The sequence below is a fragment of the Desulforhopalus singaporensis genome, from assembly GCF_900104445.1.
GTDB lineage: Bacteria > Desulfobacterota > Desulfobulbia > Desulfobulbales > Desulfocapsaceae > Desulforhopalus_A > Desulforhopalus_A singaporensis.
Map to the genome: position 1 here is coordinate 169,768 of NZ_FNJI01000004.1, position 53,192 is coordinate 222,959.

Annotated in this window: 42 protein-coding genes and 2 pseudogenes (1 of these 44 running past the window's edge); 26 read left to right on the top strand and 18 right to left on the bottom strand. The window is 50.9% G+C overall.

Translation table 11 applies throughout. The annotated features are described in order from the left end of the window. The 8 genes from BLQ17_RS03915 to BLQ17_RS03950 form a co-directional block, all read left to right on the top strand. Positions 1-154 carry the 3' end of a 4Fe-4S dicluster domain-containing protein gene (locus tag BLQ17_RS03915; RefSeq protein WP_092219994.1) on the top strand. The gene continues 410 nt to the left of window position 1, outside the view, so 154 of the gene's 564 nt are visible here — the last part of the coding sequence; the start codon falls outside the window, past its left edge; its stop codon occupies positions 152-154. Then, positions 151-1,008, top strand: coding sequence for a CoB--CoM heterodisulfide reductase iron-sulfur subunit B family protein (locus tag BLQ17_RS03920; RefSeq protein WP_092219996.1), 858 nt, complete (start codon positions 151-153; stop codon positions 1,006-1,008). The genes BLQ17_RS03915 and BLQ17_RS03920 overlap by 4 nt, the downstream gene beginning before the upstream one ends. 2 nt (positions 1,009-1,010) lie before the next feature. Continuing rightward, a complete protein-coding gene (locus tag BLQ17_RS03925; protein WP_092219998.1) occupies positions 1,011-4,643 on the top strand; it encodes an FAD-dependent oxidoreductase in 3,633 nt (1,210 codons plus the stop codon). 32 nt (positions 4,644-4,675) lie between these two features. Next, complete coding sequence (locus BLQ17_RS03930) at positions 4,676-5,131, top strand: hydrogenase iron-sulfur subunit (protein WP_092220000.1); 456 nt, start codon at positions 4,676-4,678, stop codon at positions 5,129-5,131. After that, positions 5,128-5,793 carry a methylenetetrahydrofolate reductase C-terminal domain-containing protein gene (locus tag BLQ17_RS03935; protein ID WP_092220002.1) on the top strand — a complete coding sequence of 222 codons (666 nt, stop codon included), beginning with the start codon at positions 5,128-5,130 and terminating at the stop codon, positions 5,791-5,793. The genes BLQ17_RS03930 and BLQ17_RS03935 overlap by 4 nt, the downstream gene beginning before the upstream one ends. Beyond that, positions 5,793-6,719: a methylenetetrahydrofolate reductase gene (locus tag BLQ17_RS03940; RefSeq protein ID WP_092220004.1), complete on the top strand. Its 927-nt coding sequence runs from the start codon at positions 5,793-5,795 to the stop codon at positions 6,717-6,719. The genes BLQ17_RS03935 and BLQ17_RS03940 overlap by 1 nt, the downstream gene beginning before the upstream one ends. A 62-nt stretch (positions 6,720-6,781) precedes the next feature. Continuing rightward, the gene (locus BLQ17_RS03945; protein ID WP_092220006.1) at positions 6,782-7,168 is read left to right on the top strand and encodes a response regulator; all 387 of its coding nucleotides are present in this window, start codon (positions 6,782-6,784) and stop codon (positions 7,166-7,168) included. Positions 7,169-7,267: 99 nt separating this feature from the next. Continuing rightward, on the top strand, positions 7,268-8,776 hold the full coding sequence (locus BLQ17_RS03950) for a hybrid sensor histidine kinase/response regulator (protein ID WP_176761073.1): 1,509 nt from the start codon (positions 7,268-7,270) through the stop codon (positions 8,774-8,776). An 80-nt stretch (positions 8,777-8,856) separates the two neighbouring features. Here the strand turns inward: BLQ17_RS03950 and BLQ17_RS03955 are convergent, their stop codons facing one another. The 3 genes from BLQ17_RS03955 to BLQ17_RS22840 form a co-directional block, all read right to left on the bottom strand. Then, a complete protein-coding gene (locus BLQ17_RS03955; RefSeq protein WP_092220009.1) occupies positions 8,857-9,759 on the bottom strand; it encodes a hypothetical protein in 903 nt (300 codons plus the stop codon). 377 nt (positions 9,760-10,136) lie between these two features. Next, complete coding sequence (locus BLQ17_RS22835; RefSeq protein WP_245694982.1) at positions 10,137-10,787, bottom strand: integron integrase; 651 nt, start codon at positions 10,785-10,787, stop codon at positions 10,137-10,139. Then, positions 10,762-11,391: a site-specific integrase gene (locus BLQ17_RS22840; protein ID WP_218121713.1), complete on the bottom strand. Its 630-nt coding sequence runs from the start codon at positions 11,389-11,391 to the stop codon at positions 10,762-10,764. Before BLQ17_RS22840 ends, BLQ17_RS22835 begins: the two co-directional genes overlap by 26 nt. A gap of 744 nt (positions 11,392-12,135) precedes the next feature. Between BLQ17_RS22840 and ltrA the strand changes: the two genes are divergently transcribed. From ltrA to BLQ17_RS03975, 3 genes are all read left to right on the top strand, one after another. Further along, positions 12,136-13,440, top strand: coding sequence for a group II intron reverse transcriptase/maturase (ltrA, locus tag BLQ17_RS03965; protein ID WP_218121714.1), 1,305 nt, complete (start codon positions 12,136-12,138; stop codon positions 13,438-13,440). A gap of 121 nt (positions 13,441-13,561) precedes the next feature. Next, positions 13,562-14,239 (top strand): hypothetical protein, encoded by a 678-nt coding sequence (locus tag BLQ17_RS03970; RefSeq protein WP_092220011.1) that lies wholly within the window; start codon positions 13,562-13,564, stop codon positions 14,237-14,239. Positions 14,240-14,492: 253 nt separating this feature from the next. Continuing rightward, positions 14,493-15,563, top strand: coding sequence for a DUF1254 domain-containing protein (locus BLQ17_RS03975; protein WP_092220013.1), 1,071 nt, complete (start codon positions 14,493-14,495; stop codon positions 15,561-15,563). 678 nt (positions 15,564-16,241) lie between these two features. On the opposite strand, the gene BLQ17_RS23480 is transcribed toward BLQ17_RS03975, so the two are convergent. From BLQ17_RS23480 to BLQ17_RS03995, 3 genes are all read right to left on the bottom strand, one after another. Continuing rightward, entirely contained in the window at positions 16,242-16,544 is a 303-nt protein-coding gene (locus BLQ17_RS23480) for a tyrosine-type recombinase/integrase (RefSeq protein WP_342674178.1), read from the bottom strand. 851 nt (positions 16,545-17,395) lie between these two features. Beyond that, on the bottom strand, positions 17,396-17,746 hold the full coding sequence (locus BLQ17_RS03990; RefSeq protein ID WP_092220016.1) for a zinc ribbon domain-containing protein YjdM: 351 nt from the start codon (positions 17,744-17,746) through the stop codon (positions 17,396-17,398). Between the two features lie 349 nt (positions 17,747-18,095). Next, a complete protein-coding gene (locus BLQ17_RS03995; RefSeq protein ID WP_092220018.1) occupies positions 18,096-18,599 on the bottom strand; it encodes a lactoylglutathione lyase family protein in 504 nt (167 codons plus the stop codon). A 176-nt stretch (positions 18,600-18,775) separates the two neighbouring features. On the opposite strand from BLQ17_RS03995, the gene BLQ17_RS04000 reads away from it, so the two are divergent. Continuing rightward, positions 18,776-19,126, top strand: a complete 351-nt coding sequence (locus BLQ17_RS04000) for a winged helix-turn-helix transcriptional regulator (RefSeq protein ID WP_092220020.1) — start codon at positions 18,776-18,778, stop codon at positions 19,124-19,126. A gap of 373 nt (positions 19,127-19,499) precedes the next feature. Here BLQ17_RS04000 and gabT read toward each other — a convergent pair whose 3' ends face one another. From gabT to BLQ17_RS04040, 6 genes and pseudogenes are all read right to left on the bottom strand, one after another. Next, complete coding sequence (gabT, locus tag BLQ17_RS04005) at positions 19,500-20,735, bottom strand: 4-aminobutyrate--2-oxoglutarate transaminase (RefSeq protein ID WP_092220022.1); 1,236 nt, start codon at positions 20,733-20,735, stop codon at positions 19,500-19,502. An 8-nt stretch (positions 20,736-20,743) separates the two neighbouring features. After that, positions 20,744-22,129 (bottom strand): annotated as a pseudogene (gene mtbB / locus BLQ17_RS04015) ([dimethylamine--corrinoid protein] Co-methyltransferase). Then, a pseudogene (gene mttB, locus BLQ17_RS23100) lies at positions 22,122-23,600 on the bottom strand ([trimethylamine--corrinoid protein] Co-methyltransferase). The pseudogenes mtbB and mttB overlap by 8 nt, the downstream one beginning before the upstream one ends. A gap of 121 nt (positions 23,601-23,721) precedes the next feature. Next, positions 23,722-24,381, bottom strand: a complete 660-nt coding sequence (locus tag BLQ17_RS04030; RefSeq protein WP_092220032.1) for a cobalamin B12-binding domain-containing protein — start codon at positions 24,379-24,381, stop codon at positions 23,722-23,724. Positions 24,382-24,558: 177 nt separating this feature from the next. Next, entirely contained in the window at positions 24,559-26,010 is a 1,452-nt protein-coding gene (locus BLQ17_RS04035; RefSeq protein ID WP_092220034.1) for a trimethylamine methyltransferase family protein, read from the bottom strand. A 1-nt stretch (position 26,011) separates the two neighbouring features. Beyond that, positions 26,012-27,583: a BCCT family transporter gene (locus BLQ17_RS04040; RefSeq protein WP_092220036.1), complete on the bottom strand. Its 1,572-nt coding sequence runs from the start codon at positions 27,581-27,583 to the stop codon at positions 26,012-26,014. Positions 27,584-28,143: 560 nt separating this feature from the next. Here BLQ17_RS04040 and BLQ17_RS04045 point away from each other — a divergent pair. Further along, complete coding sequence (locus tag BLQ17_RS04045) at positions 28,144-30,498, top strand: sigma 54-interacting transcriptional regulator (protein ID WP_092220038.1); 2,355 nt, start codon at positions 28,144-28,146, stop codon at positions 30,496-30,498. A 113-nt stretch (positions 30,499-30,611) separates the two neighbouring features. Here the strand turns inward: BLQ17_RS04045 and BLQ17_RS04050 are convergent, their stop codons facing one another. The 4 genes from BLQ17_RS04050 to BLQ17_RS04065 form a co-directional block, all read right to left on the bottom strand. After that, entirely contained in the window at positions 30,612-31,157 is a 546-nt protein-coding gene (locus tag BLQ17_RS04050) for a 4Fe-4S dicluster domain-containing protein (protein WP_092220039.1), read from the bottom strand. Then, on the bottom strand, positions 31,154-32,935 hold the full coding sequence (locus BLQ17_RS04055) for an aldehyde ferredoxin oxidoreductase family protein (protein ID WP_092220041.1): 1,782 nt from the start codon (positions 32,933-32,935) through the stop codon (positions 31,154-31,156). The genes BLQ17_RS04050 and BLQ17_RS04055 overlap by 4 nt, the downstream gene beginning before the upstream one ends. A 35-nt stretch (positions 32,936-32,970) precedes the next feature. Beyond that, positions 32,971-34,398, bottom strand: coding sequence for an aminotransferase (locus BLQ17_RS04060; RefSeq protein WP_092220043.1), 1,428 nt, complete (start codon positions 34,396-34,398; stop codon positions 32,971-32,973). Positions 34,399-34,834: 436 nt separating this feature from the next. After that, on the bottom strand, positions 34,835-35,581 hold the full coding sequence (locus BLQ17_RS04065; protein WP_092220045.1) for a sulfite exporter TauE/SafE family protein: 747 nt from the start codon (positions 35,579-35,581) through the stop codon (positions 34,835-34,837). Positions 35,582-36,003: 422 nt separating this feature from the next. Between BLQ17_RS04065 and BLQ17_RS04070 the strand changes: the two genes are divergently transcribed. From BLQ17_RS04070 to BLQ17_RS04100, 7 genes are all read left to right on the top strand, one after another. After that, the gene (locus BLQ17_RS04070; protein WP_176761075.1) at positions 36,004-37,206 is read left to right on the top strand and encodes an efflux RND transporter periplasmic adaptor subunit; all 1,203 of its coding nucleotides are present in this window, start codon (positions 36,004-36,006) and stop codon (positions 37,204-37,206) included. Next, positions 37,203-40,283: an efflux RND transporter permease subunit gene (locus BLQ17_RS04075; RefSeq protein ID WP_092220048.1), complete on the top strand. Its 3,081-nt coding sequence runs from the start codon at positions 37,203-37,205 to the stop codon at positions 40,281-40,283. The genes BLQ17_RS04070 and BLQ17_RS04075 overlap by 4 nt, the downstream gene beginning before the upstream one ends. Then, positions 40,280-41,923 (top strand): TolC family protein, encoded by a 1,644-nt coding sequence (locus BLQ17_RS04080; RefSeq protein ID WP_092220050.1) that lies wholly within the window; start codon positions 40,280-40,282, stop codon positions 41,921-41,923. The genes BLQ17_RS04075 and BLQ17_RS04080 overlap by 4 nt, the downstream gene beginning before the upstream one ends. 147 nt (positions 41,924-42,070) lie before the next feature. Next, positions 42,071-42,874, top strand: a complete 804-nt coding sequence (locus tag BLQ17_RS04085) for a carbon-nitrogen hydrolase family protein (RefSeq protein WP_176761076.1) — start codon at positions 42,071-42,073, stop codon at positions 42,872-42,874. 39 nt (positions 42,875-42,913) lie between these two features. Further along, positions 42,914-43,384, top strand: a complete 471-nt coding sequence (locus BLQ17_RS04090) for a pyridoxamine 5'-phosphate oxidase family protein (RefSeq protein WP_092220053.1) — start codon at positions 42,914-42,916, stop codon at positions 43,382-43,384. A gap of 89 nt (positions 43,385-43,473) precedes the next feature. Then, entirely contained in the window at positions 43,474-44,604 is a 1,131-nt protein-coding gene (locus BLQ17_RS04095) for an SPFH domain-containing protein (protein WP_092220054.1), read from the top strand. A gap of 10 nt (positions 44,605-44,614) precedes the next feature. Then, a complete protein-coding gene (locus BLQ17_RS04100) occupies positions 44,615-45,859 on the top strand; it encodes an Rcat domain-containing protein (protein ID WP_092220056.1) in 1,245 nt (414 codons plus the stop codon). A 17-nt stretch (positions 45,860-45,876) separates the two neighbouring features. Here the strand turns inward: BLQ17_RS04100 and BLQ17_RS04105 are convergent, their stop codons facing one another. Both BLQ17_RS04105 and BLQ17_RS04115 read right to left on the bottom strand, forming a co-directional pair. After that, positions 45,877-46,068 (bottom strand): hypothetical protein, encoded by a 192-nt coding sequence (locus tag BLQ17_RS04105; protein WP_092220057.1) that lies wholly within the window; start codon positions 46,066-46,068, stop codon positions 45,877-45,879. 467 nt (positions 46,069-46,535) lie between these two features. Beyond that, the gene (locus BLQ17_RS04115; protein WP_092220060.1) at positions 46,536-46,718 is read right to left on the bottom strand and encodes a hypothetical protein; all 183 of its coding nucleotides are present in this window, start codon (positions 46,716-46,718) and stop codon (positions 46,536-46,538) included. 151 nt (positions 46,719-46,869) lie between these two features. Here BLQ17_RS04115 and BLQ17_RS04120 point away from each other — a divergent pair, with 151 nt between their 5' ends. The 6 genes from BLQ17_RS04120 to BLQ17_RS04145 all read left to right on the top strand — a co-directional run. After that, positions 46,870-47,184 (top strand): hypothetical protein, encoded by a 315-nt coding sequence (locus BLQ17_RS04120; protein ID WP_092220062.1) that lies wholly within the window; start codon positions 46,870-46,872, stop codon positions 47,182-47,184. A 474-nt stretch (positions 47,185-47,658) separates the two neighbouring features. Then, positions 47,659-48,777, top strand: a complete 1,119-nt coding sequence (locus BLQ17_RS04125; protein ID WP_176761077.1) for an ABC transporter substrate-binding protein — start codon at positions 47,659-47,661, stop codon at positions 48,775-48,777. Between the two features lie 279 nt (positions 48,778-49,056). Beyond that, positions 49,057-50,145 carry an ABC transporter ATP-binding protein gene (locus BLQ17_RS04130; RefSeq protein WP_092220066.1) on the top strand — a complete coding sequence of 363 codons (1,089 nt, stop codon included), beginning with the start codon at positions 49,057-49,059 and terminating at the stop codon, positions 50,143-50,145. A 120-nt stretch (positions 50,146-50,265) separates the two neighbouring features. Then, complete coding sequence (locus BLQ17_RS04135) at positions 50,266-51,138, top strand: ABC transporter permease (protein ID WP_176761078.1); 873 nt, start codon at positions 50,266-50,268, stop codon at positions 51,136-51,138. 38 nt (positions 51,139-51,176) lie between these two features. Beyond that, entirely contained in the window at positions 51,177-52,022 is an 846-nt protein-coding gene (locus tag BLQ17_RS04140) for an ABC transporter permease (RefSeq protein ID WP_092220070.1), read from the top strand. 540 nt (positions 52,023-52,562) lie between these two features. After that, a partial coding sequence (locus BLQ17_RS04145) for an IS1595 family transposase (protein ID WP_092220072.1) occupies positions 52,563-53,192 on the top strand: 630 nt, incomplete at its 3' end.

The window sequence follows — 53,192 nt, forward strand, 5'->3', positions numbered from 1 at the left end:
TTACAAGATGAAGTCGGGGGACCTGACGGGTGATATGCGACTGGGGCTGAAAATGTTCATGAAGAAGAAGCTGAAACTCAGACCCCATGCCATTGCCGACAAGACGCAGATCAGGGAAATTTTTTCCGGCAAGGGAAAGGAGTATGACCGATGAAACTTTCTTATTATCCAGGCTGTTCCCTCCATGGCACGGCACTCGATTACGATCAGTCGGTCCAAAGGGTCTGCAGGCAAGTAGGGGTTGAACTGGTTGAAATTCCAGACTGGAACTGTTGCGGTGCATCGTCGGCCCATATGACTGATCATGAGATCGGGATGCGGTTGCCCATGCGTAATCTGGTCATTGCCCAGGAGCTTGGAAACGATATTCTCGTTCCCTGTGCCGCCTGTTTTCAACGGCTGAAAGCCGCCGATATCGAGCTCCGGAGAAGACCCGAGTACTGGGATGTAAAAAGCTATTCTCCGGAAATGAAAATTATCCACATCGCGACTTTTCTGGCGCAAGAACAGATACTGGGTAGGATTGGCGCTTCCACAAAAAGAGCGCTGGGCGGATTGCCGGTGGCTTGCTACTACGGCTGCCTGTCCCTGCGTAACCCGAAAATTACCGGGGCCGAAAAGTGGGAGATGCCGGAAAACCTTGAAAAGGTGAGTGCCGCCCTCGGGGCCCGGCCCGTCAGGTGGTCGCACCGGACGGAGTGCTGTTCGGGAAGTCTCACCATGGCCCGGCCGGACATTGCCGAAAAACTCGTTGGTGATATCGTCGCAGCCGCAAGGCGGGGAGGGGCGTCGGCAATGGTCACCGACTGTCCGATGTGCCAGGCAAACGTCGAGAGCAGGCAGGATCCGGCCGGGGAAGAAGAGGCGATCCCGGTCTTTTATATCACCGAGCTGATCGAGGCTGCGTTCAACGGCGATTATTCCCGCAGGCAGCAGGGGCAGCATCTTGTTACGGCATCGGTTCTTGCGGATCTGTTTGCGGGCGACTCCCTTCACAAGGAGGATTGACCATGAAAGGAGACCGAGAACAATTTTCTGAAAACAGAGTGACTCCCACAGGCGCCGTTCTGGTTATCGGCGGTGGAATCAGCGGGATGCAGTCGTCGCTTGACCTGGCCAACGCCGGGATGAAGGTTTATCTCGTCGAGAGTTCACCGGCGATCGGCGGCAAGATGGCCCAGTTGGACAAGACCTTTCCTACCAACGACTGTTCGATGTGTATTGTCTCTCCAAAGCTCGTCGAAGTCGGACGTCATCGTAATATTGAATTGTTGACCCATAGCGAGGTCGTTGCGCTGACAGGCGACGCCGGTGACTTCAAGGCGACCATCGTTCGTCATGCCCGCTATGTCGACATAGACACCTGCACCGGCTGCGGACTCTGTGAGATGGTTTGTCCGGTTACCCATCTCTCCTATTTCCACCCGCCGGCGGAAGAGGGACAAAAGAAAAAAAAGCTTCGTCCACAGGAAAAAAGGGTAATTGCCGGCCGCTCAGCTCCTCAACCCACCTCGCTTTTCAAGTGGAAGTTCAGCGTTGACGAACAAGCGTGCGGCAAGTGCGGCGGCTGCTACAAAGCCTGTCTGCACGGGGCGGTGTCATGGCAAAAAAAAGAGACAGCGTCCATTGACCAGAACAGATGTACCGGCTGCGGGGCGTGTTACGTCGCGTGTCCGGCGGCCTTTGATGCCGTCAGGGTGGATGAGGCCCCGGGGCTTGACAAAAGCATCGGAGCAGCTGTCGGCGAGCGATCCCGGCTGCTTGCCAAACATTTTGCAGAAGAATCCCGGGGAAGCTGCATCAGGTGCGGGCTCTGCGCCATTGTCTGTGACAAGGTGATGGATATCTCCGCCCTGAAGCTGGTTGAAGAAGGAATCGAGGCCGGGGTCGACATCTGCCAGGTCTGCGGAGCATGCGTGTCGACGTGCCCGGTTGACTACCTGTCGATAGACAAGGTCACCAACAAAGATCCGCGTATTCTGGCAAACAGCTTCAACGAAGGACTCAATGGCAGAAAGCCGGTAAATATTCACTATCCCCAGGCGGTTCCCCGGGTCCCGGTGATAGACAGCCGCAGTTGCGTTTGCCTCAACAGCGGCAGCTGCGGAACCTGTGCCACGGTCTGCGGGGTAGGCGCGATCCACTACGATCACGTCGAGACCAGCAGCGTGGTCGAGGTCGGGTCGGTGATATTTTCTCCGGGAATCGAGGTGTTTGATGCATCGGTCCGCGGTGAATTCGGCTACGGGCTCTACGCCAACGTGGTCACCTCCATAGAGTTCGAGCGGCTACTGTCGGCGTCCGGTCCCACGTCGGGGTGTGTCAAGCGTCCCGGTGACGGCAGCCATCCGAAGAAAATAGCCTGGATTCAGTGTGTTGGTTCCCGCGATCATAGCTGTAACCGGGATTACTGTTCTTCCGTCTGCTGCATGTATGCGACCAAGGAAGCTTTTATCGCCAAGGAGCATGACGGAGCCATAGAGCCCACAATCTTTTATATCGATATGCGCTCGTTCGGTAAAAATTTCGACACCTATGTCGATCGGGCCCGGGAACACGGCATCAGGTTTGTCAGGGCGATGGTGAGCAGGATATTTGAAGACCCGGTGACCGGAGACCTGGAACTGCGTTACGTGGACCAGGGCGGCACAAGGCAGCGTGAAGTCTTCGATATGGTCGTGCTTTCCGTCGGCATCCAGGTGCCTGAAAAGGTAAAAGAGCTGGCGCATACCCTGGCCATCGACCTGGACAGCTATGGCTTCGTCAAAACCGACTGTTATCAGCCCCTGGCAACCAGCAGACCGGGAATATTCGTCAGCGGAGCGGTCAACGGGCCTAAGGATATCCCCGAAACGGTGTGTGAGGCAAGCGGGGCCGCGGAGGCGGCGTCCGCTTCACTGGCAAGGGCGCGCAACACTCTTGTTACCAGGCAGGAGCTGCCGCCGGAACGAGTGGTTGCCGAGGACGAGGAGCTGAGAATCGGGGTTTTTATCTGTCACTGCGGCACCAACATCGCCTCGGTTGTCGATGTGGAGGCGGTGGTTGAATATGCCAGAAGCCTGCCTGGGGTGGTATATGCCGAACATCCGCTCTATACCTGCTCCCAGGATTCCCAGGAGCGGATGAAAGAGATTATCAGAGAACACCGGCTCAACCGGGTGGTGACTTCGGCATGTTCTCCTTCTACCCATGAACCGCTCTTTATGTCGACCCTGCAGCAGGCGGGGCTGAATAAATATTTTTTTGATATGGCCAATATCAGGGATCAGTGCAGCTGGGTGCATCCCGATGATCCGAAAATGGCTACGGAAAAATCAAAACGGCTGACACGGATGGCGGTAGCCAACGCTTCCGCGGCGGAGCCGCTCAAGGAGATGGAGTTCGATGTCGATTCGCGTCTGCTCGTCATCGGCGGCGGTGTCGCCGGAATGACGGCCGCCATTGAGGCCGCCAGGCAGGGGTTCGGCGTCTATCTGGTAGAACGCGAGCCGCATCTGGGCGGGCAGTTGCGCCATCTGAGCAGAAGTGAGAACGGCAGGGAATTTTCCGGGCTGCTGGCCGAGCTTGAACGGCGGATCGGCGAGGAACCCGCGATCAGGTTATTTCTCTCCAGCGAGGTGGTGGAGCAGAGCGGGTTCGTCGGCTCCTTTGAGACCGAGATCGGCTTGCCCACCGGGGCCACGAGAACGCTTAAGCACGGCGCAATTCTCATCGCCACCGGCGCAAGGGAGTATCGGCCGCAAATATACTCACTGGGTGACCACGACTTGGTCATGACCCAGACCGAATTCGGCAGGGCCCTTGAGACCTCCAGAGCAGAAGATTGGCGCAGGCTGCAGGTGGTGATGGTGCAGTGCGCCGGCTCCAGGTGTGAACAACACCTGCCCTACTGTTCGAGGATCTGCTGCAACCAGGCTGTTCGTAACAGTCTGCGTCTTGTGGAGCTCTATCCGGAGGCGCGGGTGGACGTATTGTACCGGGATATGCGCTGTTACGGGCTTGGCGAGATTGACTACCGCAGGGCGCGGCTGGCCGGGGTGAACTTTATCCGGTTCGATCCTGAAAACGACAGTCCGGAGATAGAGGTGACGGAGAGCGGGATAGAGGTGCGGGTAACCGATCCCTCGATCAGGCTTCCGGTGAAGATCTGGCCCGACCTGCTGGTGCTGTCCACCGGCATGGTGCCCAGGGATACCGAGGAGCTCGCCTCGATGCTGCGGGTTCCCCGCAACGAAGCCGGGTTTTTCATCGAGGCCCACGCCAAGCTCAGGCCGGTGGATCTTTCAAGCGAGGGGCTGTTCATGGCCGGTACCGCCCACGGTCCCAAAAGCAGCAGCGAAACCATCGTCCAGGCCCAGGCGGCGGTAGCCCGGGCGGCAACGCTTCTTTCCCGCAGGAGCCTGAAGATGTCGGGGGTGGTGTCGGTCGTCGACCCGGCCAACTGCGCGGTCTGTCTCACCTGTGTGAGGGCTTGTCCCTACGGGGTGCCGTTCATTAACGAGGACCACGCCGCCGAGATCAATCCGGCCCTGTGCCAGGGGTGCGGTATCTGCGTCGCTGAGTGTCCGGCAAAGACCATCCACCTGGGGCGTTATGACGACAGAAACCTTGAGGCCAAGATTGCAGCCTACAATAACGGCTGAACCGGAAGAAGAGGCAAACAATAGGAGGAAAAATGACCGATTTCTCACCAAATGTGATGGTCTTTGCCTGTCGCCACTGAGCGTATTCCGCCGCGGACCTGGCAGGTTCGGAAAGAAGAGCATATCCGCCGGCGATATCGATCGTCATGTTGCCATGTACCGGCCGGATAGATGAGTCTCTGCTGTTGAAGGCTTTTGAAAACGGCGCCGACGGAGTGATGGTCATAGGATGCCTGGAAGGGGATTGTCACTATGTTTCGGGTAATATCCGGGCGCGTGCCCGGGTCAAGAGGGTTTACGGGATTCTTGACACCATCAGGATAGGGCCGGACCGGATCCGCATGTTTAACCTCAGTGCCGGGGAAGGATCCAAATTCGCGGAATACACCAATGAGTTTGTGGAACAGATCCGAAAACTTGGGCCCAGCCCTATCAATGTGGTTCGAGCGAAACAGGGTTCAGCTGTAACCAGGGAGGAAGCGACATGATTACCGGTACACCAAAACCGATTGATGAAATTCTGGAGATGATCGAGCCGTATGACAACATCATCGTCGCCGGCTGCCATGGGTGTGTCACCGTGTGCCGGGTGGGAGGGGAAAAGGAGGTTCAGGTGCTCTCGTCTACGCTGCGGCTTGCCAGGGAGGCCGCTGGCCGTCCCCTGACCATCAAGGAGGTGAGTCTTGAGAGACAGTGCGACCCTGAATATGTGGAGCAGATGCGACCCTATGTGGGAGATTTTGACGCGGTGGTGTCCATAGCCTGTGGCGCCGGAATCCAGTTTCTGGCTGAAAAGTTCAGTGCAACTCCTCTGTTGCCAGGGATCAATACCGGATTTCTCGGGGTCACCGAGCGCCAGGGAGAGTGGAGTGAGAGGTGCCAGGGGTGCGGCGACTGCGTGCTGCACCTGACCGGAGGAATCTGCCCGGTCACCCGCTGCGCCAAGTCTCTTTTTCACGGTCCCTGCGGAGGGTCTGTCAACGGTATCTGTGAAGTGGGTAAGGACACCGCGTGCGGATGGCAGCTCATCATCGACCGTCTGAAAAAACTGGGCCAGATGGAGAACTATACCAAGCTCAAACCCTATAAGGGATGGGATTCATCAAGGGATGGCGGCCCTCGCCGAATTATTAGGGAGGACATGATCTGATGAAATCGGGAAGCAATCTTGAAAAGGTACTGGCGGCGGGGCACTTTTCGGTAACCGCGGAATGCGGTCCTCCCCGGGGTGCCGACCCGGATATCGTCCGGAAAAAGGCCGCGCTGGTCAAGGGTAACGTGGACGCCTGCAACGTGACCGACAATCAGACTTCCGTTGTCAGGATGAGTTCGCTGGCCGGCTGCATGCTGATCAAAGAGCAGGGGATCGAGCCCCTGATACAGATGGTGGTCCGCGACCGGAACAGGATTGCGCTGCAGTCGGACCTGCTGGGCGCATCGGCGCTGGGGGTAAGGAACCTTCTCTGCCTGTCGGGCGACCATCAGAAGTTCGGTGATGATCCCCAGGCGAAAAATGTTTTCGATATCGATTCGATGCAGCTTATACATCTGGCAAAGACGATGCGGGACGAAGGGATATTCCCGTCGGGAGACAAGCTGGAGGGTGCACCGAAATTCTTCATAGGGTGTGCGGTCAATCCGTTCGCCGACCCTTTTGAAATAAGGGTTCCCCGGTTTAAGATGAAGGCTGATGCGGGCGCCGATTTTGTCCAGACCCAGTGCATTTACAACATGGAGAAATTTAAAAAGTACCTGGAGCTGGCCAAGAGGGAGAACCTGCACGAAAGGGTGAAGATTCTCGCCGGGGTTACGCCGCTTAAATCCGCAGGGATGGCGAAGTTCATGCGCAGGATGGTGGCGGGCATCGATATTCCTGATGAAGTGGTCGACCGGATCGCTGCGGAGCCCAAAGAAAAACAGGCGGCCAAGGGGATCGAAATGTGTATCGAGCAAATCCAGGAACTCAAAGAGATGGAAGGTATTGCCGGAGTGCACGTGATGGCCATAGAATGGGAGGAGAAACTCGAGGAGATCATCGGCGGGGCAGGACTGTTGCCGCGGCCGCTGGTCCAGTGAAGAGTCGGTAATGATCCGGAACAAAGAGAGAACTCAAATCAAGCAATGAAACGGAGGCAAATATGGCTGAGAGAAAAAAGGTACTGCTGGTAGACGATGACCCCGATTTTGTAGAAGCCGTACGGGTAATCGTTGAGGTCGGCGGCTACGATGTCCGGGTCGCCTATGACGGGAAAGAGGGACTGGAGGCTGTAGCCGAAGAAAAGCCCGACCTGATCGTGCTTGATGTGATGATGCCGGTCATGAATGGCCATGAGGCTTGCGCCGAACTGAAAAAGAACCCGGAAACCGCCAATATCCCGATAATCCTGCTCACCGCCGTAGCAGAGAGGGTGACGACCAGCCAGTACACCCACAGGGATATGCTTGAAAGCGAGGCGGAGGACTATATGCCCAAACCCGTGGAGCCGAAAGAGCTGCTTGACCTGATCAAGAGCTGGTTGAAGTAGCAGCGGAAAACATATAGGGGGCGGCATCCGCTGACGGTTGTTTGAGATACCGGGGCGGATGCCAGGGGGGAGTTGCACCTTTCTGGCAGGAAGATGATTATGGATACCGTACGGGTACTGGTGGTGGATGATGAAAAGGTAATCCGTGAAGGGGTCGAGCGGGCTCTGGGCAAGAAAGGCTACGAAGTCGTCAAGGCCGAAGACGGCAAGCGAGGGCTTGAACTGCTCGGCGAACACGATTTCGATATCGTTCTCACGGATCTGATGATGCCGGGGCTTGACGGGTTTGCGGTGCTTGAATGGATCCGGGAAAATCAACCGCATATCCAGGTTATTGTCATAACCGGGTTTGCCACTGTTACCAAGGCGGTTACGGCAATGAAACAGGGCGCGTTCGACTTCGTCGGCAAACCCTTTACCCCGGATTATATCAGGATCGTCGTCGACAAGGCCGTGGAAAAAATCCGCATGCGCGAGGAGACCGAGCGGCTCCGGGAAGAAAGAGAGAAGGGGCTGATCGCCATAGATAAATCCAGGAGTCGTCTGAAAACGATATTCAGGAGTATGTCCGAAGCTGTCCTTATCACCGATGCACACGGTGTCGTAGTGCTGCACAACCCGGCGGCAATACGGCTGCTGGAAATCCAGACCGATCCGGTAATCGGCAAGCATCTCGCAGACTCCATCCATGATGCGGCGGCGGTTTCAATGGTAACCGAGGCGATCAGCTACTGCAAGGAGGTGAGCCGGGAGTTTACCCCCGGGGCGATATCGAGAAAGCACCTGCGCGCCTACTGCTCCCCGGTGGTGACGGAGCAGAGCAAGGTTATCGGTTCGGTTACCACCTTTCTCGACATCAGCGCCCATAAAGAGATTGACCGGATGAAGTCCGATTTCGTAGCGATGGTCGCCCACGAGTTGAAATCGCCGCTGGCATCGGTTGAACAGATGATCTACGCCCTGCAGGTGGGATGCGAATATGAGGCGCAGAGTTCCTGCCATGCCCTCCATTGCCGGATGACCACCCGGACAAGGGATCTGTTGCGGCTTATTGATAATCTTCTCAACCTGTCCAAGCTGGAAAGCGGGACCGTGGTTTTTAATCTCGAGCCTGTGCGCGGACAGGATATTATCCGCGACGTCCTTGAAATTGCCGCCCCCCAGGCGGAGGGCAAGGAAATCTCCATACATTATGAGCCGTCCGCCGAGCCGTGGTGGTTCAACGTCGATTATGACCACATGCGTACGGCGATCATGAACATTGTCTCCAACAGCATCAAATACACTCCGGAAAAAGGGAATATAGATGTTTCCACCTCGTTTAACGGCGGATTTGTCAACCTCATGGTGAAGGACACCGGGATCGGGATAAGCAAGGATGATCTGCCCCATATATTTGACCGGTTTTACCGGGTAAAGGGGAAGGCGACCCGTCACATTACCGGTTCGGGGCTCGGCCTGGCCCTCGTTAAGGAGGTTGTCGAGGCGCATAAGGGGTATATCGAGGTGAGCTCGGAACAGGAGCGGGGAACGACATTCACCCTCTGCTTCCCCCTTGCCGGGGAGAACGGTACTCCGGTGGCCGATCTGCCGAAAATGAAACCCTGACCCCGGCTGCAGCCCCAAGGGGAATCGAGTGATACTGGCCGGCTTGCGGCTTGACAGCCGGCGGTGGGATCGATCGCCGGTTATGCCGGAGATTGCCAGGAACCGGGATCCCTGAATTTTTGATGAAACTGCTCGGCCACTCTGTTTACCTTGTCGACTCTTTCCGGTGCGAGAAAGTGTTGGTAGAGACCGTCAGGCAGAAACTTCGTGCTGCCGACTATTTTCCGTTCGAAAAGCGACAGCGCCTCGATGGCTTTATCGCAAGCCGGATAGCCCCTGTCATCAAGGAATATCGACTCATCAAACCGGACCGGGACCACGTTGTTTATATCGACGATCTTGATTTTACCCGACGGGGTCACGATAAGATTACCGTTGCCGGCTATGTCCGGAATGTAGCCGACTTCAGCGATCATCCGGCGTATCCTGTTGATGAAAATGGCTACCGATCCGGTTGCTCTGGCGACTCTGTCCGCAAGTTCGCCCCTGGTGCGGCAGGTGGTCTCAAAACATGTTGCCAGAGGGTGTCTGCCTGTCAAGTTCCAGGGGCTGATCTTGACCCCTGAAACGTATTCCTGAACGCCGCACAACATGATTTTGGCTTTCTCCTCCCCCTGGCACTCGACTATGCATTCGGTGGAAAGGGCGATGAAATCCGGTCCCAGATAGTGCAGGATGAGCTTGTATAGCCGCACTTCCTCCAGGACGTCATCAAGGGCTGTAAAACGTTTTCGCAATATACGCAGCATATATCTGGGTCTGGCCCTGGGGTACAGCCGTATGCCAAGATCCGGATCCATCTGCCCAACAGATTCTGTATCCACGTCTTTTGCCGACAATATCTCGAAGATATGTGAGCGCAGTCCCTGATGCGGATGTCTCCTGTAGAAAAACGAAGACGAATCAAGGAGAAAGCCGAGCTTGCCGAGGTCATCTCCTGCAAGATACTCCCTGTCTGCAATGGTGCTGTCTGGTTTTTCCATGTTGTCCCGTTATGACCGATGTCGCGGCTGTCTGTCTATCTTTTTTGCGGACGGTAACCGGCGCAGTGAGGTCCTTTCTGTCGGTATACCCGTTTTTCACCCTGAATTCCAGGCGGGATCTGTTTTGGACGGCCACAAATCATGGGGGAGACTGCTCTGCCATCACATCCTTGCGGCAGTGACAATTGGAATTTATGAAACTAGCTCGACCCTTTATCCTCTTGTATAAGATATAGAAATCCGGACTCGATCTGACACACAGGATTGATGAGACTTAAACTGACCTGACAACCACCATTAACCGGTTGCTCCAAGATTTTCAGGAAACATCTTTTCAACAAACAACCATATCTACGGTATTACTGCCGGTGGAAATATTAAAAATCCAGTGGACTTTTTGCCTCTTTCTTTGTCGTACTTTTCACGGTGTGAGTGTAGATCATGGTTGTCCTCACATCAGAGTGTCCCATCAGTTCCTGAATGGTACGGATATCATAATTAGCCTGGAGAAGGTGACTGGCAAATGAATGCCTAAATGTGTGCGAGGTGACTCTTTTGGGAATATGTGACTTATTTACAGCTGTTCTGAGTGATTTTTGCAAAAGCGACTCATGCACGTGATAACGTCTCAGTTCACCGCTTTTTTCAACGGTAGTCAGCTGTTTTGCAGGAAAGAACCACTGCCAGACAAGTTCACGTGCTGCATTTTTATACTTTGTTTCAAGTTGGTTTGGCAAAAAGACACCGGAATATCCCAACCGACAATCTTCCTCATGTAGGGCGATGACCCTTTGCAGTTGAGTTGAAAGCTGGTTGAACAGAGAATCCGGAATAGGTACCGTTCTATCCTTCTTACCTTTGCCGTCATGTATGGTGAGGATCTTCATGTCAAAGTTAAAATTATTGACGCGAAGTGAAATGCATTCAGAGACGCGGAGTCCACATCCGTACATAAGACTGATGATCAGGCGATAAGGCATCTTGAGATTATCTACAATGCGGTCAATTTCCTCTCGGCTGAGAGCCACAGGTATATATGGTTTGCGCTTTACCAAGGACGTGACGGTAAAAGAACAATAATGCGTTAAAGGCTTGATTTTGTGTTGAGACGGCGACTTGCTTTTGTACAGCAAGCGATGTGAGAAATTGCTTTACATCCTTAGTACCCAGTAAAGATGGATCTTTACTCTCTGTAAATGCCTGGAATTTTCTCACCCAATTAGTATATGTTTTCAAAGTTGCACGAGAATAATGGCGAACACGAATGGTATTGTTTAAGTCCGCAAATACTCCGGTCCAGTCTGCTCCTTTTTGCAGGCTAGGTTTCTTCTTAGTTGTGAAGCCTTCTGGTTGGCGAGGTGTAATCTCTAACGATTTGTATTCTTGACGATTATCACTGTATGTGTTAGGTGAAATAGAAGTAGGTCGCGGGGGCTTGTCTTTACCCTTGAAATCCTGTTGTTTTTGCGTGGACTGAACCCACGCAAAATATAATCGAACAGCCTGTTCTGCCTGTTTTTTGAACTGCACTGATTGTTTCTTCTCATCGAGCTTTTTCAGAAAGGCAGACAAGCTTTTGCCTGTTCCTTGTTCGAAGTGATACTTATGGCAAAAATCAAGGTAGTAGCGCATCCACTTCAAGTAATACCTAGATGACCGGTAGGAATCCCTTGTTGACAGATATAGGTCCCGAATTGCTTGGTAATTTGAGCAGGGATTTGCAACATGAATGTTATCCTGTTAAGCTGATATCCAGTGAATCTTTCATGATATACAGCAAAAAAAGAGGATAACTTGTTGATTTCACGTTGTCAATAATTTCTGTTTTCTGGAGCTATAGGGAAACCAGAGAATAACTTGTTAGTGCGCCAAGCGCAGCTTGGTGCTTCTTATAGGGTGCCCTGCCTCCGTTCCTGTGGCAGGAAGTCCCAATCGGGTAAAGGTTAACCACCAGCCCGTACCGAGTGTTGCGCGACTCGCGGAGCCTTGTTGGCGAACAACAGTCGTGAAGCGTACACAGGGAACATTGCAGGCCGCAAGGGAGACGTACCTCCTTTAAGTGATTCAGCCTCGTTAGTTATATAAAAGCAGTTGGCGACGATCTTAACAATTCGGAAGCCAGTACAAAGGAATCGCCATGGTGAGATTTCCGAGGGACTGCCGGGGTCCAAGAGCGTGGCATGCAATGAGAGAAGCATCAGGAACTTGGGAGCCCCTTCCACCTCCTTGCAATGAAGTAAAGGTAGGACGTGTCAACCGCAAGAAGAGCGTCCAACGGGTTGAAGGGAGTCAGATCATTCCATACTACTCTGAGACGGTAGGGCCGTTCACATGGGGAAGGAAATGACGGTATTGTGTAGTCCGCCAAGGAAACATATGCAGATAAGACAGGCTGATAAACATATGCAAACCTCACTGCGGGGAATAGCAAAGAGAGGAAAGGAAGATCCAAAACACCAATTCGGTAACCTTTACAGTTTATTAAACAGTAAGAACCTGACATGGTGCTTTCCACAGATGAACCGAAAGGCCGCACCTGGTGTTGATGCGGTCGATTGGACAGCCTTTACAGCTGATCTATCAGGAAATGTAAGCAATCTGGCGACATCCCTGAAAGGGAAGCGTTACAAGGCGAAGCTGGTACGACGCCGGAATATTCCGAAACCTGGCGGGAAACAACGTCCGCTAGGTATACCGGTAATTGGCGACAAGCTGGTACAGACTGCGGCAGCTCTGATTCTGTCAGCTATATACGAGCAGGATTTTCTTTCCTGCAGCCACGGATATCGACGTGGTAAAGGTCCACAGCGAGCCGCCCTTGAACTGAGCCAAAGGCTGCATAGGGGACGGTTTGGCTGGGTAGTTGATGCTGATATCAAAGGGTTCTTTGACCACATAGACCATGATTGGCTATTGAAGATGCTGGAACAACGAATCAATGATCAAGCTTTTCTTGGTCTGATTCGGAAATGGTTGAAGGCTGGCATCCTAGAGGAAGACGGGCAGGTGATCTACCCGACGACCGGTACTCCTCAAGGCGGTGTCATTTCTGCTGTACTCGCCAACATCTATCTCCATTACGCGCTTGATCTGTGGTTTGAGAAGATCGTCAAACCGCGCTGCAAAGGGGATGTCATGCCGATGAGGTTCGCAGATGATTTTGTCTGCTGCTTTCAGTATAGGGAAGATGAACGGCGATTCTCCAAAGTCCTGGGAAAACGCTTGGGTAAGTTCAAGCTGGAGTTGTCCTTAGAAAAGACGCAGGTGATCAAGCTCACCCGTTTTGAGACGAAGGACAACAGGAGCTTTACTTTCCTCGGTTTCGAATTTCGCTGGGGCTTGAGCAGGACAGGCAAACCGCTCGTGATGATGCGTACATCGAAGAAAAAATTCCGGTTAGCCTTGGCGGCAATCCTTAGTTGGATCAAGAAAGACCGCAGCAAGGTCGGAACAGCCGCATTGTTCACGAAACTGTGTCAAAAGCTGCAAGGACACTTCAACTATTATGGAGTCAGGGGAAACTATGACTTGCTGTACAAGTTCTATCGTCTGGCATGCCTGACAGTGTTTAAGTGGTTGAATAGGCGTACACAAAAGAAAAGCTGTAACTGGACGGGTTTTAAGGAAATGCTATCATATTTCAAGGTGCCGCGTCCTCGAATTATAGGATATTGGAAATAACTTTGCGCTTGTACGAAGCGAACTATACTGAGGAGCCCTGTGCGAGAAAACCGCACGCAGGGATCTGTGAGAGGGCGGTCGGGTAACTGGCTGGTCTATCTTAATTGTAAAGGAAAACAAAATGGACAACCCTGAATTGTTACTTGGTGAATACAACAACCTTTGGAGTGAAAAAAATACTCACAAAATCCAGCTAAGAAAATTTAAAGGCTATCTGTCATATTTTACATCAATTATGACAGGATCTTTGTCAATATTTGGATTATCCACTACAGAATTATTTCAGACAATATCAAACTCAAAAGATCCAGCAATTTTAACCCAAAATATTACCAATGTTCTTAATATTATATCAGTTCCTGCAGTACCAATAATACTTCTAATTAGTTCATTTGCTATCAACGAATTATTTCAAATTTATGTGATAGGCAACACAATAGGAAATATAGAAAAGAAACTAAATAAATTAACAGGAGAAAATATTTACTCTTGGGAACATAAAATATGCCCTGTTGTCTATGGTGGTAAAGATAATCATAATGGAAAAAAATTAACAAATATTATTCTATTAAATGACGTTCTAATATTTTTCCCTTTAATGTTAATTCTTACCACTATTCTAGTGGTATTTGCCCTGAATTTCTTGTATAATTACAATTTAATACTTTTATATTCCTATGCAGCAATTTTATTTTTAATGCTTTTAGGAATTATTTATGTAGCTACTAAACTAGCTAATTATACAAAGGCAAGCAGCCAGCTTTCTTCTTTTATATCCGAAGCAATTAACAGCTATTAATACGGTCATTGATCAGAAGACATTTGGCAGCATGATAATGTTGTAATTACAGGAATATGTCAGCGTCGATATGTTTGAAAAACAGCCTTCTGATTAATATCAATCAATTCATTGATTAGTAGACATATGTTGTACTCCGATGCGTTATCTCAAATTTTGAAATTCTGGGGTGCTGGAAAATTTCGGACTACAAAAACGGCTTATTCTACAGACTCGTTAGCTTTGCGTTCCACATAAATAAAAGGAGAAAAATATGAGAAAACTAATTGTTCATTTAGTATCAATATTAATAGCCACAGGGATAGCTAGCTGTGCAAACACCGAACACAAACCTTCATATGCTTACGAGTACAATTCAAAAGGCGAAATCATCGTAGATGAAAGAAACTTCACCATCGCCGAAACTGATTTATACATGGCCAATCATTCGAAAGAGCATGCCGTAAATACCTTTAGGCACTCTCGGGAAATGTCGAGCATCAACAATCAGTTTGTGGTGCGTGAAAACCGTGATGTCATGTACAGTCATGCCGTGGTCGATATTTCACAAGGAGTAACCTTGATTAATCCTGAATGGGATGTTTTCTCAGTGATTCAGGTTATCGATGAAAACCAGTACACCATTGCTTCAATATACCCAGGAGAACAAAAAACATTTACCCCTAAAGATGTAGCGCTTGGCAATCATTTGTTTTTAAACATGCGAACTGGAGTACGCTCACTCGACGAGGAAGGCTATAAAGAAGCACACCATCATCAAGATAGTGTGATCATCAACAGCAATTCTTCAAATGCCTATCAAGCGAAAGGCTTTGAAACAGAAAGCCTTGATAAAAAACGAGCCGCTCTTAAGGCTCGTATGGCTGAAGCCGACAAGCCAGAGTTTTATTTCGGCACTAAAGATGAAGTTGACGAAACTCAATTCTTGATTGCTTCTGCCGTGGGCATTTTTGGCCTACCCATCAAGGATGCAGCGTATCTGAATACAATACAGCCCACAGGAAAAGTAAAAGGTGGCGCGCCAAGTAAAATTACGCTGCCAGCACCGCCGCTAAACTATGATAAAGGCGGCTTCTTTTCGGTAACCACATATGATGAAAAAGGCTGGATAGTGAAAGAAAATTTTGCTTTGAACAACACTACTGCGACACCCAATAAAGATGGAAGCTATACTTTCCACTTTAATGCTCCCGGCAAAATTAATAACATTGGTGTCGTTGAGAACTGGGCAATTTTAATTCGCTTGTATGCTCCAACAAGTGTAAGTGAAATTATGAATTACATGAAGGAAGCGGAGAAAAACATCAAAATTGAGCCACTATAAAAAGCTAACAAGGCAAGGTTGCGGACAAGCAAAGCTTGCCGCAACTTGCGGCGTTATGTGACTGATGAAGCCCACTAAGAGAAAAATGGCTCCGAATGAAGCTGGGAAATTTATTAGCCTGCTTGCGTTTGTATTAGGAGTTTTGGCGTGGGGTTTGTTGGCATCCATCGGTTACAGATATTTGACTGGTGAAGTACCGGCGGTAATTGACTGGGCATTTGTAGTTGGGCTGTCAATATTTGGCTGACGTATTTTATTCCATACTTCCGGGCATCAACTCATAATGATGAAATGAGAAGAAAATGATGGGTTGGACGTCACATAACAAATCGCCACAGCGGACGTCCGGCTCGCGCACGCTTTTTGTTTGCGCAAAAAGTCGCGCCCTTCGCACGGTCGCCGCTGGCCTCAGACGTTCACGGCGTCTGGGTCGCCGTGAATCGCGGTGCTGACTTCGTCAAGCCCCTGGCCCCGTTGCTTCACGCCAGAACCAGGAGCTTGACCAGACACCGTGGCCACCACAACCAAGCGAAGCTTGCTCGCGCTGCCCATGGCGCTGGTCAACACCGCGATTAATATTGCCACATTGAAGTTCTGAATATCCTATCAGTACACCTGTTTACCTTCTTCCTGTTGCTCTCAAGGATGAGGGGTACTCCCCGCCCTTATAGAGTAAACCTACCCGTATAGTGTTTCTATCCACCTGATAGCCTCAGCATCGTTCACCTTTCCGTGATACCTCTGAGTTGTGGAAAGGTCAGCATGCCTCAGAATGACCTTGCTGACGATCTCTATTGGTGTTCCTGACTGTGATGCATACGTTGCTGCATGACGCTTGAGGTCATGGCGCTTCAATTCGATACCGACAAGCTGTCCAGCCTTTTTTACCATTGACCAGGCGGCGACATAAGAGATAAGAAAGATCCGGCTGTTCTGGTTGACTCCGTTGGCCTGGATATACTGATTTAACCTTCCCAGGATTTTTCGTGGAACATAAACCGTCTCTGTTTTTTTCCACTTTTAGGGTTCTGAATGGCCAGTGAGCACTCCAGGACATCGTTTGGTGTGAGATTCAAGACCTCCCCGCCCCCCCTCATACCTCCCCGAGCCATAAGTTCCAGCATAAGCCGGTTACGCTTGTCTGTGGTCCGGAAGATAATTTCATCAATGGTGTCCTTATCGACGATCTGCCATTGAATGGGTGGTGGGCGTTTGAAAATTTTCTTAATGACTGTGGTATTGCAGGGATTAGAGAGAGACGGCAGGCCCGTGTTGATACTGAAATTGTAAAAAGATGAGAGGACTGAATAGCGATTTCTTTTCGTCGCCTGCTTGTTGTCTTTGGTCAAGTTTAAGAGAAAATCCAGTACTTCCTCCTGAGAGATTCTGGCGAGTTCTCGATCACGGAACCGAGTCGCAAACTTGGAGAGGACAAACTCACTTGTCTTGACCGTATTTTTTTTTCGAGTTGGCGCGGTAGTACTGCAGATTAAAATCGACAGCCTGTGAGACTTTCGTGATAAACCTCCTGTGGTTGAGATTCTCGGCATAAGTGCCTTAATCAATTATACCTCAGGAGGTGATTCGAATGGATGGGGTCGGGATCGACCTGGACAGGAACAACTTCAAACTGAGGTCAGTCTGCTCATCCTTGAGGGTTCAGGAAACATTTTCAATCTCAACAAAACAGTCTAAGATTAGTGTTCCTACCAAGTCATGGTTGAAACCCGGCGCTCTCTTGCAGGTAGCGATATAACCAATATGGCTAAAATCCTGTAACCTGATCAAAACAGATAGTATCACTATTCAAGTGAAGGGGATCAACGAGGAGTCTATGCCTTCTTAACAACAGAGCATTTCAGATACATCGAACCTATACCTGGAACTTTGCAAGAAATATCATGGCCATTGACCGGCTCATCCAATAGACGAATCCCTTTCACTTTAGTTCCTGATTTAATTGTGTCTTTACCAGCTTTAAGATCTTTAACAACAGTCACAGTATCACCATTTTCCAACACGGTGCCATGAGCATCAACAAACTGCGCCGAATCACAAGAAGATTCAGAGGAAACCGCTTCCGGACTCCATTCATGACCGCATTCTGGGCAAATCAAAAGATGTCCATCTGAGTAAGCATAAGGGGAACTGCATTGAGGGCATATATTTTCTTCTGTCGACATAGCTGGTTACATATCCTATCTTTCAAGTATCGATTTAATTGCAACATCTTCTACAGAAACAAAGCTTCCTACCTATACCAGCTTTGATTCCTATTACAATAGTTGTTTGATTTTTTTTGACCAGTTAGAACCTCAACCTGCCACGACACGATACTGTTGTGATATTATACAGATTGCCTAACAACGTTCATGAACTCCGGTCAGTCTCATTCCATGTTCTTGGCACCCTTATAAATACAGGAAATCTCCTTCAATTAACCATTGGCAGATAGGCTTATTGTTATAACAAATAATATTAAGTTTAAGAAGAAACGAACCCTGCATTCTTACAGGGTTCGTTTTAGGTTATTTACAGCTTATCCTGATAAGCACCGGCAGAGTAGGTTAATTCGTAACTGTGTGAGTAGAGTTCGAAGATGTTGCCGAAAGGATCTTCGCAATAAACCATCCTGTATGGCTTATCTCCCGGGTAGTATTCATGTATCGGCATCCTCTGCTTACCACCATGTTCTACAATTTTAGCTACCAAGCCTTCGATATCCGGGTCCTGAACGGCGAAGTGGAATACTCCATTCTTCCAAAATTCAAAGTTGTCTTCTCTTAATTCAGCGTTTTTGAACTCAAAGATTTCCACGCCGATCTTATCACCGGTTGAAAGGTGGGCAATCTTAAAACGATCCCAGCCTTTACCGAAAACATCATCGCACATTATGCCAATTGCCGAATCGTCTGATACAACCTCAGTGGGAGGCATAATTACGTACCAGCCAAGCACTTTGGTGTAAAATTCTACAGCTTTTTCTAAGTCAGTTACAGATAACCCGATGTGGGAAAATGTTCTTGGGTATGTCATTGTTATCTCCTCTTGTTGTGGTTAGTTTATGACTGTTTCGAACATGGTAAAAGATAACCAACTGAATTGACGGAACAAGAAGGCACTATTTTGTTCGACACGAACCTTTTGGTTCGAAATGACTGGTTTCGGAGCTTTCTGAAGGAAATTTTTTTTGAAAAAAAGGATTGGAGAACATGATCCAGTGGAAAAAGAAGGATTACCATTGCCCGGTGGAAGTATCCATGGATATGCTTAGCGGAAAATGGAAATGCTTGATGTTGTGGCATCTAAATGAAGGAACCAAGCGGTATAAGGAACTGGAGAGAATAGTACCCGGGGTGAGTCAGAAGATGTTGACGCAGCAGCTGAAAGAGCTGGAACGGGACGGTCTGGTGGTGAGGACCGTTTACCCGGAGGTCCCGCCCCGTGTTGAATATGATCTTACAGAGCTTGGGAAAACTGCTTTTCCGATTCTTGAAATGATGCACTCCTGGGCAGTGAATCAATTAGGTGTTGAGGAGGAAAAGGGTTTAGATGCTCCCTGATAAGGTTAACCAGTGATGAGAAAAGGATGGTTCATCTTGTTCTTCCTGTAAATCTTGGAAACTGTTTTTCAGGAAATGTCAGATCAAGTTGAGCCGCAATATCAGAAAGTGTCAGATCTGATCACGATTTTTACATAAGATGAATGTATCTATCTTGTGGGACAGGGGGTGAAATACCGCGGGGGGACACTTTTCCGGCAGAAACGACGGTTGTGGCGGCGTGGCGGAACTGCCGATGGCAGGGCTGGATTGGAGGGGCGCCGGCGGATTGCAGGCGATGGTGAGAAAGCGGCCGTCCCGAAACCTGATATATCTACGTGGGGGAGAAATATTTCGGAATCGGGACGGCTCGTAAGAGAGTTCTGGCGATTGTTTACAAGGTCTTCAACCCCTCTTCCATTATCGAGAAACCTTTTTCAAGCGTATCGTCGGAAATGACGAACGGGGTCAGGACCCGAATCACATTTCCGTAAATACCGCAAGCAAGAATCACTAGGTTATTTTTAAAACAGTGGTCGACCAGAGCCTTGGCTTTTTCAGGCGCAGGAGTTCCGTCTTCATTGGTCAGGGCAATGCCGAGCATGGCCCCCAGTCCGCGAACCTCGCCGACGCAGTCAAACTTCTGCTGCCAGCTTGAGAACCTCTCAAGCAGTTTGTCGCCGAGTATTTTTGCTTTTGCGACCATCTCTTCTTCCTCGAAGATCTCCATGACTGCAAGTCCTGCAGCGCATGCCAGCGGGTTGCCGCTGTATGTGCCTCCAAGGCCCGCTCCGTGAACCGCGTCCATGATCTCCGCCTTCCCGACCACCGCGCTAAGAGGCATTCCCGCCGCCAGGCTTTTGGCAACTGTCATGAGGTCCGGCTCCACGTCCCAATGTTCTATGGCAAACATTTTCCCAGTCCGGCCCATACCGCTCTGGATTTCGTCGGCTACAAAGAGGATGCCGTGTTCCTTGCAGATGGCAGCAAGTTCCTGGAAATACCCTTCAGGGGCGGCGATGAAGCCGCCTTCGCCCTGAACGGGTTCAGCGATGACGGCGGCGACATCTTCCGGCGCTACTCCGGTTACCAGGAGCTTTTTAAAGGCGTCGATGTCACCAAAAGGCGCACGGTAGATTTCCGGGGCAAAAGGACCGAAACCGTACTTGTACGGCTTGACCTTGGCGGTCATGCTCATGGTCAGAAGTGTTCTGCCGTGATAGGCGTTGTCAAAGACGATGATGCCGGTGCGCTTGGTGTGATAGCGCGCAATTTTAACCGCGTTTTCGACGGCTTCAGCGCCGGTGCTCAAAAAAATCGCCTTCTTGTCTGAGGTCCCGGGAACCGCCTTGCACAGTTTCTCAGCGAGAAGCACCGCCGAACTGTAGGGATGGACCATGAAACAGGTATGAAAAAATTTTCCGGCCTGCTCCTGGACCGCCTTGACTACCTTCGGGTGGCAGTGTCCGATGTTCATCACCCCGATACCGCCGGCGAAGTCAATGTATTCGTTTCCTTCCACGTCCCTGACTATCGCTCCCGAGGCCGATTCCACATATGCGGAGGTGGAACTGGTGTGGGCATTGGAAACATAAGAGGAGCGCAGTTCTTGTAATTCCTTGTTATTCATGTGCTCGATTACCTTGTTGTGTTGCTCTTGAAATTTCTCACGCAGTTGATGTCGAGATCAAGAAGTTCGGCAATGTTATGTTTTGCCTCGATACCCTTGGCGCTCCTTGCGCCGGCATGAAGCGTTCCAAGTTTGAGGTCATTGCGAACTTCGGTCATGATGATCGGATCGGTGAGATCGGCTATGGAGACTCCGAGCCTTTCCGCGACATATTTCTTGGCATCACCAATTTTCATAGCTTTGGCCATTTGCATTCGGGCAACCAGATCTCCGGCCGCTCGCATTCCGCCCATGCCTGAAGCTATTGCGTGAGTAATTGCCATTCCCAGGGGATCGCCTACCCCTACCTACAACCCGTCGAGTCGACAGACCTCAACCATCGCCTTGGAAGCTTTCGAGGTTATGTCGATCGGGGTGTGGTCGTTAACGGTTACCCCGCCGACCCCCATGCCCATGTTGGCGTGAATCGGTATCTTGGCAATGTCGGTACACGACTTGGTGAAGGTGATCGCCCTGGCCAGATTCCAGGCGGCGCTTTCAGTGGTGTTGGTATTCATTACCGTACCGAAAATATCGACCCCGACCTGCTCGGCAAGCTCCAGCATCTGGTGATTGTACAGACCGGCGAGCCGGACGCCTTCGAATTCGAGGCTGCCGTGCATGCCCAGTACGAATTCTCCGGCCATTCCCATCTCTATGCTGATGTCGGGATATTTTGCCTTGAGAATCTGCGCGGTCTTAAGACCGGCCAGGGCGTCGGCGTCGCCTGCGGCACCCACCGTATCGAGGATGATGCCGTCGGCGCCCGATTCATACATGGCGCTGGCGACGTAGACCATGTCGCGTACCGCTTCTTCCACCGCTTTTTCGTACGACTCTTTGGCCTCGGCTATCCTTCCGGCCGGGAGCAGCTCCGCGGGGTTCGGGAACGGGCCGTCCGGCTGGGAGTACAAGCCGAGGTTGGGCTGCGCCCCGTAGATGATGGGTGCCGTGGTCGACAGCAGCGCCTGTTCCATCAGCGGCTGTTCATAGGTGACGATGTGTTTGATCGGTTTGTAGCTGTAATCGACAAAACCCATTTCAAGGGTGTCAGCACCCATCAGCTTTTCATAGATCTGCAGGGCCTGGAGCCTGTCGACGTTGACGTTGGTGCGGATCAGCTTGATCGGCGCGCCGTCGTAGGTCAGAACACATTCATAGCCGGGGTCGACCCCCACCGCGGTATAGCGGCATTTCATGATGTCGGCGATATGGTCCAGATCGTCCTGGCTCAAGGGATCTATTTTCCCTCTCTCTGCCGCGTCCTGGGTACCGGCCACGAGATCTTCCATCAATTCCTTTTCGGTCGTTTCAAATGGAGTCCCGTCCCCGTATCGGGAAAATATCTTACTCATATGGCTGTACTCCTTTCTCTTTCTCTGCGTTCTTGACTATCATCCGGATTTTTTCCCTGACTTCATCCGGCAGCGGCAGAGGCTTGTGGTTGGCCAGAATATCGCGTGCTTTGTTCAGGGCTCTGTCGTAAAGGGACAACGAGCCGCTACTTTCCCATTTGTCCCGTCCCTTCCTGTCGATTATCGCTGGCTGGGACTGTTCTTTCATATGCTTGAACGTTGAAGGATGGGTCAGGAAATCCTTGAACTGTCCGACTTCCCGGGTGGCATCTACCGCCAGGGTGTCGTCGTTCACCTTGATTCCCTTTACAACCTGACGGATCATTTTGGCGAATTCGTTGTCCATTACCAACTGGGCGAAGTCAAAAGTCATGCCTGATTCGATCATACCCAAGCCGTAGATGACATTGGCACCTGCCAATGCCGGTAACAGGGCTGTGAGGGTTTTTTCATGACCAACCTGGGCATCGGAAATTTTGCTGTCAGCCTAGCTGCCAGCGACAAAGCTGGGCAGCATGTAATATCTGGCAAGTCTCGCCACCGCCGCGCTGATCATTGCGCATTCAGGCGATCCAACCGAAGCGCTTGCCAGCCTCAGGTCCATTGCCGTGGTGGAGCTGCCGTAGATGACCTTCGCACCTTTCTGGGTAAGCTGGCTCAGGGTCACGCCCGCCAGCACTTCGGCGTTGTGATTGACCAGGGTGCCGGCAAGGGTGACGGGGGACGATCCCCCCGACATGGCCATCGACAGGATGTTGACCGCCATTCCTGTTTTGGCCGAGCCCATTATCACTTCACAGGTATCCTGGACCAGTTTCAACGGGCTGACGGGACAGGTGATAAAGGTTACCAGCGGCCGTTCCTGGAGCTTGTCCATGCCGCCGGAAATCTCAGCGGCCATCTCAACAATTTTTTCCAGCTGGTATCCGTCAAAAGGACCCATGGTGACATGTTTTGACGTGTTGTTGAACGTGGCTTCGGCGTTGTGGAGCTGGCCCACCACCTGGGGCACTTCGTGGGCCCCTACCGCCCGTTCATAGATGTCGACCATCTCCATGGCGTCGGCGAGTTTTGCGGCATTGCCGACATCTTCCTTGGTCGGCGCCTTGATTTCACCGGTTTCGATATCCCTGACCTTGACGCCTTCGCCGAAGGTCGTGAAGCCTACCCGGCCTCCTTCGAGAATGATGTCATTTTTCGGATCTCTGCCGGCAAGGAAAAGTTTTGAGGGAGCAGTACGAATGGCGTCCTCCACCAGGTAGGGCGGAAGTTTGACGATTTTCGTCTCCCTGTTGATTTTTGCACCTCCTTCTTCGAATACAGCCAGGGCCTCTTCGCTTTCAACGAAGACCCCGGTGTGTTCGAGAATTTCCAGGGTCGCGCCGTGGATTTCCTCGAGTTCGTCGTCGGAAAAGAGCGGCAGGCTGAAACCGGTGGTCCGTTCCATTCCTGCGCGTACATTTCGCCTCATAATACCTCCTTTACTGTAATTGCTTTACTGCGTTGGTTGAGCTCCGAACTAAAGCCGGGCCGCTTTTTCCCTTTATAAAAGAAGGCGGCAGACCTGGCCTGTCTTGTACTTTTGTCAACGTTTATTTGCCATTTATGATTTCCTTGACCCTGCGGATTCCGTCCTGGGCGTCTTCGGCATAGGCGTCCGCCCCGATCCTTGCCGCCCAGCGGGGGGTGCATGGCGCGCCGCCCACCATGGTGGCGAACCGGTCTCTCAAACCGGCGCTTTTAAGAGCCTCTTCGAGGATCTTCTGCTGGCTCATGGTGGTGGTCAGCAGGGCGCTTGTGCCGATGATGTCCACATCGTGCTCAACGGCTTTTTCTATTATCGTGTCGGTGTCCACATCCCGGCCCAGGTCGAACACCTCAAAGCCGTTTGCCCTCATCAGCGAGACCACAATGCATTTGCCGATATCGTGCACGTCTCCTTTCACCGTGGCGATGAGGATTTTGCCTTTTTTGCCCTGCTTTTTGCCGTTGTCTGTGTTGGTGAGGGCGTCGTTGACGATATCCGTTGCCGACTTCATCGCATCGGCCGCCTGCATCAACTCCGGCAGAAACATCACGCCGCGTCCGAAATGGTCGCCCACCTCGGTTATGCCGGGAATAAGTGCCTTGTCCATCAGTTCAAGAGGGTCATGACCAGATGCAATAATCTGTCTGGCAATCGCTTCCACGCCTTCTTTGTCCTGCTCGACAAGAAGTTTTTTCGCTTTTTCCAGGATCTGTGCTTCAATCATCTTCTGTTGTTCCTCTTTGTTGCAAAAGTTGTCTCAAGGATGCAGTTCGGTACTTTGTCCGACTCCTGCTGTAAGTAGTTGCCCGTAGTTAAATCCTTTGCCTTGCCGATCGGTTGCCGACCCGAACCGTCCTGGCAGGCCCGGAATCACATCCGGGCCTGCGGTGCATCTCCATCTTTACGTCAGTTCCTTGTCGGCAGCTTTTACGATATCGTCTATTTCCTTGAGAACGTGGTCGTCAAGGGGCGGAACCTCATGACCGCTTTTGATCTGGGTGAGGTAATCGTCGGTTTTCTGCATCAGGGTTGTCGGGTTTTCAAACCACCTCTGCGCGCTGACATAACTGAACACCTTGGATCGGAGGCGTTCCTCGGAACGCAGGTGCTTTAAGGTGTGGGGAGCAGACACATACTCTTTTTTGCCGGTGGCCACTTCGGCGATGGCGTTTACTGCCAGGGTCTCCGGGGAAATCTCGCAACTGCGCAGGATCCGCTTGGTGTAGCTCATGATCTCATCCTGGAGAATAAGGGCATGGGGCGAATATGCGTTGTTGCCGTCAAGGCCTGAGCCGCCTTGCTCGGCGACGCCCAGCAGGGTGTTGAACATGGTGCCCTGGGCGAGGTTGAAAATGGTCTGCTGCGCCTCGCATCCCGAGCTGGTGGTACAGGTCGTGGTGGGCGGTATCTTGCAGCGGCGCGCCAGTTGCGCCACCGCGGCAAAGGTCGCCTGGAGCTCGGCGGAGGTGTACTGAACACCTCCTGTCGCCATGTCAAGGGACTGGAACAGGCCGTAATACCAGACGGGAATTCCCGGCTTGATTGTCTGCAGAATCACCGTGCAGCCCATGAACTCGGCTGTTGCCTGGGCCAGGATTCCCGCCATGGTGTAGGGAGCGTTGCCGCCCATCAGGGTGGTGATGGGTACTTTTACCGGCAGCCCGTAATCAGCATAGAGCATGGCCCGCTCTATCTCGTCGTCGGTAATCGTGAGTGGGGAAATCACACAGAAAATGCCCGCACCCTGATTCCTGCCCAGGCGCATGGTCTCCTTGCTCCCGCATACCGCCTCCAGCATTTTCAGCTGGTAAAAGAGGTTTTTCGAGCTCGATGTGAGCACCCAGATGTTTTTCCTGGTATTCTCCAGCAGGCTGCGCAGTGAATAGATGTCATAGGTCTGCCGGGGTGAATCCGAAGGCGTCAGTGACCCTACGCAGCCGACATTGGGCAGGGCGTCGGCAACCAGCGCCTGCTCGGCGATGTCAGCGCAGGTCAGTCTGGCTGTAGTATTACGGTAGAGATCGAACCGGTCGATGGCGCCGGATGCCGTGCGGATTCTGGCATCGGCATACATTCCTGCAGTGTAATCGAACTCTTCGGTCCTGCCCGAACAGGTGAATTCCTCAGGGGCCATGGCCAGACATTTTTCAGTCAGCTCTGTCGGGAAATAGACCCTGTTACTTTTTCTGTCGACTCTTGCGCCTGCACCTTCCAGCATCTCCAGTGCCCTTGGGTGGGTCATCTCCAGGCCAACGTCTGCGAGTATCTCAAGTGCCGCATCGTAGATCATTTCGATCTCTTCCTGAGAATACATTTCGTAATAAGGACGCATGTGTGTTTTTCCTTTTCTCATTTTATGGTTCGGTCTGAATTTCTTTCTGAACCGGAACCATTTCCTGTTCCGGATAATCTTCCTTGAGCCACCTGCGCAGTGAGACTATCGACAACCCCATCAGGAAAATAAGCGGCAGGCTCACCACGATACTGGAGGTTTTCAACGGACCGAGGCCACCCAGTTTCATGAGTACCAGGGCGATTGCGCCAAGGGCGATGGCCCAGAACGCACGGTTGAACAGAACCGGCTCTTCTCCTTCTTTCATATCCTTGGAGGCGACCGTGGCGATGGCGTATGCCGAAGAATCGACGGTGGTGCCCGAGTAGACAAAGCCCACGAAGATAAACAGCGGCAGGATGAGACTCTTGAGGGGCATCTGCATCAGTACGCCGAGGATTGCCGCGGGCGCGCCCTGGGTTTTCATGGTCTCCAGTACCGGGAACAGATCATGCAATTCGGCATACATGGAGTTGTTGCCGAAAATCATGAAGAATAGTGCGCAGCCGGCGCTTCCTGCCAGAGTGACGGTTACGGCCAGATCCCTGAAGGTCCTGCCTTTGGAGATTCGTGCGATGAATATTCCCATATACGGTCCGTAGGCGACCCACCATGCCCAGTAGAAGATGGTCCACCACTGGGGAAACATGCTTCTTCCGACCGGGTCGGTGTAAAACGACATTCTCGGAAACTCGCGCAGCAGCTGGCCCATGGAGTCGGTGAACATGTTGACCATGAAAAAGGTGGGGCCTATGACGAAGATAATGGCGCAAAGGATGAGGACCGCGACAACGTTTATGTCGCTTAAGACCTTGATGCCTTTCTTCAGTCCAAGGGTTACTGAAGTAGTGAAGATTGCAGTCCATATTATGACCACTGCGAGATCGACATTTGCTGTATGCGCAATTCCCAGCATCTGGCTCAGAGCTTCGGCAAGCATTGGAGTTCCCGCGGCAAGGGTGGTGCCGGTTCCGCCGACGAGTCCGAAGATCATCAGGATGTCTATAATCTTCCCGACAGAGCCGTTGGCACGGTCTTCGCCGATAACACCGGCACAGGCGATACTGAGACGGAATCCGGGCATCTTTCTGTTGTAATAGGCATATCCCATCGGGAAAGCACACAACAGGTACAGAACCCAGCCAAACGGCCCCCAGTGAAACATTCCATACATCGCCGCCCACTCGGCCGCCGCCTGGCTTTTGGCTGCAACCCCAAATGGCGGGGATTGGTAATAGTAGGTCCATTCAATGGAAGACCAGTAGATCAACGAGGTGCCGATGCCGGCACAGAAAAACATGGCGACCCAGCTCCATCGGCTGAATTCCGGTTTCGCGTCAGGACCACCCAGGCGGATGTTGCCGTACCTGCCAAATCCGAGCCAGGCAACCAGCCCCAGGGAGATAACGCCGAACCAGATATAGAGAAAGCCCAGCTGGTCGGTTACGAAATTGAAGATACTGTTCATTACCGCCTTGGCCTGAGACTCGTAGCCGATCATAAACACCACCACGACAAGCACGGCAATAATGGCCGGCCAGAATATGCCCTTTTCTATGGGGGCCGAATCGTTACGTTGTATCGGTTGTTCCATTGTCTCTCCTTTGGTTGTGGGTTTTGGTGCCAATCATCCCGCTTTGTTGCAAACGTTATCTTTCACTGGATTTTGCGTGTATCCGTGAGGAATAAAGCAATATACATGCCAGTCGCTAATGCTCCAAAGACCAGGTGGGGAGGATATCTGGGTAATGTTGCGGCAGGTCTTGAAAAAAATGCGGCGCGCCTGTGAAAAAAAAAATCTTTGCTGTCCTGGTCCTGGTGAAGCAAGTGAATCAAAATTGATTTCTGTGTTGCACTGGTATGGTAGCTGAGTCAATAGTGACGTGATTGCCGTGTGTGGCGAAAGAGAGCTTCCTGTAAATTGTTAATTACGCGTTGTTTGTTGGGTCGGTCAGCTGATTGGCGACCTTGTCGGATGGCGGTGATGGCGGCCTGGATGTTCGGTGCGATTTGGCAGTTGCGAAAATTTTATTTTTAAAATCAATATTGACTCACACGGTTTAATCCTCTACTGTAGTCCTACTCGGTTTTTGGAAAAAAGAGTGTTGGTTTTCAGGCGCTTGAAGTTGTAAATCTCCTATACGGGGCTCATTCATGGAAACGTTAAAACTGGCAGGTGCGGCGGAAGGCACCCAGCGGAAAAGCAGGGTGCCCATGCCGGAATTATTAAAAAAAACCTTCAGGAATACCGCATTCTGGCAGGGGGTCGCAGATCAGATGCCGTTTGGTATTCTGATCAGCGAACCTCCCGGAACCAGGATTCTTGTCATCAACAGGGAGGCGTGCAGGATCTTTGGGATTGCCGCCGTAGCCCCAGGTGAATGTGTTGATTTCCGGGAGGTCTTCTTTGGCGCCGGAGGCAAATGCTTTTATGCGTCAAAGGATGTGCTGCGGGAGGATTCTTTTTCCTCCGGTTTCTTTGGCAAGAATTGTTATGTGGCAAGGGCTTTTGACGTTCAGATCCAGCAGCCGGGGGGGCAGAAAAGGTACATGAGCGTTACCTCGTCTTCCATTACCGACAGCAACCGGAATCCCATCGCCATGATATCCATTGTGGAAGATATCAATGCCAGGAAAGAGAACGAAATAAAGATACGCAGAGACCTCAAGCGGCTGGAGTATGCGCTGAACGCTGCGGTGGATGGTTTGTGGGAGTGGGATATCCCCAAGGACAGCGGATACCTGAGTCCCCGATATCACCAGATCTACGGCTTTGAGAACAACGACCTGCCCGGGGATATCAAGTTCTGGCATTCGATGTTGCACCCGGACGACAGAAAGGAAGCGCTGGCCCGGCTGGTAAAAGCCCTGAAGAGCCCGGACGACAATTACACCTCGACGTACCGGATGAAATCAAGGGACGGTAAATACCGGTGGATCCTCTCCAAGGCTATTGTCACCCGGCGAGGGTGTGACGGCACCGTTGAAAAAATGGTTGGCACCCATCAGGACATCTCCAGGCAGGTGATGCTGGAAAATCATCTCAAAAATGCCAACCAGATCCTTCAGCAGGAAGTCCTGCACCAGACCATGCATCTCAAGGAGGCCAACCAGCAGCTCGAAACGATTCTGAACTCCTCCTCGGAAAGCATATGGGTATGCGACGGCAGCGGGGTGATTCTTAAGGCGAATAAGGCGGCAAGTGAAACAATCGGTCTGGATGCGGAGAAGTTTATCGGCAAGAAGATGATTTCCCTGGTTGAAGACGGCCTTATCGACCGCTCCATCACCGTTGAGGTCCTGGCCACCAAAAAGCAGGTGACCCGGATGCAGAAAATATTCAAGACCGACAAGGATCTCATGGTGACGGGAACCCCGGTGTTGGACGAAAATGGCGACATTTCGATGGTCATCATCAACGAAGTCGACCTCACCACCCTCAATGAACTCAAGCGTGAGATTGAAGATGCCCAGACAAAGTCGAGATTATTCCAGGAAGAACTGAACCAGATCTCCATGCTCGAGCTCCACGAGCAGAACATGGTGGCTACCAGTGAAGGGATGAAGCAGGTGGTAACCATGGCAATGAAGCTGGCCAGGATGGATGTATCCAATATTTTGATTCTCGGCGCCTCGGGAACCGGCAAGAGCCTGATTGCCAAGTTCATGCACAACAATGGCCCCAGGAAAAACAAACCTTTTCTGCAGATAAACTGTGCCGCCTTGCCGGAATCGCTTCTTGAAGCGGAGCTGTTCGGGTATGAGAAAGGAGCTTTTACCGGGGCACAGGACAAGGGTAAGATCGGTCTTTTTGAGCTCGCCGAAGACGGCACCATTTTTCTCGATGAAATCGGTGAACTCTCTCTCAATGTCCAGGCAAAAATTTTGAAATGCATTGAGGAAAAGGAGATTATGCATCTCGGTGGACTGGGCGTGATAAAAATACACTGCAATATTATCACCGCCACCAATGTGGACCTGGTGCAGAAGGTTCATGAAAAAACGTTCAGGGAGGATCTGTTTTACCGGATCAATATCTTTTCGATAACCATTCCGTCACTGAAAACACGAAGTGAAGACATTATTGAGTTAAGCCTCATGTTTTTGAGAAAATATAATGAAAAGTACGGGATGAATAAGAAATTTTCCCAGGACTGTCTGCACCGGCTCCAGCAGCACGACTTTCCAGGAAATGTGCGGGAGTTGAAAAACCGGATCCAGAAAGCCGTGGTCATAACGGACAACGAACTGATCACCGATCTCATTGAACTCAGCTCGGCTCCGGTGGAGTCAAAGAATTCCGGCAAGGTAGCATCCTTTCCAGCCGGTTCTGTGGGCCTGGCTGAAATGGTTGACCAGTTTGAAAAAAACATCCTGCTCGAAGCTGCGCGGAAATGTTCTTCGAGCAGGCGCCTTGCGGCGTTGTTGAAAACGAGCCAGTCGACAGTCGTCAGGCGCTTTAGAAAACACGGTCTGACCCATATGCTCACCCGGGACAGGACGGTATAGCCGTATTACTCCGGACAGCTCTTGAACTTTTTCAGCCATGTAATGTTGCCGGGCACCAAGACGTTTTACGTGCCAGGTTGTTGTTATTGCAGTCTATTTGCTGATCATCTTGGTTAATTTTTCTGGGCTGTATCAGCTTCTTCTGTTGATCTCGCTTTGTCCATAAGGGCTTTTCCCAGCCTGAACCGCTTTTCGCCTGGGCTGCCCTGTTGTGAACGCAACCGAAGCTGCGCCCCTTTGAGCTTTGCGAGATCAGCAGTGGGCTCGCAATACACCAGCGCCTTGGTGAAACATTCCTCGACGCAGAGGGGGGCGCCGCCGCAGAGATCGCATTTTCTCACACCACCTGTGTTGTCTATCTCGATCATTCCATAAGGACAGGCTGAGACACACTCACCGCAACCGCTACATTTATCTCTTTGGACAAGAACAACCCCATCGTCTTTGTAAAGTGCAGATTCCGGGCACACCTCAAGGCATGAGGCTTTTGAACATTGAAAGCAGATACTCTGGACAGAATACCCGCGCGAGGCAAAGTTGTTTATCTGTATCCGGGAGAGGTACGGCGAGAATACACCTTCGTGGCTTGCCGAGCAGATATACGCACAGCGATTGCAGCCGGTACATCTGTCAGGTATTGCAAATAACTGCTTTTTCATTGCTTTTCCTCCACCATAAACCGCGTTAGACCAAGAGCTTCTAACTTCTCTTCTTCTGGCACACCTTTTTCATTCCACAAGCGACTGCGGTAATATTCCGACAGCGCACCGCCAAAATCTTCTTCAGAGAATCTGTTGCCGTCGTAAGCTCCTTTTTTCAGCTTCGTGCTCATCATTTTTTTCGGCAGTACATCGTCAACGTTGGAAAATCCAGCCTGTACGTTAAAGAGGCGAGCAAGGTTCCATATCCGTTCTCCTGCTGTTTTCAACTCCTCTTGGGTAACTTCTTCCCCCAATCCAACACTGAGAAAATCCGCGATGATTTTCAGGTCGATCGTGGCCCAGAAATCACAGAAGCCCATCGACCATTTTATGGTGCTGAAATTCTGGCCCTCTATCACGTCCATGACCTGCCGGGAAAGGTCAAATGGGTCGTTGGAGAAGACGGTAAAAGCCCGGAGGTGGCACGCACCGCGCTCGCTGGTTGCGTAAGCTATGCCCATACCATAGTTTGCTCGCGGTTCATAAGCGGGAATATCCATGCCTTTTACCTCCGCCGAGAGATCCTGGGCCTGGTATTTTGCCGCCAGTTTTTTTGACCCCATCGCCAGGTCCTTCCCCCTCACGGTGGAGAGATTGGCAATTTCTCTCAGGACCGATATGTATCCGTCTATATTGCCGAATCGCAGGCCAAAGTCATGCCTGCCGGTCTCCCCGAGTTCCATTGCAAGGGCGATGACGCTCCCGCAGCTCATGGTGTCCATGCCAAGGTCATCGCAGATACGATTGAAAAGAATTACCGCAGGCAGATCGTCTATTCCGCAGTTAGATCCCCCCAGACAGAGGGTCTCGTATTCCGGACCTTCAACCTCTGTGGTCCCGGTTTTAGTGAACTTTCCACAGGCGATCGGACATGAATTGCATGCCCGGTCTGCCAGTTTGACTTCTTTGATCGCATCCGCATTCAACCGATCACTGTTTTCATTTAAACCTTCTGTGTAATTTTTTGTGGGGTGCACGCCCATCTCGTTGGTGATATCCACAAGACATGCGGATCCATCGGTGTGGAGGACAAGGTTGTCCTCCTGAAACAGGTTTTCTGATTTGTGTTGTGCTATTGTATCCAGCAGCTTGGTCATATCAGCCGCTTTAATTGCACCTGTACCTCTGCAGATAATACCCTTGAGGTTTTTGGACCCAAAAAGAGCGCCTGAACCGCCGCGACCGAACTGTCTGTAGGATTCTGAGCCGACGATACTAAAAGGAATAAGATTTTCCCCGGCGGGACCGATGCTCAGAGTTTTGCCACCCAAAAGGCCCGTCTGGTGCTCCAGCATCTTCTCTGTTTCGAGGATTCCCATTCCGGCCATTTCCGAAGCGTCTTCCAGAGTTACCCGATCATCGACGATTTTCAGGAATACGGGTTTGTCCGCCCGGCCGGTAATGCTGATTCCGTCGAATCCGGCAAGTTTTAATTCGGGGCCGAACCCTCCTCCGATATTACTCTGGAACACCGTTCCGGTTTGCGGGGATTTGGAGACAAGGCAAAGCCTTGATGTCATGGGGACTGCGGTCGCACAAAATGGACCGGTCATGATCACGATGGCGTTGTCAGGAGAAAGAGGGTTCACTCCCGGCGAAACGGTTTCCCAGAAGTAACGCAGGGCTAATCCCCACCCACCCCAGTACTTTTTTAACCATTCCTGGCGAAGCGGTACCGGCTCAATCACTCCCTTTGTTAAGTCAACATGCAGAATGCGACCAGCGTAAAGATTCATAGTGCGCCCTTGGGTTGATAGGTTTGGAAAGATTCTCAGTTAGGCATTTCCCAAAGACCGTCACGGATAAGTTCGTCCATCGCTTTTTCGATACCCCGGCGAAGGATTTTGAACATCTCATCGATCTGTTCCCTGGTGATTATGAGAGGCGGGGACATGACGTTCATATTGATAACCGGGCGTACGATCAGGCCCATTGCCTGACATTGGCTGTCGATCCTGCTGCCCATTTCGTAATCCAGCTCAAGCGGGCTCTCCTCTTCAGGGTTCAGCAGGCATTCGACGCATGCCATCAACCCCTGGCCGCGCACATTGCCAACTATCGGAATATCTTCGAGTTCTTTTACTTTACTGAGGAAGTACGGCTCTATCTCGCGGACATGTTCGAGGATGTTCTCTCTTTCCATGATCTCTATATTCTTGAGGGCTGCAGCACAGGCGACCGGGTGACCCGAATAGGTGTAGCCGTTTGAAAAAATAACACCTTTAGCTTGCTCACCGCCCATTTCAGCCATGAGCTTGTCCGAGACGATGCAGGCTCCAAGAGGCAGATAGCCCGATGTCAATCCTTTGGCGCAGGTGATGATGTCCGGGATGATGTCGAACACTTCTTCCGATGCAAACCAATGTCCCAGGCGGCCAAAACCGGTTACGACCTCATCGGAGATGTAAAGCACATCATATTTCCTGCAGACATCAAGACACATGCGGTGATACCCGACCGGCGGGACAACCACTCCTCCTGAAGCCATGACTGGTTCGGCGATAAATGCCGCGACATTGTCAGGTCCCAGTTCCAGGATCTTGTCCTCCAGCTCTTTCACCTTCAGATCCCTGAACTCTTCCACAGACATTGCCCTGGGCTTGCGAAAAGGATTGGGGGAGTCGATAAAACTGATAATGTCTGTGGCAAAATCCTGGTAATTCTTGTCTCTTGTCTTGCCGGACGCAGACGCTGACAGGTAGGTACTGCCGTGGTATGCATCTTTTCTGGAGATTATCCTCTTCTTGTTCGGACGCCCCTTGCAGTTATTATAAAATGCGACCAGCCGCAGGGCGGAATCAACGGCAGTGGAACCACCGGTGGTAAAAAACACCGTGTTGAGGTCTCCCGGTGTCAACCGGGCAAGCTTTTCCGCCAGAAGGACTGATATGTCGCTGGTCAAGTTGAAAGGGGAATAGTAGGGTGAACGCATTACCTGCCCAGCGATGGCATCCGCCATCTCCTCTCGGCCGTAACCGATCTGCGTACACCACATGCCGCCGGGACCGTCGATCAGTTTGTTTCCTTCGGAATCGAACAGATATATTCCTTCTCCTCCAACGGCTACGGTTCTGTCGTTTCCGCCGAAACTCCCCAGATCTTCCCAGGGATGGAGATAGAATTGATTGTCCTTTTTTCTGAAAACCTGGGTGCCTTGTTCATTAATCTTGTCGAAACAACTATCAATTATGGTATTCATCGATACAATCTGGCCTCCTTTAGCGAGAGAGAAGTTTTTATCCTCAGATCAAGATGTGGGTTTTTCAAGCGTCCAAGTTTCTAGAAAGCTTGTTTTGTATGATCGTACATTTTTGCTAATCCTACAGAGTCGCGAAGCAAGTGTCAATGTTTTAAATGAACGTACATACAAAATAATAATTAAGTGCAACAGACAGCTTGGGGGTGTTGACAGCAGCTGGACGCAAAACATTTTGAAATTATAACATATTCAAGATAGCTGACACCGGCTGACCAATTTTTTCCAGTTTGTCTCTTGACGATTACGGTTTGTCGTGGATCGATTACGATACCGCAACCACGGGACATGCGGTCTGCAGGGGGAAGTCTTTATTGGAAAACAGGGCGGTCAGGACGAGCAGGCAGCAAAAATATCGGACCGAAAGTTTTGCGGGAAATCAGGACAGCACCGATACGCCTTTAAAGATCAACCGGATCGACACGAAAACAAGAAGCAGGCCGAGGGTCCGGCGGAACATGGTCTCGGAGATGTAGTTGAAGGTGCGGTTGCCCAGCCATACCCCGATAAACATGGCCGGCAGCATCAATATCCCCAGGGTTACCACCTTAAGGTCAAAAAGCCCGTTGGCGACAAATGTCGCCGTCTGGGCCAGGGCTGCGGGAATGAAGATCAGAACCAGCAGTCTTCTGAGGTGGCGTTTGTCAAGGTTCCGGCCGAAATGAAGCACCAGCGGCGGGGCGTTGATCCCTATGAATCCGCCGCAAAATCCGGCAAAGGTACCTACTCCCAGATCAAGGCTCCCGGCACGGGCGGGTAGTGGTCGTTGCTGTTTGGGGGCCGGTACGTGAAACAGGAACCACAGGGCGGTCAGGAAAAACGCTGCCCCGAGAATTAGTTGGAAATGGCGGGCGGCAATGACGTTTAAAGCAGATGCTCCGGCTATCGACCCGGCGACCATAAGCAGGGAGATGGGGATCCAGTAGCGGGACGATATCGGCACGGGGTCAATTCTGATCATACTTATGCCGCCGAATATATTGATAAAAGATGCGAGAACGACGGTCAGTTTCGGGTCTATGAAAAAAGATCCCAGGGCGACGATGACCGTTGTCGTGCCGGTGCCGGTAACTCCTTTGAGGAAAAATGCCGCTATTGCGACCAGGGGAATCAACAAGTATTCCATCAACACCACCTCCAGACACCATTTGGCAGGAGTTATACGGGGAAGCCGTCCCCGGGGGTACCCTCACTGTTCTGGCTAAAAGCCGCCCGCCGGGAAAAACAACCAACCGATACCGAAATACCGGTACTGTTATGCTATCAAGGCTTTTCCGCTGATCTAAACACCCGCAATAATACGCTACAACATCTGGCGGTGCAACGATTCTGTTGGCAGATGGTGTATTGCGAGCCCTTTGCGGACTTCATCGTTCTCAACGTCAGTTGACGGCTGGAAAGACAGAGAAGGGGGGACGAAATTTTATCTGCGAACTTTATTAATCCAGTAAAGTCCGTATAATGTATGCTGGCTTAACGATCGACACCACCAAACTGAATCCCCTGCAAGTGGAGCAGGGGTGGGTAAAGTCAACAAAGGAATCATTTATGGCGTCCGGAATAACAAAGGCTGTCTGGGGGGTTGCAATGGCCACGATTGTCGCTGCTGCCGTTTATTTCAGTTTCAGGCAGCAGCCTGAAACTGTCGGCAGCCGGGTGGCCGGCAGAGACATCCCGGTTCCTGTTGAAGTTGCTGCTGTACGGCATGGGCCGCTGTCTCTCTGGCGAACCTTCAGCGGGACCATCGAACCCAAGGCCAAGTTCATCGTTGCCCCGAAGATAGGCGGGCGGGTCAGCAGTCTGTACGTCGACATGTCGGACCAGGTGGCCCGCGGCCAGTTGGTGGTCCAGCTCGAGGACGCGGAATACCGGCAGGCGGTACTTGAAGCCGAGGCACGGCTGGCGGTGGCCGAGGCGAACCGGGTCGAGGCGGTGAGCCGCCTGGAGATCGCCCTGAGAGAACTCGACCGCACCAAGACGCTGTTTAACCGGGGGATTGCTTCCGAGAGTGATTTCGATGCGGCCAAGGCCAGCTTCCTGACAAGTCAGGCCTCGGTAAAAGTGGCGGAAGCCAACCTCAAGAAAGAGCAGGCGACCCTCACATCGGCCCGCATCCGTCTGGATTATACGCGGGTACGGGCCGACTGGGAACAGGGAGACGACAAGCGTACCGTCGGCGAACGTTTCATTGACGAAGGCAATACCGTGGCACCAAACACCTCCCTGCTCTCCATCGTGGAGATCGACCCGGTACTGGCGGTGATCAATATTACCGAAAAAGATTATCCTCTTATCCGTAGCGGCCAGCAGGTGAAGGTGCAGACGGACGCTTATCCGGACAGGGTCTTTTTCGGCAGGGTGGTGAGGATTTCTCCAGTTTTCCGGGAATCGTCGAGGCAGGCGAGGGTAGAGATAGAGGTGGCCAACGACGACCATCTGCTCAAGCCCGGGATGTTCTCCCGCTGTACCCTTGAACTTGAAAAAGCTGAAAATACGGTAAGCGTTTCGCATCTCTCAATCACCAGGAGAAATGATGAGGTGGGGGTTTTCCTGCTCTCTGAAGATGAAAAAACGGTGCAGTGGATAAAGATCACCCCCGGTTTTGTCAGCGGCGATCAGGTGCAGCTTGTTGATTCGACCCTGTCGGGCAAGGTGGTGATTCTGGGGCAGCAGTTTGTCCACGACGGCTCAGTTGTACGTGTTGCCAACGCATCATCTCCACCGGCGGCCGGAGGCGCGACAGTTCAGTGAGTCTTCCCAAATTCAGCGTATGCAGGCCGGTGTTCACCTCGATGGTCACGCTTATCGTGATCATCCTGGGATTGAGCGCTTTTTATCGACTGCAGATCGACCTGCTGCCCAGCATCGAAATGCCGACGCTTTCCATACGGACCAACTATGAAGGGGCTTCGCCGGAAGTCATGGAACGGTTGGTGACCCAGATAATTGAGGAGATAGTCGCCACCGTTCCCGGCGTCGGGGAGTTGACCTCGGAATCAAGTGAAGGGCGAAGCAATGTTTGGGTCAGGTTCAACTGGGGAACCGATATCGATACGGCGGCCATCGATGTGCAGGCTCAGCTCGAGGATGAAATCAACGAACTTCCCGATGATATTGAGAGGCCGCGGGTCTCAAAGTTCGATGTGGCGAGTTTTCCGGTGGTGATCATGGGCATCTCCAGTTCCATGGATCCGGTGGAGCTCACCAGCCTGATTGAAAACCGGCTTCGTTTTCGGCTGGCCAAGGTGCCGGGGGTTGCCCAGGTGGATACCTGGGGACAGTTCACCAGGGAAATTCGTATTGAAATCGACCCGGCCCGGCTCAACGCCCTGGGCCTTCCGCTCAACGAGATCCTCAATGCCCCCAAAAATGCCAACCTGGATCTTCCGGCGGGCTCCATAAATCAGGGCAAGTATGAGATAACCCTGCGTGCCCCAGCGGAATATATCAGCCTGGATCAGATTCGTGATACGGTCATTGCCAAGCAGGACGGCGGATTCGTAACCCTTGGCCAGGTCGCTGCAATCCGTGATACCTACGAGAAACGCAACCGGATAACGCGTCTTAACGGCAACTCGGGGCTCAATATTGCCATACGCAAACAGCCCAGTGCCAACACCGTGGATGTGGCCACAGGCGTACTTGCGGAAATCGAGCGTATCAACAACGACTTTCCGCAGATACTGGTCGTTCCGGTCACCAATCAGGGCAACTTCATCGAACGTTCAATCCAGAACGTTGCCCGATCGGTTCTCTACGGCGGAACCCTGGCAGTGCTGGTACTGCTCCTGTTTTTGCGCAGTATCAGGTCTACGCTGGTGATTACCGTCGCAATTCCCATCTCCATAATCGCCACTTTTGCCATGATTTATTTCGGCGGTTTCACCATTAACCTCATGACGCTTGGCGGATTGGCCCTGGGGGTGGGGATGATGGTTGACAGTTCGGTCGTTGTTCTTGAAAATATTTATCGCAGACGGCAGGAACACAACGAATCGGCGGCTGCAGCCTCAACCTACGGGGCCGAGGAGGTGGGCACCGCCATCTTTGCCTCGACTGTTACGACTCTGGTTATCTTCGTGCCCCTGGCGTTCATCAAGGGTGTTTCCGGTATGCTTTTCAAGGAACTGGGATTTACCGTCATGTTTTCGCTCACCTGTTCACTGCTGGTGGCGCTCAGCCTGGTTCCCATGATGGCGTCGAAGATGTTCGCCCTGACGGATCATAGAGGCCCTCGTCCACCAAGATTTCCGAGACTTTTTGCGGTCAGCACCGCGTTTTTTGAGCGTCTGACCGGCGGCTATATCAAAATGCTGGGCCATGCCCTCAATCATCGCTGGTCAGTTGTGCTTTTCTCTACGATGGTGCTGGCCCTGAGCATAATGCTGTTTCCCTATATCGGTTCGGAATTTCTGCCGCCAAGCGACGAGGGGGAAGTGAATATAGTCGGGGAAATGGAAATAGGCACCCGCCTGGACCTGTTAGACAGGCAGACCAGGATGATGGAACAGCTGGTGTTTCCTGCGGTTCCGGAGACGGTGTCGTCGTCGACAAGGGTGGGTACGGGATGGCGCAACGCCAAACCCAACGGAGAGATTCGTCTCTCCCTTTCTCCTGCGGCCGAGCGAGTGCGGTCAAATACGGAAATCGCCGCTGATCTGAGAAAACTGCTGGCGGGTAAGATCCCCGGGATGGAGATCAGGGTCCGGGCTCCCCAGGGCCAGTTCATCCTGGAAAGGATCCTGGGAGGTGATCAGGGCCTTACTGTCGAGGTTCGCGGGTTCGATCTGGACACGCTAGACAGACTGGCCGAACTTGCTTCCAGAGCCGTCGAAAACATCAGCAACATTACCGATATCGAGGTGAGCCGCAGCGGCGGAGTGCCGCAGCAGGATATTATCATCGACCGCGACAAGGTGGCCGACCTCGGCCTGACCCCGAGAGACGTCAGCAAAGTCCTGGAAACTGCCCTGGCAGGAGCCAAGGTCGGTGAGTTCCGTTCTGGTGGAGAATCAGCGCGAATCCTTATTCAGCTCAAAGATGCGGAAAATCTCTCCATGGATGAGATCCTGGGACTGATGCTGAGCACACCGGGGGGCACCAAGGTGACTCTTCGTAATCTGGTCACAACCAGTTCGAGCAGGGGGCCGGCGGTGGTCGAGCGCAAGGACCAGCAACGCATTATTTCCATTCGCGCCAACGTTGCCGGCCGCAGCCTCAGCGCGGTCGCCGAAGATGTCCGCACCGCTCTTAGTGGTATCGTCATCCCGGAAGGATACGAGCTGCGGGTGGCAGGCAACATCGAAGAGCAGCAGAAAGCGGCCCGCGAGCTCGGTGTTTCGCTGGTTCTGGCCCTGGTGCTGGTGTTCATGGTGCTCGCCTGCCAATACGAATCGTTGCGTGATCCAATCATCGTCATGGTGAGCGTACCTCTGGCTGTAATCGGGGTCTTGCTGACACTGTATCTGACCGATACCACCTTGAACCTGCAGTCCTATATCGGCTGTATCATGCTCGGCGGCATAGTGGTGAACAATGCCATCCTGCTGGTTGACCAGGCGTCGCGGCTACGGAGAATGGGGGCTTCTGTCGCTGCTGCGGTAACCGAAGCCGGCCGCCGGCGCCTCAGACCTATTCTCATGACGACCCTGACCACGGTGCTCGCCCTTGTTCCCCTGGCACTGGGAGTGGGCGAGGGTGCCGATGCCCAGGCGCCCCTGGCACGGGTGGTGGTAGGCGGGCTTACCGCTTCGACGCTGATTACCCTGGTACTTATCCCGGTGGTCTTTACCCTGGTACACCCGGACACGATAATGGAAGAACAATGAACTGTCTGACAACTCATCTTGGCCGTTTCGGCGTCTATCCTGCCGTTGTTGCGGTTATCCTGCTTCTTTTCGGCTGCGTCACCCCGGATTACTGGTATGGTGACCAGCCGCTCTATACGCCGGAGGGGGGTGACATGGGCGACTCCCCGGTTGAGGAGCAGGTGTCGCTGCCAACCAGACAGCCGACGCCCCTGCCCACCGCAGAAGACGGAAAGATAGCCATCTTCATTGAGGACGCGGTGTTTCTCTGTCTGCAGCAGAACCCCGAACTTCTGGTTGAACGCTATAATCCCATGATAGCTCTGAGCTTTGAGCAGATTGAGCGGGGACGATACGATCCGGAAATTTTTGGTGAACTCCAATATCTGGACGAAACCGCAACCGAAGTGTCCCGCAGCACCAGGGAGAGGTTCAGCGTCGAAGGCCGGGATGTGAACGCAACAGCCGGGGTCCGGCAGCAACTCCCCACCGGTACTGAAATTGAAGCAACTTTCGGGGGAAAACGGTCCATTTCGAATCGGACGCCCGAACAGCAGGATTTCCGGGTGGGGCTTACTCTCACCCAGTCGCTTCTTAAAGGGTTTGGTCCGGCAACCAATCTTGCCGATATCCGTCTGGCCGAACTCGATAGTCGTGCCTCTTATTATCAGCTGCGGGGGTTTATCGAAACACTGGTTTCCGAGGTGGAAATCGGGTACTGGCAGTATGTGTTCGCTGAGCAGGGGATCGCCATTTTCGAGCGATCACTGGAGGTGGCCAGAAAACAGCTGGCCGAAGTGGAAAACCGTATCGAGGTGGGGGTTATTCCAAAAAATGCCGCAGCCGCGGCGAGAACTGAAGTGGCCCGGAGGCAGCAGGCTCTTATAGAGGCGCGAAGCATCCATGCCGAAAGACGGCTCAGGCTGATGCGGCTGCTCAATGTGACCGGCAGCGACCGTTTTTCCCTCCAACTGATTACCAGGAGCAGCCCGCAGACCGCCACCGCACCGCTTGACGATCTCAGCGAACACGTGCAGCTCGCGATGAAGTTGCGCGCCGATCTGGGCGAGGCAGGGCTGCAGCAGAAAAAACAGGAGCTTGAAGTGGTAAGAACCCGTAACGGATTGTTGCCGAAGCTCGACTTTTTCATCGATATAGGCAAGACGGGGTATGCCGAGTCGTTTAGAGGTGCAGTCAGCGATCTGGAAAACGACAGTTACGACCTGCTCACCGGGCTCAGGTTTTCCTCCTATCTGGATAACCGGTCGGCCAGAGGCAGACACCAGGCCGCCACGGTTTCACGGGCCCAGGCTGCTGCCGCGGTGGATAACCTCAAAAGCCTTATAGCCTATGATGTGCTCGCCGCTGCCAACGAAGTCAACCGCGCCGAGAAAAAAATAGAAGCCAGCAGGGTTACGAGGATGCTGCAGGAGCAGACCCTTGAAGCAGAGCAGGAACGGTTCGCCGTCGGAAACGTGACGTCACTCCTGGTGGCCCAGGCCCAGCGCGACCTGCTGGTAAGCCAGCTCGACGAGGTGGAGGCGAAAGTCGACTACCGCATCGCCCTGGTAAGGTTCTTTTTGGCCGAAGGCAGCCTGCTGGAAAGACGCGGCATAAAGCTCGACTCCGCTCTTGCAGGACCGGGTACTCCGGTCCTGTAGCCGGTTCAGAGTTATGGAAAAAATGAAGAGGTTGTGTCATAGTTCACTCTCTTGAGCGGTGAGAGTGCGGTACGCTCTTTTACAGGGGGTGGGAGGAATGGCCTGCCGGCGTGATCGCCTGACTGAAATAAAAAATTAATGGTGGAAATGGAAAATTTACTACACATTGCCCTGGTGCAGACGACTGTTTCAAGAAACGTTGAAGAAAACCTGGAAAATAGTGCAAAATGGATCGGGCAGGCCGCACAAAAGGGAGCGGATCTGGTGGTTTTTCCAGAAATGTTCATGGCGCTCCCGGCAAAGGATGTCGAACTGGGCAAGGTTGCGCAGCCCCTTGACGGACCGTTTGTCCAGGGGCTTGCCAAGCTTGCAGCAGACCACGGTGTCGGCGTTGTCTGCGGTATCTGGGAGAAGCTGGCCGCGGATGAGAAAAAAGCGGCCAATGTCGCGGTAGTTCTTGACCGGAACGGCGATCTGCTCGCCCGGTACAACAAGGTTCACCTCTTTGATGCGCTCAGCGTCCGGGAATCGGACACCATGACAGGAGGAAATGCTGCGCCGCCGGTTTTTTGCATCAACGGTGTCAACCTCGGCCTGGCGATCTGCTATGATCTGCGTTTTCCTGAGCTCTTTCGCTATCTTGCGGTCAACGGCGCCGATGGGGTGATCGTTCCTTCCGCATGGTATGCGGGGCCTCTGAAAGAAGAGCACTGGCTGACGCTTTTACGGGCACGGGCCATTGAAAACACCATGTACGTCTGTGGGGCAAACCTGTGCGGGACGCCGTTTTCTGCACGCAGCGCCATTTTTGATCCTTTTGGCGTGGCCGCAGCCGAAGCGGGCGAGGGAGAAGCCCTTGTCCTCGGAACCATCGAGCAGAGTCGGATAGGGGATGTGCGGACCAGGCTCCCGTCTTTGTCACATGTCAGAAAGGATCTATTTATTGGCTGAAATAACAGGGGTTATGCCCCAAGAAAAGGAGATTGAACTGTGCGGGAGTTAAGAAGAAACGATAAGCAGACGACTTTGGACCAAGCCGTGGAGTTGCTGAGCGATGCAGAGTATGGCACGTTGTCCACGGTCGACGGAGACGGCCAGCCATACGGCGTCCCCCTGAACTATGTCTACAGAGACGGCGCGATTTACTTCCATTGTGCTCTCAACGGCCATAAGCTCGACAATATCGGCGGCAACCCAAAGGTGTCGTTCTGTGTCGTAGGAGATGTCGAGGTGTTGCCGGCTGAATTCTCCACCAGCTATCAAAGTGTAATTGCTTTCGGGGTCGCCTCTGAAGTGGTTGGTAATGAGCGGTACCAGGCCCTTGAGTGGCTGCTTGAAAAATATTCCTCTGACTTCATGGAACAGGGGATAAAATATATTGACAAATTGGACAAGGTCACCAGGATCATCAAAATTGAAGTCCGCCATGTCAGCGGTAAAAAATCGCCTGTCAAGGGGTAGCTCGCCGATTGGCCGGGGTGCAACCGGCGTGCAGAGGGGCTTTAAGACATAGCCTATCAATATCCAAAAAAATCCAGGGGGCAGCAACTATGAACAGGTTTGACGGCGGCGTATTTCTAGAGAACATTGAGTGGTTCGATGAGAGCGGCAGGGAACTGGTGCACCGCCTGCCGGAGAAAGGCTCGGGAGAGATTAAACTCGGCGCACAGCTCACCGTAAGGGAAAGTCAGGCGGCGGTTCTGTTTTACCAGGGAAAAGCCTGCGACGGTTTCGGTCCGGGAAGGCATACCCTGAAAACCATGAACCTGCCGATCCTTACCAAGATACTCTCCATCCCCTGGCGGGGTGACAGTCCCTTGAGGGCCGAGGTCTACATGGTGAACCTGAAATGTTTTACCAACCTCAAGTGGGGAACCCGCAATCCCGTCGCTTTCAGGGATTCGGAGCTCGGTCTTGTCCGGCTCAGGGCGCACGGCGTATTTAACATCCAGATCATTCAGCCTATTCTGTTTATCAATTCCCTGGTGGGAACAATGGCCGAGTTGACCACAGACAGTGTCGAAGCCTACCTCAAGCGGGTCATCGTCTCAAGATTCAACGACTATCTCGGGGAAAAACTCGATACGCTCGTCAACCTTCCGGGCAAATTCGATGAACTCTCCGAGGCGCTGCAGGCCCGGCTTGAAAAGGATTTCAGCCGGTTCGGCCTTCAGCTGTCCGATCTCTATATCACCTCGATCACTCCCCCTGACGAGGTGCAGCAGGCCATTGACGATCAGAGCAGGCTGAGCGCCATAAAGGACATGGACAAATTTATGCAGATGAAGGCCGCCATGGCCATGGAAAAAGCAGCGGGTGCGCAGGGAGAAAGCGGCGCCGGGCTGGGCATGGGGATGGGGCTCATGCTGCCTGGTATGTTCGTCGAGGCGTTGAAAAAAAACAGTGACAGTAATGGTACAGCCGGAAGAAAAACCGTATCCTGCCCTGACTGCGCCAACGCCATTTCGCCTGATGCCAGGTTCTGTCCGCTGTGCGGGCATCAGGTGGTGGTGATGTGCCAGTGTTCTGAATGCGGGAAAAATATTTCGCCAAAGGCCAGGTTCTGCCCGCAATGTGGAGCGCCGGTGCACAAAAAAGCTGCTGCTGCCAGCTGTGGAAAGTGCGGAGCAGAGAATCTGCCCAACTCGATGTTCTGCAACCAGTGCGGCGAACGGATCTGAAGGGAGCAAGATGGAGCTGACTGTCGCCCAACCCTGTCCGACCTGTGGGGCAGAGATTGTGCTCCGTGAGGACGAACGGCTGCTTCGTTGCGATTACTGCGATGTGAACAATTACATGGTACACAGTTCGCTGCCCAGGTTCCTCCTGCCCGCCAGGCTGCCGACCCATATCCAGCAGCGGGATCTCTTCTACCTCCCCTATCTGCGGTTTAAGGGGGTGGTCTATACTTATGGCGGGCAAAAGGTGCGGCACAGTATCATCGACACCACCCGCGCCGGCTCCGGGCTGGAAAAAATCCCTCTGTCACTCGGCCTCAGGCCCCAGGTCATGAACATCCTGCCGGTTACAGCCAATACGCCTGGCGGTTTTATCAAACAATCGGTTGCGGCGAAAACGGTTTTTAAGGAGGCCGCAAAACTCACCACCGTGGTATCGGGGAGCAGAAAAAATAAATTTATTCACATGGCGTTTATCGGTGAGAGCCTCAGCAGGATCTACCTGCCGGTTTATTGTCACCGGGGAGCCCTGTATGACGGTGTTACCCGCCGTATGCTGCTTGAAGAGGTGGTCAGCGACAATCTTGAAGCGCTCAGCGTTGCCGGGCGAAAGGAATGGGAGCCGAAGTTCATTTCAACGCTCTGCCCCGGGTGCGGCGACCCCATGGAAGCGGCCGGCGGAAGTCTTGTGATGATATGTACCAATTGCGACAGCGGCTGGCTCGAGCAAGGCGGCAGGTTCGAGGCTGCTGATGGCCTGACGGTGAAGGGTTCGGCCGATTGCGGGTACGTCCCGTTCTGGTATCTTAAAACAACGACGGCCGGGGCGGAGCTTGCCTCTTTCGCCGACTTTCTTGAGCTGACCAACCAGCCTGTCATGATAAGAAAATCCCACCGGGAAAAGCAGCTTGCATTCATGGTGCCCGCTTTCAAGGCCAACCCCCGGACCTATCTCCAGGCAGCGAGAAATTTCACCTTGCGCCAGGGTCTTTTCCCCGACGGTGAAAGGACCTTTAAAGGTCATCGTTACCCTGTCACCATGCCGTCCGGCGAGGCGGCGCAGTCTATCAAGTCCGTTCTTGCTTTTTGTGCCGTGAGCCATGTGAAAATCAGGGAATTGATTGGCAGGCTGAGCTTCACCGTTGCCGCCCCCAAACTGATCTATCTGCCGTTTCGCGATGCAGGCCATGATGTTATCCAGGAGCAGAGTGGTATCAGCATCTCTGCTGCGGCCCTCAAGTATGGCCTGAAGATGTAGCTCTTGCGCGGAACTGTCTAAATGCCGTCCATGTGCTGCTCGCGATATGATTTGATGCTCTCGTCGTTGCTAAACTTTCTGATGAGATCAAGACAGGCATCGTCCGTGCAGAATTGCGGCAGCATCTGCGGCAGAATTTCCATCATCAACTGCTTCTGCTGCTGGTGATCAAGATTGAGGATAGTCGTCTTGAGTTCTTCCAGGTTCATGGCATTTCTCCCGTGTTGTTGATTTCGTCTTTCAGTCTATATTGGGTGGCTTCTGCTAACAGTCGCAAAGTTGACGGTATGTCTACGAGAAATGTGACCTGATATAATGGTATCATATCCGGGTAAAAATGATAAAGAAGATCTCCTTTTTGAAACAGGGAATAAAAAATCTCTGCAATAAAAAACATCCTCTATCATTTTGGTATGCCTTGATACATTGATTAAAATTCCGATTCAAAAAGGTGAACAGTGTCCGTCTTTAACCGGAATTGAGCGCCCGGCATGGACCGAAAGAGTCATAGCGCCAGAAATAGAACAGGTCTGGGAAAAGAAAATAAGATGAAGCAGCGGCTGGAGCTTACAACTCCCTATTTTAGGGGTGCAGGCTAATTTTTGTCGGGAATCTATCCTTGCACAATTTGACTATAGAGTTCCTTGAGATCTTTATGAATTATCTTTTGAAAGCTCTAGCTGGCAGAACTTGCACTGAATTGCAAAAACAATGAAAAGATGGCTTTTGCCGGTTCTGTTTTTTTGGTTGAAAAACTGTTTTCTCCTTCTGCTGCGCCACGTTTATCGATCATAATGAGTTTATGTTGCGACAATACAACATATTTTACCTTATTGATCACCAGCTGAATAATTGCCAAAACCTGACGAAATTAACCTTAAAGCTTGACAACAGCATAGATTTGCACCTAATAAATAATGATATGTTTTGAGCATTCGCACATAATACTACTGTGTCGCACTAAGAAAATCGAGCCGAACTAATCAAACAAATCTGCTGGAGGGTCTAAAATGTTAAGAAAGATTGGGATTCATCGACGCCTCGTCATGGCAATTGTCATGGTATCATTGGTCAGCCCTGTAATTTCCATTGGGGGGAGTGATAAAGATCTTGGAAAAGACTGGTATTGCAATGAACCAGAAGAACACACGCGTTCCTACCAAGAGCATGTGAAATACCACATCGATAACACCAAACAAGCCATAGCCAATGAGTTAGAAGAGATTTTTACCAATCAATCGCTAACAGCTGATGAAAAGCGTGACAAAACAATAGACGTTTTAAATCGATATCTGCTGAAAATAAAAATGGGCACTGGCGATTGAAAATTCATGATAAATAAGGATGTTTCCAGATAGTTAGGATATAGAAAAATGCCATCTCCTGATTCAATATAGGGTCAAGAGATGGCGTGCGGGAGTCTGTAAATAAAATTGTGTAACTGCTTGCAATCAATTAACTTTGCCAGGAAAAAGGAATTGACGTGAGCAAAGAATGCGAAAAAGAAATCCTGCACTCTTCTGTATACACGAACAACAGCTTTTCCTTCCACAGGCAGGCTAAGGCGCTCCTCAAAGTCAAAATTCCGATATCATCCATTTTCCACTGCTCTTGAGGTGCCTGCGCCATCGGGTTAAACCGAAGATTGTTGAGCTGTTCCTCTGTCTGGCAATTAAAGTTTTCTTGACATAAACGTCTTTTGACGTTTAGAATTTTTGTGATGCAACTTGAGCTATATGATTCATTCGAAAGCGTATTCCAATTTTTTAATTTCTTTAAAATTAAAGAGGAAATTTCAAATGAAAAAACTTAGTGTCAATCAAGTCCTGCCTTACCTCGTTTCATTTTTTATTCTTGGATTAATCTTTACCGGAAATGCATGGTGTTCTTCAGAAAAACCTTTTGAAGGCCAGACACTCGTCGTCGGAACCTGGTCAGGCCCCTATGCCAAAAACTTTGAAGATGCTATCTCAAAACCGTTTGAAGAGATGACAGGTGCCAAGCTGCTTCATAAGTACTCATGGGATTTCACCCCTGAAATTATCGCTGCACCAGCAGATGATCCACCGCTTGATGTAACGATCACCGCAGATTCAGATTATCTCCTTGGGGTAAAAAGAAAACTATGGTTACCCATCAGGTATGATAATGTACCCAATGCCTCAAAAATTTTTGATATCATCATGAATGAGATGTCACCGACAACTGAATTCGGCGTACCGTTTGATGTCGGTATTCATGTCCTGATGTATAGGAAAGACCTTGTTAAGAATCCGCCTGATTCATGGAAGGATTTATGGAAAGAAGAATATAATGGTAAAATAGCCATAGAAAGATGGTTTCCCTACTGGATTTATGTGGGAAGTTATTTGACTGATTATGATCCGCCTAGCAAAGCGATTTATTCTCCAGAGGGCCGGGAAGCCATCCTGGCCAAGATGAAGGATCTCAGCAAACGCTGGTTTTTCTGTTACAGCAAAGGTGCCGAGTTCTGGGCCGCCCTTGATGCAGGAGAAATTCTTATTGGTAATTACTGGAACGGCTCTGCAACAGCAAAAATTCAGGAGCAGATAAAAAAACATGGTGAAGCCACCACCTATGCGATGCTGCTTCCCCAGGAAGGCGCTGTAGCATATCTTGATCACTTCTGTGTTGTCAGGGGCACCAAAAAAAGAGATCTCGCGGAAGCTTATATCAATTACCTTGTAAGCACCGAGGCGCAAACCGCATTTATGAAGGCTCAGTACAACCTTATGGTTAACAGGGAAGTTGTTCCTGAAATTCCGGCTGTCATGAAAGATATACACCCAAAAACAGATGACGACTGGCGAAAAATTAATTTTATTGATGCTGAATATCTTGAACCTCTTCGAAAGGAACTTGAAGATCGTTTTATGAAAGAGGTGCTCGCCCAATAACATACCCCTCTAGGACGCCTTTACCAGAAACTCTTTAATCAACATACATATCCGGATAATAATTATCTGCCCGGATATGTATGTTGTCGGAGTTCAGAATGTTTATAATTACAGGCCACCTCTGAAAATGAGAATTTTACAATAAATTCAACCCGGATGGAGATGTGTTAATACTGAATCATTTTGTGTATTTCAAAAAGTTGGAGTTTTCTTGAGCACAAGATCGGTACATAAATACATTTCCAGAGGTACCTACAGTTTTAAGAGGACATTCATAGTATGAATAATTTTGCTTTGGAACTGAAGAATATCGAAAAACAATATGGTGGGGTAACGGCACTTGAAAAAATAAATCTTCAGGTAAAAGAAGGTGATTTCTTTTTTCTCCTCGGTCCTAGCGGATGTGGCAAAACTACACTTCTCAAAATTATTGCTGGTCTTGAGGAACCGACAAGCGGTAAGGTTTTTATTAAGGGAAGAGATGAGACTGAGCTTCGTGCCAATAAGAGGAATACCGCCACTGTTTTTCAGGAATGGGCGCTTTTCCCCCACATGAATGTGTACGACAATATAGCTTTTGGAATGCGCATGCATAAAAGTTCCAAGCAGCATATTGAAAACAAGGTGAACGAACTACTTGATTTGATACATATGATCGGTTTTGAAAACCGCATGGCTTATCAGTTAAGCGGTGGCCAGCAACAGCGCGTGGCCATTGCCAGGGCCCTGGCAATTGAACCGGATATTCTGCTGCTGGATGAACCCTTGTCCAACCTGGATCTCGCACTAAGACAAAAGATGCGTCTTGACCTGATCAATCTTCATAATAAAATCAAAAAAACATTTATTTATGTCACCCATGATCAGACTGAGGCCATGACCATGGGGAGTAGCCTCGTCGTCATGAACAAGGGCAAAATCGAGCAGGTAGGCTCACCCAGAGAAATCTACAAAAACCCTGTAAATGATTATGTTGCTACATTTATTGGCGAAACGAATGAGATCAGCGGCACCATCACTGAAATGACACCGGTCCCAGTCCTCGAAACAAGAAATGGCCAGAAAATCAAGATCGATATCAGAGATTCCCAACTTCGAAAAGGCGATAAGGCTGTTATCATCATTCGCCCTGAACATGCAACAGTGATGTCAGAAAATGATGAAGTGGACAATCGTTTTGATTTAATTGTGGAAAATATCGCATATTTTGGTCCAACCCTCAGATTGTATTGCCATACAAAACAGAAGGATGTCACATTTTTTGTTGATGTCCATGCTGAAACCGAACTGGCGAGTATTGTAAATATAGGATCATCGATCACCATTGGTGTGAATAGAGAATATGCGCTTTGCTATGGTGCCAAATAAAGAGGTATACTGTTGTTAACAACTGCTCAGCAGATTTACCTGCACAATAAAAGATGAAAGAGATTTTATTTCAGTAAGTTGCAAAATCTTTCATGTTCAAATATGGAGGAAAGTACTGTTTTGGCAACTTTTAAGATTTTACAAAAAAAATATAAATACCTCCTTCCGGCACTTCCTATTTTGCTTTTTTTTCTTTTATTCTTTGTCTACCCATCCATTGTAATGGTCAAATACAGTTTTAACAGGTCTCTGATGTATGGTGAAATTGAGGCCGTTTTTACAATGGAAAACTATATTAACTTTTTCACTGACCCCTTTTATCTCAAGGTACTGTGGCGAAGCATGGTCCTTGCGTTCTGGGTAACGGTGTGCACGATTCCATTCGGGTATATATTGGCCTATGGATTATGGACATCCAAGGGACTCTGGCGGAAACTTCTCTATTTCTGTATCCTGTTGCCGCTATTCACTAACCTGGTAGTCAGGCTTTATGGCTGGCGGATTCTGTTATCTCCCATGGGACCGATCAATGAGATACTCCGAGATATTGGGGTTATCGATAAAAGTCTGAGTATGATTTATACTCTTCCTGCAGTAGTTATCGGACTTGTTTCAGAATGTGCACCTTATTTTGTCCTGATCCTTTTCAGTGTCTTAACATTAATCAATCCCCGGTACATAGATGCAGCTTTAGACTTGGGCGCTAGCAGGATGAAAACTTTTTTTAAAATCATCTGGCCGCTGAGCATGCCCGGCGTTATTTCAGGCGGGATGCTCACATTTATATGGTCTTTCGGTGCATTTGCCACACCGACAATTCTCGGTAAACCGATTCACTGGACACCAGCGATCCATGCGGAACGGCAGATTCTTTCTATTAGAGACTGGCCCTTTGGTACTGCCATCGGCATATCACTGGTTGTCATTGTTTTGATAGTCCTGTTTATCCAGAGTCGGATCGTTCCTAAAGTTCATAGCCAGCGAAAATTATAGTAAATGCATCCAATAAAAACGCATTATGAGGTGGATGAATGAGTGATCATCAAGATCAGCGTGTTAGCACTTATCGTAAGCCATTTGACTGGAACCGCCTTGTTTTTAATATTTTTCTGGTCATAGTACTCTTTATATTGCTGGTTCCGATCCTGATTGTCATTTTCAGCTCTTTTTCGGGAAAAGATCACTTGAGCTGGCCGTTCACCGATTTGACATTTCGCTGGTATATTGAGGTACTTAATCGGCCGCTATGGGTGAAAACCTTTATAAACAGCCTTATTACTGCCGGGCTTACGACCTTTTTTTCACTTGTGCTGGCAACACCTGCAGCATTTGCTCTTAGTAAACGTACAGACAAAAGAGAAGTGAGATTTCTCTCCTCGTTTATTACCTGGCCCATCATGATGCCGCCAGTCATACTGGGTATTGCTCTTTTGATTTTCCTGAGCAGAATTGGACTGAGGGGATCATATTTAGCCATTGCTATCGGACACACCTTGTGGGCTGCCCCCCTTGTTTTCATCACTATGGTCGCGGTGTTCGAACGGTTTAACCCGATATATATCATGGCGGCAAAGGATTTGGGCGCCAACGATTTTCAAGCGTTCATGAAAGTCACAATCCCTATGGTAAAATCGGGTATTATTTCGGCAATGTTTCTCGCTTTTGTTATTTCAACCCAGGAGTTTATCATTGCTCTGTTCCTTTACAGTCCCAGCACCATCACACTGCCGGTGGAACTCTATACAGCCATCAAAGACGAACTGAGCCCCGGTATTTCCGCTATCTCGGTTTATATGATCGGTATTGTCGCGGTGGGATTATTTGTTATCGACAGGGTTATAGGAATTGAAAATGTCGGGTTCAGCGGTAAGGGGTAATGATCGCTGCTGAATTTCAAATCATATGATTGAGGTGGTTGAGACCCCTTGTGGGGAATACACGCTATTTATGATACTGCTGTTGCACGGAAAAAAGGTGCTGAAGTAATTGGTCGTTAGTCGAAGAATAAGCGGCTCGGTCACAGACAGACCATGGAAGAATCCCTGGAGATAGGAGTAGTAAAGGAATATGGCTTCATTTTTGCCAGCTTTTCTGTCAAAGCTGACGAGATGCATTAAACATGCGATGGAGATTTTCTATCCGGTAATGCTATTTCACGGGACATATCTGTGGAAGGAACGAGTTCTCTCACAGGTGTCGGTGAGCATTCCAACAATGAATTTTTCGAGCTCTCTCGGTAAAGATACCTTATAAAATCAGTTAAGGGTGTACCCACATCAGAGCATTCACTATTTTTGCAAAAAATATTTTGATTACCACTAATCTTCAGCTAATGAAAAATTTCTGTAGGGGTATCACTATATGATATCCCTGGCATGACATAATATCCTCAAGAACCCAAAAGAGGAGGATCCGTTATGCCAAGAAGCAAAATTCAATTCCAAGAAGGCCTGAGTTTGAGAGAATTTGTTAATAAATATGGTACCGAAGAGCAGTGTCGTGATCTTCTCTTTAAGGCTCGATGGCCTGACGGGTATCGATGCCCGAAATGCAGTCATGAACTGTACTATTATGTTCAGACACGTCGTGTATTTCAGTGCCGCCAGTGTAGACACCAGCATTCTCTCATAACCAATACTATCTTCACATCATCTAAGTTACCTCTAACTGTCTGGTTTTTAGCAATATTTTTCATGACTCAATCAAAAGAAGGTATGGCTGCTTTGCCTATGAGCAGATACCTCGGAATTTCCTTCAATGCAGCTATAAGGATGAAACACAAACTCCAAATGGTCATGAAACAAGCCGATGACGTCCAACCTCTCTTTGGCCTTGTCCAGATTGATGACGCTTACTGGGGAGGCAAACGGCACGGATGTAAACGAGGGCGAGGCGCTGCAGGTAAGACGCCTATGATCGCGGCTCTCAGCAGAGATACTAAGGGGTACCCCCGTCATATTCGATTTAGTAGAGTCGCTGGGTTTTCTTCTGACGAGATTAAGCGCTGGTCGGAAAAGCATCTTGCTCCAAAACGTGCAGTGTTTACA

Excerpts from the sequence above, each read along its gene's own strand:
- BLQ17_RS04100 (WP_092220056.1), top strand. The coding sequence starts at position 44,615 with ATGGAGCTGACTGTCGCCCAACCCTGTCCGACCTGTGGGGCAGAGATT.
- BLQ17_RS04000 (WP_092220020.1), top strand. The coding sequence starts at position 18,776 with ATGATCCAGTGGAAAAAGAAGGATTACCATTGCCCGGTGGAAGTATCC.
- BLQ17_RS03970 (WP_092220011.1), top strand. The coding sequence starts at position 13,562 with ATGGACAACCCTGAATTGTTACTTGGTGAATACAACAACCTTTGGAGT.
- BLQ17_RS03975 (WP_092220013.1), top strand. The coding sequence starts at position 14,493 with ATGAGAAAACTAATTGTTCATTTAGTATCAATATTAATAGCCACAGGG.
- ltrA (WP_218121714.1), top strand. The coding sequence starts at position 12,136 with ATGCAGATAAGACAGGCTGATAAACATATGCAAACCTCACTGCGGGGA.
- BLQ17_RS03920 (WP_092219996.1), top strand. The coding sequence starts at position 151 with ATGAAACTTTCTTATTATCCAGGCTGTTCCCTCCATGGCACGGCACTC.
- BLQ17_RS04060 (WP_092220043.1), bottom strand. The coding sequence starts at position 34,398 with ATGAATACCATAATTGATAGTTGTTTCGACAAGATTAATGAACAAGGC.
- BLQ17_RS04085 (WP_176761076.1), top strand. The coding sequence starts at position 42,071 with ATGGAAAATTTACTACACATTGCCCTGGTGCAGACGACTGTTTCAAGA.
- BLQ17_RS04130 (WP_092220066.1), top strand. The coding sequence starts at position 49,057 with ATGAATAATTTTGCTTTGGAACTGAAGAATATCGAAAAACAATATGGT.
- BLQ17_RS03925 (WP_092219998.1), top strand. The coding sequence starts at position 1,011 with ATGAAAGGAGACCGAGAACAATTTTCTGAAAACAGAGTGACTCCCACA.
- BLQ17_RS03940 (WP_092220004.1), top strand. The coding sequence starts at position 5,793 with ATGAAATCGGGAAGCAATCTTGAAAAGGTACTGGCGGCGGGGCACTTT.
- BLQ17_RS04105 (WP_092220057.1), bottom strand. The coding sequence starts at position 46,068 with ATGAACCTGGAAGAACTCAAGACGACTATCCTCAATCTTGATCACCAG.
- BLQ17_RS04070 (WP_176761075.1), top strand. The coding sequence starts at position 36,004 with ATGGCGTCCGGAATAACAAAGGCTGTCTGGGGGGTTGCAATGGCCACG.
- BLQ17_RS04035 (WP_092220034.1), bottom strand. The coding sequence starts at position 26,010 with ATGAGAAAAGGAAAAACACACATGCGTCCTTATTACGAAATGTATTCT.
- BLQ17_RS03955 (WP_092220009.1), bottom strand. The coding sequence starts at position 9,759 with ATGGAAAAACCAGACAGCACCATTGCAGACAGGGAGTATCTTGCAGGA.
- BLQ17_RS04080 (WP_092220050.1), top strand. The coding sequence starts at position 40,280 with ATGAACTGTCTGACAACTCATCTTGGCCGTTTCGGCGTCTATCCTGCC.
- BLQ17_RS04050 (WP_092220039.1), bottom strand. The coding sequence starts at position 31,157 with ATGAAAAAGCAGTTATTTGCAATACCTGACAGATGTACCGGCTGCAAT.
- BLQ17_RS22840 (WP_218121713.1), bottom strand. The coding sequence starts at position 11,391 with ATGCGCTACTACCTTGATTTTTGCCATAAGTATCACTTCGAACAAGGA.
- BLQ17_RS03995 (WP_092220018.1), bottom strand. The coding sequence starts at position 18,599 with ATGACATACCCAAGAACATTTTCCCACATCGGGTTATCTGTAACTGAC.
- BLQ17_RS03945 (WP_092220006.1), top strand. The coding sequence starts at position 6,782 with ATGGCTGAGAGAAAAAAGGTACTGCTGGTAGACGATGACCCCGATTTT.
- BLQ17_RS04055 (WP_092220041.1), bottom strand. The coding sequence starts at position 32,935 with ATGAATCTTTACGCTGGTCGCATTCTGCATGTTGACTTAACAAAGGGA.
- BLQ17_RS04140 (WP_092220070.1), top strand. The coding sequence starts at position 51,177 with ATGAGTGATCATCAAGATCAGCGTGTTAGCACTTATCGTAAGCCATTT.
- BLQ17_RS03990 (WP_092220016.1), bottom strand. The coding sequence starts at position 17,746 with ATGTCGACAGAAGAAAATATATGCCCTCAATGCAGTTCCCCTTATGCT.
- BLQ17_RS04095 (WP_092220054.1), top strand. The coding sequence starts at position 43,474 with ATGAACAGGTTTGACGGCGGCGTATTTCTAGAGAACATTGAGTGGTTC.
- gabT (WP_092220022.1), bottom strand. The coding sequence starts at position 20,735 with ATGAATAACAAGGAATTACAAGAACTGCGCTCCTCTTATGTTTCCAAT.
- BLQ17_RS03935 (WP_092220002.1), top strand. The coding sequence starts at position 5,128 with ATGATTACCGGTACACCAAAACCGATTGATGAAATTCTGGAGATGATC.
- BLQ17_RS04045 (WP_092220038.1), top strand. The coding sequence starts at position 28,144 with ATGGAAACGTTAAAACTGGCAGGTGCGGCGGAAGGCACCCAGCGGAAA.
- BLQ17_RS03950 (WP_176761073.1), top strand. The coding sequence starts at position 7,268 with ATGGATACCGTACGGGTACTGGTGGTGGATGATGAAAAGGTAATCCGT.
- BLQ17_RS04125 (WP_176761077.1), top strand. The coding sequence starts at position 47,659 with ATGAAAAAACTTAGTGTCAATCAAGTCCTGCCTTACCTCGTTTCATTT.
- BLQ17_RS04120 (WP_092220062.1), top strand. The coding sequence starts at position 46,870 with ATGTTAAGAAAGATTGGGATTCATCGACGCCTCGTCATGGCAATTGTC.
- BLQ17_RS04065 (WP_092220045.1), bottom strand. The coding sequence starts at position 35,581 with ATGGAATACTTGTTGATTCCCCTGGTCGCAATAGCGGCATTTTTCCTC.
- BLQ17_RS04040 (WP_092220036.1), bottom strand. The coding sequence starts at position 27,583 with ATGGAACAACCGATACAACGTAACGATTCGGCCCCCATAGAAAAGGGC.
- BLQ17_RS04030 (WP_092220032.1), bottom strand. The coding sequence starts at position 24,381 with ATGATTGAAGCACAGATCCTGGAAAAAGCGAAAAAACTTCTTGTCGAG.